This is a genomic window from Mesorhizobium sp. B2-8-9, from assembly GCF_006439475.1.
Taxonomy (GTDB): Bacteria; Pseudomonadota; Alphaproteobacteria; order Rhizobiales; family Rhizobiaceae; genus Mesorhizobium.
In genome coordinates, this window is sequence record NZ_VFTQ01000010.1 from 55,682 (window position 1) to 110,762 (window position 55,081).

Here is a 55,081-nt window from a genome sequence, read left to right on the forward strand (position 1 = left end):
TCAGGAAGAAACCAAGCCGAATGCTGATCTGCCCGCCACCAGCACTTTCGGCCGGTGGACCACCATCATCGATACGCTCGATACCGGCCAGGACGTGCACAAGACCTGCGCCGCCTCGACGGCCTTCCTCGACGGCGCCGGTAACGCAGGCTCCCTGACGCTGTCGATCTCGACCGGCGACGCGCTGCCGCCGGATGCCTATCCGGCCATCATGTTCATCATCGACAACAAGACCTTGCCGACCGGCGACAAGATCGCCGCGACCTTCGGCGACCCCGGCGTGAAGGTCGCCGCGACGGTCACCTCCAACGCCGCCGCCGGCGGCCGCCCGAGCTGGTTGGTCGACAACCAGGCCAAGACCAGCCTGGCCTTGCTGCGCGCCATGCGCAAGGTCACCTCGCTCGATGTGACTTTCGGCAAACAGGCCGTCGCCAGCATTCCGATGGATGGCTTCACCAAGGCTTATCGCAATCTCGGCACGTCCTGCGGGTTTTCGACCAAGGACGTCGCGCCCTGACGTTGCCGGCCTTGGCAGGGCGCTGGCAATTGTGCTTGCGCCTCGCTATCTCTGATAGGAAGGCTCCGCGCTTTGCCATAGCGGCAAAACAAACTAAGCCTTCCGGCATCCTACCGAATCGCCAAACCGAAAGCTTCCCATGCGCTGTCCCTATTGCCAGTCCGAAGATACGCAGGTGAAGGATTCGCGTCCGGCCGAGGATGGCGCCGCCATCCGCAGACGCCGCGTCTGCCCTGATTGCGGTGGTCGTTTTACCACCTTCGAGCGCGTGCAATTGCGTGACCTCGTGGTTATCAAGAAGTCCGGGCGCAAGGTGCCGTTCGACCGCGACAAGCTGCTGCGCTCGGTCGAGATCGCGGTGCGTAAGCGCAATGTCGATCCCGAGCGCATCGACCGCGCCGTCACCGGCATCGTGCGCCAGCTCGAAAGCTCCGGCGAAACCGAGGTTGCCTCGGGCGAGGTCGGCCGGCTGGTCATGGAGGCGCTGAAATCGCTCGATGACGTTGCCTATGTCCGCTTCGCCTCGGTCTACCGGAACTTCCGCGAGGCCAAGGATTTTCACGAGCTGTTGGGCGAATTGAAGGGCGACGAGGAGAAGACCGAAGAGGACGCCGGCTGATCATGGCGGGACCGCGACTGGACGAGGCCGCGCAGGCGGCCCTTGATCGCCGGTTCATGGCCGCGGCCATCAGGCTGTCGCGCCGCAATGCCGGCCGCACCTCAACCAACCCTTCCGTCGGCACCATTATCGTGCGCGACGACGGCGCCGGCCCGATGATCGTCGGCACCGGCGTGACGGCCGTGGGCGGCCGCCCCCATGCCGAAACCGAAGCGCTTGCCGAGGCCGGCGAGCTTGCACGCGGTGCTACGGCTTACGTCACTCTGGAGCCCTGCGCCCATCACGGCCGCACGCCGCCTTGCGCCAATGCGTTGGTCAATGCCGGCATAGCGCGCGTCGTCGGTGCGGCCAGCGATCCCGATCCGCGCGTCTCCGGCAAGGGCTACGCCATCCTGCGCACCGCCGGCGTCGAGGTGGCGGAGAGGGTGCTAGCCACCGAGGCCGCCGAGCAGATGGCTGGCTATCTGACTCGTTCTCTGAAAAAACGCCCGGAAGTGACTCTGAAGCTTGCGCTTTCGAGCGATGGCAAGATCGGCCGCAAAGGCGCCGGACAGGTCGCCATCACCGGCGAGATCGCCCGGCGCGACGTCTATCTGATGCGCGCCGAGGCCGACGCCATCCTGATCGGCATCGGCACCGCGCTGGAGGACGATCCGGCGCTGACCGTGCGCCTGCCCGGACTGGAGAACCGTTCGCCGGCGCGCATCGTCCTCGATCGCCAGATTCGGTTGCCGGAGACGTCGAGGCTGGTCTCGGGCGTCGACCGCGTGCCGCTCTATGTTGCTGCTTGCCCAGAGGCCGATGCGCACCGGCGGGCGTCGCTCGAACGCGCAGGCGTGCACTTCATCGGCACGGAAACCTATGAAAGCGAGATAGCCTTGCCGGAGTTGCTGGAGGATCTGGCGGCACTCGGCATGGCGAGCGTTTTGGTCGAAGGCGGCGCCAGGGTGGCCAAGGCCTTCCTGGAGGAAGACCTGGTCGACCGCATTGTTCTGTTCCAGGGGCGGGAGGCGATCGGCGAGGACGGTATTGCATCGCCCATCGACGCCGACCACATCCCGGCTGGATTTCGCAAGCTGCGTGACATGCGCTTCGGCGAGGACAGTTACGCCGAGTGGGTAAGACCATGAGCCCAAAAAGTGGGAACCGGTTTTTGGATCAGATCACGGTCAATACGAAAGACGCTTTCTGATGTTTACGGGAATTGTGACTGATGTTGGTACGGTTGCGAGCGTGAAGCCGCTCGCCGAAGGCATCGGCCTGCGCATCGACACCGCCTATGATCCAGAAACGATCGCGATCGGCGCTTCGATTTCCTGCGGCGGCGTCTGCCTCACCGTCACGGCGCTGCCCGAGCATGGCTCCAACGCGCGCTGGTTCGAGGTCGAGGCCTGGGAGGAAGCGCTCAGGCTGACCACCGCGTCGAGCTGGAAATCCGGCACCCGGATCAATCTGGAACGGGCACTGAAGATCGGCGATGAGCTCGGCGGCCATATCGTTTCCGGCCATGTCGACGGCACCGCCGAGATCGTCGAGCGCAAGGAAGAGGGCGATGCCGTGCGCTTCACGCTGGAAGCGCCGCGCAATCTGGCGAAGTTCATCGCGCCCAAAGGGTCGGTCGCGCTCGACGGCACCTCGCTTACCGTCAACAAGGTCGAAGCGACCCGCTTCGACGTGCTCCTCATCGATCATTCGCTGAGCGTCACCACCTGGGGCGAGCGCCAGGCCGGCGACCGCGTCAACATCGAGATCGACACCATGGCGCGTTACGCGGCGCGCCTGGCGGAGGCCGCGAAAGAAGGGCTTTGATGGATCCCAAAGGAGCTGAAGAGACCGTCGAGCGCTGGCAGATGACTCTCGACGCGTTGGCGGATGTCGTTGCCGGCAGAGTGATAAAACACCAGGAAGTCGAGGCTTGGGTCAAAAGCCTGGTGGATCGCGCGGATCTCGCAACGCGTCAGCCTGAATAGGTCACAGAACGTCGCGCCGCAGCATCTTCCGCTTGCGGTCAACACGGCTTCGGCCTAAGTCACCGGCAACCCCCCGGAGACTTTTATGGCTGGCACATCCCAACACGGCAAAGCGTTCATTCGCCCGAAGGCGAAGGCGCATCTGCTCATTGTCGAAGCGCGCTTTCACGACGATCTCGCCGACGCCCTGCTCGAAGGCGCGACCGGCGCGCTCGATGAGGCCGGCGCCACCTATGACGTGGTGACGGTTCCCGGCTCGCTCGAAATACCGGCCGTTATAACCTTCGCGCTCGATGGAGCGGCCGAAGGTGGCACGCATTACGACGGTTTTGTTGCGCTCGGCACCGTCGTCCGTGGCGACACCTATCATTTCGATATCGTCGCTAATGAATCGAGCCGCGCGCTGATGGACCTTTCGGTGCAGGAGGCGATCGCGATCGGCAACGGCATCCTGACGACCGAGAACGATGCGCAGGCATGGGCGCGCGCGCGGAAGACGGAAGGCGACAAGGGCGGCTTCGCGGCGCGCGCGGCGCTGACCATGATCGCGCTCAAAGAGAAATTCGGAGCCCAATCGTGACCGATCCCGCCTCGACCGGTGCGGTGCGCCACGCCAACAAGCGCGGCGCCGCCCGTCTTGCCGCCGTCCAGGCGCTCTATCAGATGGATGTGGCCGGCAGCGGCGTCTTCGAGATCACGGCCGAATACGAAGCCTTCCGCCTCGGCAAGGAAGTCGACGGCGCGCTCTATCGCGAGGCCGACGCGCAATGGTTCCGCGCCATCCTGACCGGCGTCGTCGAGAACCAGAAGACCATCGATCCCGTCATCCGCCAGGCGCTGACCGAGGACTGGCCGCTGTCGCGGCTGGATTCGACGCTACGCGCCATCCTTCGCGCCGGCGTCTACGAATTGATGAAGCGCGAGGACGTGCCGGTGGCCGTGATCGTCTCCGAATATGTCGACATCGCCAAGGCATTTTACGAGGAAGACGAGCCGAAGCTGGTGAACGCCGTACTGGATCGCGTTTCGCGCCGGGTTCGCGGCGAGGGACGCGGCAAGGACGCTTCGTGACAACCGCAACGGCCGCGGTCGCCGAGACCGGCAGGGAAGGGCGTCGCACGGCGGTGCTGCTTGCCGCAGCGCAGGCGATCGTCGGTTCGGCCGCGCCGATCGCCATTTCGCTGGGCGCGCTCGCCGGGCAATATCTGCTCGGTCCAGACAAGTCGCTCGCGACGGCGCCGGTCACCGGTTTCAATATTGGCGTGGCGCTGGGAGCCTTGCCGGCCGCCGCCATCATCCGCCGGCTCGGCCATCGCGGCGGCTTCATGACAGGCACTATCGTCACCGCGCTCGGTGGCCTGGTCGCGACGCTCGCGCTCTTCCAGGCAAGTTTCTGGCTGTTCGCCTTCGGCCTCTGCGTCATTGGCGTCGGCGGCGCTTTCGTCCAGCAATTCCGCTTCGCGGCCGCCGACAATGCGCCGCCGGAATTCAAGGCGCGCGCCATCTCCTTCGTGCTGGCGGGCGGCATCATCACCGCCGTCCTCGGGCCGCAGATCGTCATCTACACGCGCGAATTGCTGGCTCCGGTAATGTTTGCCGGGTCCTTCGCCTCGATCCTGCCCCTGGCGGCGGTTGGCGCGCTCATCCTGTCGTTCCTGCGGGTTTCCTCCCGGACCGGCGCCGTCACTGAAACCGCTGCAAGCGATGCCCGCCCGTTGATTGAAATTGTCGCCCAGCCGCGTTTCGTCGCCGCGTTGTTCTGCACCGTCGGCAGCTACGCGCTGATGAGCTTCGTCATGACCGGCGCGCCGCTCGCCATGGTCGGCTGCGGCCTGTCGGAAGACAATGCCACGCTTGGCATTTCGTGGCACGTCATGGCCATGTTCGGGCCAAGCTTCTTCACCGGTACGCTGATCCATCGCTTCGGCGCCGAGCGCATCGTCGCCACTGGCCTTGTCCTGCTGATCGGCTGTGCTGCCGTGGCGCTTTCCGGCCTGGCGCTCTGGCAGTTTTGGACGGCGCTGATCCTGCTCGGGCTCGGCTGGAATTTCGGTTTCATCGGTGCCACCGCAATGGTCGCGGCCAGCTACCGGCCCTCCGAGAAGAGCAAGGTCCAGGGTTTCCACGACTTTGCCCTGTTCGGCTCCGTCGCATTCGCTTCGCTGATGTCGGGCGCGATTTACAACGCCTGGGGTTGGACCATGTTGAACTGGATCGTCTTCCCTGTCGTCGCGCTCTGCTTCCTGGCGCTCGGCACGTTGAAGTTGGTGGGTGCTCCCAAATCTTGAAGAAGGCGCCCGACCAGCTCTTCCGGCCTCTCGAACAACCGGCCTGAACGACCGGCGTCAGGCATCCGGGGGGAGCACCTGCAGGACCCGCGCGATGAACATGTGGAACTCCTGCATATAGTTGCGCAGGAATGTCTCTGTTGACGCCACCGTCACCTCGCCATCGTCGGTGATCAGCCCCGGGGTGAACTGAATGTAGGCTTCGGGCGAGTTCATCTGGGGCGCGTTGCAGAAGCTGAGCACGCTGCGCAGGCTCTGTTGGGCGACCGCGGTTGCGATCGCGCCCGGCGATGTTCCGATGACGGCAGTCGGTTTGCGGGCAAAGGAGTTCTTGCCGTAGGGCCGGCTGGCCCAGTCGATTGCATTCTTCAGGCCGCCGGGGATCGATCGGTTGTACTCCGGCGTGACGAAAAGCACCGCCTGGACGGATGCGATGGCTTTCTTGAACTCCAGGGCGACAGGCGGGAAGGCGGCGTCATAGTCGTAGCTGTAGAGCGGCAGGTCCTTGAAGGGGATTTCCGTCATCTCAAGTTCCGGCGGCGCCAGTTTGACGAGAGCCTTCGCAAGCTTGCGGTTGATGGAGCCCTTGGCGAGGCTGCCGATGAGGTAGCCGACTTTGTGCTTGGCCATGACACACTCCTTTTTGGCCGCCGACCCGCCTTTCCCAATATTTCGCAAAACGGGGTAAGCCGCCAGCCGGCCTTAGGTCGGCATCGCGCTATGTCGGGTGGAACCGCGCTTTTGTGGGATCGAACAAAATTATTGCGCCTGTCCCCCAAGTTATGAAACCGTGTACCCCGACTGCCTGTTATAGCCGTGCTCATATGCAGCCACCGATCAATCGGTTCACAGCAAGGGATTCCACAATGTTTTCAATCGGAAAGCTCGCCGTAGCAGCCATTGCGCTCGGCCTTGCCACTGCCTCGGCCAGCGCTCAGGTGGTCGTCTCCTCGAAGATTGATACCGAAGGCGGGGTGCTGGGCAATATCATCCAGCTCGTGCTCAACGCCAACAACATCAAGACGACCGACCGGATCCAGCTCGGCGCGACGCCCGTGGTGCGCAAGGCGATCGCCGCTGGCGAGATCGACATCTATCCCGAATATACCGGCAATGCCGCCTTCTTCTTCCAGAAGGCAGACGATCCGGTCTGGAAGGACGCCGCCAAGGGCTACGAAACCGCCAAGAAGCTCGACTATGATGCCAACAAGATCGTCTGGCTATCGCCGTCGCCGGCCAACAACACTTGGGCGATCGCGCTGCGCAAGGAAGTGGCCGACGAGAACAAGCTCGTCACCTTGACCGACTTCGGCAAATACGTCGCGGGCGGCGGCAAGGTTGTGCTGGCGGCCTCCGCCGAGTTCGTCAATTCGGCGGCGGCGCTCCCGGCCTTCCAGACGACATACGGCTTCACGCTGAAGCCGGACCAGCTGATCACGCTCTCCGGTGGCGATACCGCGGCGACCATCGCAGCCGCCGCCAACCAGACCAACGGCGCCAACGCCGCCATGGTCTATGGTACCGATGGCGGCATCCAGCCTTCCGGCCTCGTCGTGCTCGAGGACGACAAGGCTGTGCAGCCCGTCTATCAGCCCGCACCGATCATCCGGGAAGAGGTCCTGAAGCAGCATCCCGAGATCGAGACGCTGCTGAAGCCGGTCTTCGCCAAGCTCGATCTCGTCACGTTGCAGGGGCTCAACGGCCGCGTTCAGCTGGGCGGCGAGCCGGCGAAGGGGGTCGCGGAGGATTTTTTGAAGAAGAACGGGTTTTTGAAGTAAGATAAGCCCGCCTTGAAAAGCGAGAAGTCGTTGCGAGGCGCCCCCCTCTGTCCTGCCGGACATCTCCCCCTCAAGGGGGGAGATTGGCTGTTGCTGCGCCTCGCTCCCTTCTCCGGCCTTGGTGATTGGCGAAGGCCCTCGCGACATCTGATCTCCCCCCTAGAGAGGGAGATGGCCGGTAGGCCAGAGGGGGGCGCCTCGCGCAAACGCGCGTCATGACCCTGCGCCTCGACAAGCTCGGCGTCGTCATTGCCGCGATCGTGGCCTACGCCGCGTTCCTCGCCCCGTTCGCCACGTTCCGCGCCAACCGTATCGTGCCGGGGCAGGCGCGCTCGATCCTGGAAGCGCTGCCGTCCATGCTTGGCATGCTATTGCTGGCGATAGTGACAGGGGCCGCGATCGTCGCCCTGCTCAGGACGCCGCTTTTGCTCAGGCTGATCGCCGGCGTCGTGGCGCTGGTCGCGCTATCGGTCCTGATCGGTGTTGCCGGCGGTTTTCTGACGCCCACCGGCAACACCTTCGCTCGCGTCTCGCCGGCTTCGGGTTTCTGGCTGCTGATCTTTGCCTTCACCTTGCTCCTCGCCGATGTGCTGACCAGGCTGAACCTGTCGCCCAGGGCGCGCGTCGGCGTGCTGGTGCTGGCCGCTTTAGCCATTGCCGCACTGCTCGTTTCGGGACGTTGGGACAGTCTTTCCATCCTCAAGGAATATGCAGGCCGCGCCGACAGTTTCTGGGCCGAAGCTTCCAAGCACGTCACGCTGGCGCTTGGTTCGCTGGCCGGCGCGGTCGTGGTCGGGATACCGCTCGGCATCTTGTGCCATCGCGTCGAGAAGCTGCGGGCAGGGGTGCTCAACGTGCTCAACATCATCCAGACCATTCCGTCGATCGCGCTCTTTGGCCTGCTGATCGCGCCGCTCGGCTGGGTCGCCCTGCACGTGCCGGGTGCCGCCGCGGTCGGCATCAGGGGCATCGGCACCGCGCCGGCCTTTGTCGCGCTGTTCCTCTATTCGCTGCTGCCGGTGGTGGCCAACACCGTGGTGGGACTCGCCGGCGTGCCACGCGCCGCCAACGACGCCGCGCGCGGCATGGGCATGACCGATCGCCAGCGCCTCTTCGATGTCGAGTTCCCGCTCGCCTTTCCGGTGATCCTGACCGGCATCCGCATCGTGCTTGTTCAGAACATCGGGCTTGCCACTATCGCCGCGCTGATCGGCGGCGGCGGCTTCGGCGTGTTCGTTTTCCAGGGTGTCGGCCAGACGGCCATGGATCTGGTGCTGCTCGGCGCGCTGCCGACCGTGGCGCTGGCCTTTGCTGCGGCGATCATCCTCGACGCGGTCATCGAGATGACCGCCACCAAGCGCAGGGTTGAAACGGCATGATCGAAATCGAAGGCATCACCAAGCGCTATGACGAGACGACGGTGGTCGACAATGTTTCGATGGTCATCGAGCCTCGAACCGTCGCCACCATCGTCGGCACGTCGGGGTCCGGCAAGACGACGCTGCTCAGGATGATCAACCGGCTGGTCGAGCCGACCGCGGGCGTGATCAAGCTCGACGGCGCCGACAACCGCTCGCTGCCCGGCTATCAGCTGCGCCGCAGCATCGGCTACGCCATCCAGGGGCATGGCCTGTTTCCACACCGCACGGTAGCGCAGAACATCGCCACCGTGCCGTTGCTGCTCGGTTGGGACCGAGACCGCATCAAGGCGCGCGTCGACGAGTTGATGACGCTCTACCAGCTCGACCCGGAGGCTTACGGGCCGCGTTACCCGCACGAGCTTTCCGGCGGCCAGCAGCAGCGCGTCGGCGTTGCCCGCGCTTTAGCCGCCGAGCCCAACGTGCTTTTGATGGATGAACCCTTCGGCGCGCTCGACCCGATCATTCGCACCAAGGCGCAGGAGGATCTGCTGACGATCCAGAAGCGCTTCGGCACCACCATCATCCTCGTCACCCACGACATGGAAGAAGCGGTGCATCTGGGCGACAAAATAGCCGTCATGGATGCGGGCAAGCTGGTGCAATACGCAAAGCCGGCGGAGATTCTGGCCAGGCCTGCGAACGGCTTCGTCGAGACACTGGTCGGCGCCAGCGAAAGGCCGTTCCGGCTGCTGTCGCTGGGGCCAGTGCGCGACGCCGTGGAGCCCGGCAGTGCCGAAGGCGAGGCGATCCGCGGCGAAGCCACGCAGCGCGACGCCCTGGCCGAGCTGTTGTGGTCAGGACGCCCGGCGCTGCCGGTGAAAGGCGCCGACGGCAAGCTGCTCGGTCGGGTCACCATCGAAGGCCTGGTGAAACGCGCGGCGAGGCCGCAATGAAAGCCTGGCTGCCCGCGCTGTTGAGGCTGGCTGTCCTGGTGCTGCTGGTGGTCTTCATCACCGCCCCCGGCTGGTTTGAACCGCTGTTGAAACCCCTGACCGAGAATGGCGCGCCGGCGATCTACAACCAGGGCAGCCTGCTGACGCTGACATTGCAGCATCTTAGGATCGTGCTGATCGCGACGGTGGCGGCGACGACCATCGCGATGGGTTTAGCCATCCTGGTCACCAGGCCGGCGGGCGCCGAGTTCCTGCCCTTGTCGCGCAGCCTGGTCAATATCGGCCAGACCTTCCCGCCCGTTGCCGTGCTGGCGCTTGCCGTGCCGGCCGTCGGCTTCGGCGAAAAGCCGACGCTGATCGCGCTCTTCCTCTACGGCCTGCTGCCGATCTTCGAGAATGCGCTGACGGCGCTCACCACGCTGCCCGGCAACGTGATGGAAGCGGCGCGCGGCGCAGGCATGACCGGCTGGCAAAGGCTGATGAAGGTCGAGCTGCCGCTGAGCGCCCCGGTGATCCTCGGCGGCATCCGGCTCTCGGTGGTCATCAGCCTCGCCACCGCGACCATCGGCTCAACGGTTGCCGCCAAGACGCTCGGCGAGGTGATAATCGCCGGCCTGATCTCGAACAACCTTGCCTTCGTGCTGCAGGGCGGCCTGATCGTCGCGGCGCTTGCCGTGCTGATCTATGACGGCCTGTCGGCGATCGAACGCTACGCCGCGCGGCGTATGGGGCAGGGGGCGGAGTAGCTGGTTGGCCGGCAGTACCCGGCGTCATTTCAATCGATCTAATTCGAAGCCTGCGCCGACACAGCTATTGGCACCATCGTCTTTTGGGCGAAAGCCGGGCAAAAACCGAACAATATCTTGACGTTCCAAGCCCTGTTTCGCATACACCCCAGCCAAGGGGTGGATTCCGCATGCGGCATCCATCTCCGTTCCAACGGCCCAGGGAGGGGTTCTTTTGGGCCATCAATCGAGGAAAATCCGGCAATGACCATCATTACCGCCGTCATCGCCTGCGGCCTGCTGTCAGTTCTGTACGCCATCTGGGCGACACGTTCGGTCCTTGCGTCCGATCAGGGCAATCAGCGCATGCAGGAAATCTCCGCCGCCATCCGCGAAGGCGCCCAGGCTTACCTGGCGCGCCAGTACACGACCATCGCGATCGTCGGCATCGTCGTTCTCCTGCTTGCCTGGTGGCTGCTTTCGATCACCGCCGCCATCGGCTTCCTGATCGGCGCGGTGCTCTCGGGTGCCGCCGGTTTCATCGGCATGCATGTCTCGGTGCGCGCCAATGTGCGAACCGCGCAAGCCGCTTCGAATAGCCTCGCCGCCGGCCTCGACATCGCCTTCAAGTCAGGCGCCATCACCGGCATGCTGGTCGCGGGCCTGGCGCTGCTTGGCGTCTCGATCTACTACTTCATCCTGACCGGCCCGATGGGCCTGCAGCCGAACGACCGCGTCGTCATCGATTCGCTCGTCGCGCTCGGCTTCGGCGCCTCGCTGATCTCGATCTTCGCCCGTCTCGGCGGCGGCATCTTCACCAAGGGTGCGGATGTCGGCGGCGATCTCGTCGGCAAGGTCGAGGCCGGTATCCCCGAAGACGATCCGCGCAACCCGGCCACCATCGCCGACAATGTCGGCGACAATGTCGGCGATTGCGCCGGCATGGCCGCCGATCTGTTCGAGACCTATGCGGTGACCGTCGTCGCCACCATGGTGCTCGCCGCCATCTTCTTCGGCGGTACCGCGATGCTGGGGGCCGCGATGCTCTATCCGCTGGCCATCTGCGGCGCCTGCATCCTGACCTCGATCGTCGGCACCTTCTTCGTCAAGCTGGGTTCCAACGGCTCGATCATGGGCGCGCTCTACAAGGGCCTGATCGTCACCGGCCTGCTGTCGATCGTCGGCCTCGCCGCCGCTACATCGGCCACGCTCGGCTGGGGCGAGGTCGGCACCGTCGCCGGCATCGTCATCACCGGCAAGAACCTGTTCATCTGCGGCCTGATCGGCTTGGCGGTGACCGGCTTGATCGTCGTGATCACGGAATACTACACCGGCACCAACAAGCGTCCGGTGAACTCGATCGCTCAGGCGTCGGTGACCGGCCACGGCACCAACGTCATCCAGGGCCTCGCGGTCTCGCTGGAATCGACGGCGCTGCCGGCCATCGTCATCGTCGGCGGCATCATCGCCACCTATCAGCTCGGCGGCCTTTTCGGCACAGCGATCGCGGTCACCACCATGCTCGGGCTGGCCGGCATGATCGTGGCGCTCGACGCTTTCGGCCCGGTCACCGACAATGCCGGCGGCATCGCCGAAATGGCCGGCCTGCCCAAGGAAGTGCGCCACTCGACCGATGCGCTCGACGCCGTCGGCAACACCACCAAGGCCGTCACCAAGGGCTATGCCATCGGCTCGGCCGGCCTCGGCGCGCTGGTGCTGTTCGCTGCCTACTCGAACGATCTCAGGTTCTTTGCCGCCAATGGCGATAAGTACCCCTACTTCCAGGGCATGGGCGAGATCTCGTTCGATCTCTCCAACCCGTATGTCGTCGCCGGCCTCATCTTCGGCGGTCTGATCCCCTATCTGTTCGGCGGTATCGCGATGACCGCCGTCGGTCGCGCCGCCGGCTCGATCGTCGAGGAAGTGCGCAAGCAGTTCCGCGAGGACAAGGGCATCATGGCCGGCACCTCGAAGCCGAACTACGCACGCGCCGTCGACATCCTGACCAGGGCGGCGATCCGGGAAATGATCGTCCCGTCGCTGCTCCCGGTGCTTGCGCCGCTCGTCGTCTATTTCGGCGTGCTGCTGATCTCCGGCTCCAAGGCCTCGGCCTTCGCGGCGCTCGGCGCCTCCCTGCTCGGCGTCATCGTCAACGGCCTCTTCGTTGCCATCTCGATGACGTCCGGCGGCGGCGCCTGGGACAACGCCAAGAAGTCGTTCGAGGACGGCTTTACCGACAAGGACGGCGTCAAGCACCTGAAGGGTTCGGAAGCACACAAGGCCTCGGTCACCGGCGACACCGTCGGCGATCCCTACAAGGACACCGCCGGCCCGGCCGTCAACCCGGCGATCAAGATCACCAACATCGTCGCGCTGCTTCTGCTCGCCGTGCTCGCGCACGGCTGATTGCGGCTATTCCACGACAAAGCCCGCGGGAGCGATCCCGCGGGCTTTGTGTTTCGGCATGAAATCACGCATTCCGGGGCACTCAACCGGCTTCCGGCCTTTCGCCGCCACGGCGATAGCGGGCCAGCAACGCGTTGGCGTCTGGTTCTCGTTCGGGCATCGGCGGCAAGCCGCGTGTCCTGCGCAACATGGCAATGAACGCGCCGCGGCGATATTGGCGACGGAAGGACCGCGCCCGCGGATGTATGCCAAGCATCGCCAGAAGCCTGCGTTTGAGATAGCGGAAGCGCTTGAGGGGGGTGGGTTCCTCGGCGTTGCCGAGAATCCTGACCCGCAACGCGTCTGGAGCATCCATCGCGTCCATCAGTTCTTCCTGTTCCCGCGCCGTATCTCGCGCGTAGCTGCCTTCGCGCTTGCCCGAATGCAGCATGAGCACGGTCAGATGGGGCATTGTCGCAATCACCGCACCCTTGCGCCAGGCACGGAACAGCCAGTCCTGGGAACTCTCGCAAACGCACTGGCTGGCTGGGCGCCATGGCCCAAGCCCTGGCAGCGATGCGCGCCGGATCATTTGCGCGGAGCCGAATCCGACAGTGGTAACTGGGTCATAGAAGCCGTCCCGGCCCATTCCGAGGATCATATGCCTGGAGCCTTTGCTCGCGGACGACTCGATGACTGCACCTCGGGCGATCACCACATCGGCACCGGTGGCGTCGATCCAGCCGCACATGGACGCCAGATGGTCGGGAAACCACAGGTCGTCATGGTTCAAGATGGCGACGAAGCGGCCGCGGGCCCGGGCAAAGCCGATATTGTTCGGACCCGACTGCTCGCCGAAGTTCACGGGAAGGTCGATATAGCAGATGCGGGCGTCTTCGAATGCAGCGACCATGGCCGCGGTGTCAGGGCGGCACGCATCGCCGATGACTATGGCCTCCCAGTCCTGCAGGGTCTGACCAATGAGGCTCTTCAGGGCTTGATGCAGCACCGCCGGACGATTGTGCGTCGCCATCACGATCGAGACCAGCGGTTCGATCGGTCCGATTGGCGCGCCTTGACCGCCCTTTTCCACACTACACCAGCTTGTAGGGGATTTGTTCCGTATCGGGCGGCAGGCGCCAATGGTCGGGCGCGTCATAGGCGTAAGCCTTGTCGACAAGGTTGAGCAGCAACGCTGTCTCCGGTCCGAGGGCGACGACACCGTGCCAGACGCCGGGCGGAATGGTGACGATTGCCGGTCGCGAGGCGCCGACGATCTTGTGCCAGACCGTGCCGAAACTGGGCGAAGCCTTGCGCCCGTCGAAAAGCGATATCCGCACGCTGCCGGCGCAGCAGAACAGGCGGTCGAGAGTCGCCGCATGTGCGTGCCAGCCCGTCACTGCGCCCGGATACATGGTGCGCTGAAACACTTGCCCGACCGGCGATTGATCGAGAGCCCATTCTTCGCGAAAGATCTCGGTCAGGTAGCCGTTGGAAGTCGCGACGGGTCTGATTTCCTTGAATGTGACGCCCTCGATCGGCGGCGCATCGACGGCAAGCCAGTCCGGCGTCACCGTCTGTTGGTCAGGCGTGCCGGTGGCCATCCAGCCCTGCGGTACGGTACGATCGTTGTTGCTCATATCCAGCCCCCCGGAAATCGCCAAAGCGTCATACGTGGCTATGCGGGCATAGGCAAGCGCAGTCGGACGGTCGCCGGCAGGCGACGAAAGACCGTCAATCGAAGTCTTTCGTTCAATCAGGTTGCCGGGCGAGCGAACTCAGGGCGTACCGCCGCTACCGCCGCCGGGAATGCCGGGCGCCAGCTTGCTGGCGCCGCTGATGACCTGGCTCAGGAAGTTCTGGTCCTTGCCGCCGGTCGGCGTCGTCCGCGAGATGAAGTCGAAGACCTTGCCGTCCTTGAGACCGTAATTGGCGATCTGGGTGACGCGGCCGTCAGCGCCGAAATAGACCGCCAGTACGTGCTGGTCGATGATGCGCGGGTTGTCGAAGGCGACATAGCGCTTGCGCGTTTGCGAGATGTAGTAGAAGGCCTCGTTGTCGAAGGTCGCCGTCGTCGACGGCGTGCCCAGCGCCAGAAGCACCTGCTCGCGGCTCGATCCGACCGGCACCGAATCGATCGCCTGCTGGTCGATGACGTAGCCTTTCGTCAGCGTCTCGCTCGGATGGAGATCTCCGAACATCTTGGACGAATTGCAGGCGGAAAGCGCTGACACCATTACCAGCAGCGAAGCCGCGCCCACTGGGGCGGGCGCAAAGAACGACTTGAATTTCAGCGCACCCAACAACAAATCTCCATCACATCCCCGCAACTTGCGCTGGGCCGCAAAACCGGTAAACCAGCTTGCATGCCGATGCAACAAGGCCAAATCAAACAACAGGTCCCCGGGAGACCGCCCTCAATGTTCCAGCGCCTTTTTGGCCGCGAACGCAATGCCAACCGCGCTATCACCGACGCGCTCTACGCACAAATCGTGGCGGCGGCGCGGCAAACGGTGTTTTATTCCGACTGGAATGTGCCGGATACGCCGCTCGGCCGCTTCGAGATGCTGTCGCTGCACATGTATCTCGTCCAGCACCGGCTGCATGGCGAACAAGGCGTTGCCGCCGAGGTCGCGCAAGTGCTGATCGACGAGTTCTTCCTCGATGTCGAGCATTCGCTGCGCGAACTTGGCATTGGCGATGTCGGCGTGCCCAAACGCATGAAGAAGCTGGCAAAGATGTTTTACGGCCGTACGGCTGCCTATGACGAGGCGCTCAAGGAAGACGATCGGGTGGCGCTTGCGGCGGCGCTCGCCCGCAACGTCAGGCCGGACTCCGGCCCCTGGCCGCAGGCGCCGCTGCTGGCGGACTATGTCTGCGAGGCCTCGCACAAGCTTGCCGCCCAGCCGACCGAATCGATCGCTGCCGGCACCGCCGCGTTCCCGGCGGCGGGGGCAGCGTGAAGGAGGCCGACATGAAAGACGCCGAACTGCGCAGCCCGGTATCCTTCGTCGCCAATGTCGCGCGCCTGCCGCAAAAGGGCTTGCCTGTCCTTGTCGAGGCCGATGAGCGCCAGCGCGAGGCGCTTGCCGCCGACTATGATTTGCTTTCGGTCGAGAGCTATCGCGCCGAACTGCTTGTGGTTCCCTGGAAGCGCAATGGCGTCAAGGTCACCGGTCGCGTCGCGGCCGACATCACGCAAGCCTGCATCGTCACCCTGGATCCGGTCGCCGCGCATATCGACGAGCTCGTCGAGGCGCTGTTTCTGCCCGAGCAGTCGAAGCTTGGGCGCGAAGGTTTCGAAGGCGGCGGCGAGATCGTCCTCGACGCCGACGGGCCGGACAGTCCGGAGACATTTTCCGGCGACACCATCGATGTCGGCGGGCTGGCCGAACAGTTTTTCGGTCTGGCTATCGACCCTTATCCGCGCAAGTTGGGAGCCTCGCTCGACGTTGCCGGCGACGATCAGACCGAGGAAAGCGAATTCCAAAAAAAGCTGCGTTCGCTGCTTGGGAAATCCTGAGGGTGGTCCGGATTTTGGAAAAGTTGGTTGTGCGCAGGCACAAAACCGTTATTTTCGCCGAACCTTCGCGAGGCCCCTTACCTCGGCAGGCGTCCGCCGCAAGCCAGGCAAACCGTGAGAAAAGCACTACGTGATCAGGATTTCCATCGATGCCATGGGCGGCGATCACGGACCAAGCGTGGTCATCCCGGCGCTGATGACCGTCGCCATCCGCCGCCCTGACATCCGCTTCGTCGTCTATGGCCGCGAGGACGTGGTGCGCCCAGAGCTCGCCAAGTTCCCGAAACTCGCCGAGATATGCGAGTTCGTCCATTGCGAGATCGCCGTGCGCATGGATGACAAGCCGAGCCAGGCGCTTCGCCACGGCCGCTGGAAGTCGTCGATGTGGAAGGCCGTCGAAGCGGTCAAGAACGGCGGCGCGCAGGCCTGCGTCTCGGCCGGCAACACCGGCGCGCTGATGGCGATGTCGAAATTCTGCCTGCGCACGATGGCCACCATCGACCGCCCGGCGATCGCGGCGCTCTGGCCGACGACGCGCGGCGAAAGCGTGGTGCTCGACGTCGGCGCCACCATCGGCGCGGATGCGCACCAGCTTATCGATTTCGCCATTCTGGGTACCGGCATGGCGCGCTCGGTGTTTGGCGTCGAGCGGCCGAGCGTCGGTCTGCTCAATGTCGGCGTCGAGGAGATCAAGGGCCAGGAAGAGGTCAAGGAAGCCGGCCGCATGTTGCGCGAGGCCAACATGGCCTCGATGAATTATCGCGGCTTCGTCGAGGGCGACGATATCGGCAAGGGCACGGTCGACGTGGTGGTCACCGAGGGCTTCGCCGGCAACATCGCGCTCAAGACCGCCGAGGGCACTGCAAGGCAGATCGCCGGCTATCTGCGTGCCGCCATGAGCCGCACGCTCATGGCCAAGATCGGCTACGTCTTCGCCAAGGGCGCCTTCGACAGGCTGCGCGAGAAAATGGATGTCGGTCGCTCCAATGGTGGCGTCTTCCTGGGGTTGAACGGCATCGTCGTGAAGAGCCATGGCGGCGCCGATTCGGACGGATTCGCGGCCGCCATCGAGCTCGGCTACGATATGGTACGCAACAATCTGCTTGACCGGATCGAGGCCGACCTCGATCTGTTCCATGCGCGCAACCCGACCGCGCAGGCAAACAGGAAGTCCGGCGTCGCCGACGCCGAGGAATAGGAAAGAGCCTTGATCAGATCAGTCGTGCGCGGCAACGGTGCCGCGCTGCCCCGCCGCATCATGAAGAATGCCGACTTCGAAGGCATGGTCGAGACCTCCGACGAGTGGATCGTCCAGCGCACCGGCATTCGCCAGCGCCACGTCGCCGCCGACGACGAGACGACTGCCTCGCTTGGAGAGGATGCGGCGCGGGCCGCGCTCGACAGCGCCGGCATGACGCCGGCCGATATCGATCTCATCATCCTGGCGACCTCGACGCCCAACAACACGTTTCCGGCGACGGCTGTCGAAATCCAGAACCGGCTCGGCATGCATCACGGCTTTGCCTTCGACATGCAAGCCGTGTGCTCTGGCTTCGTTTACGCCGTTGCCACTGCCGATCTCTATATCCGCGGCGGCCTGGCCAAACGCGTCCTGGTGATCGGCTCGGAGACATTCTCGCGCATCCTCGACTGGAGCGACCGCTCGACCTGTGTGCTGTTCGGCGACGGCGCCGGCGCGCTGGTTCTCGAAGCGGAAGACGGAGCCGGCGCCATCACCGATCGCGGCGTGCTGGCCGCGAGCCTGCGCTCCGACGGCGTGCACAAGGACAAGCTCTTCGTCGACGGAGGTCCTTCGACCACGGGAACCGTCGGCCATCTGAGGATGGAAGGCCGTGAAGTGTTCAAGCATGCCGTCGGCATGATCACCGACGTCATCGAAGCGACCTTCAGCGAGGCCGGCATAACGGCCGAGGACCTCGACTGGTTCGTGCCGCATCAGGCCAATAAACGGATTATTGACGCTTCCGCCAAGAAGCTCGGGATTGCCGAGCAGAAAGTGGTGGTCACTGTCGATTTACACGGTAACACCTCGGCTGCTTCGGTGCCGCTCGCTTTGTCGGTGGCCGTCGCCGACGGTCGCATCAAGAAGGGCGACCTGGTTCTTCTCGAGGCGATGGGTGGAGGCTTCACCTGGGGCGCGGTGTTGCTCCGCTGGTAAGTGCCGAACTCGCCGGTTCGGTCCTTGACCTTGCCGGATCAATTACTTAGGCTCAGCCTTTGCCTGTATCGATTTACGTTTTTGCGAGCAGATGGGACGGTCGCATGGGGGGAAAGACACTTACGCGTGCCGACCTTGCTGAAGCCGTTTACCGGAAGGTTGGTTTGTCGCGAACGGAATCGGCGGAACTCGTCGAGGCTGTGCTGGACGAAATCTGCGAAGCCATCGTTCGCGGTGAGACGGTCAAGCTGTCATCCTTCGCCACCTTCCATGTCCGCTCCAAGAACGAGCGCATCGGCCGCAATCCCAAGACGGGCGAGGAAGTGCCGATCTTGCCGCGCCGGGTGATGACGTTCAAGTCCTCGAACGTGCTCAAGAACCGGATCCTGCGTTCGCATCAGAACAGCAAGGGCAAGGGCGGCAAGTAGTTTGCTGGCGAATGCGGTTGAAAACCGCCGGTGGTTTTCAAGCTGGGCTTGAATATCGTTTCATAAATCGCTGAAATAAGGCGCGATTCGGCACCATGCCAGGATCGTGGTCCAGTGTGGAGGATTGGCCCATGGACAAGAGCCCCGATGCTTTCCGCACCATCAGCGAAGTCGCGGAAGATCTTGACCTGCCGCAGCACGTGCTGCGTTTCTGGGAGACCCGCTTCACCCAGATCAAGCCGATGAAGCGTGGCGGCGGCCGGCGCTACTACCGGCCGCAAGACGTCGAGCTCATCAAGGGCATCCGGCATATGCTCTACGATCAGGGCTATACGATCAAAGGCGTGCAGAAGCTGTTGCGCGAGAACGGCAACCATTTCCTGGTCGCCATCGGCAATGGCGACATGGCCGCGGTGGAGGCCATCGCCCAGCGCCGCCAGGCCGAGCAGGTGCCGCTGACGGCGGCCGCGCAGCCGCGCGGCGACGAGGACGCGCTGGTCGGCCAGCCGAAAGTGAAGCCCAGCCGCCGTTTCTTCGGCCTCGGCAAGAGCGACGACGAAGGTCCGGTTCAACCCGACTCGTCGAGATTGTCGCGTGACAATCGCGCCTTGCTGCAGGAGGCGCTGTTCGACTTGCTGGAATGCAAGCGCCTGCTCGACCAGGTTCGTTGAACGGTCATCTCCGACTTGACGGTGCTCGGTCGGTCGGTCGGCCGGAACGGGCTCTTCGCCCGTGCGTTAGGCCTTCTCGAAGAGAAGGACAACAAGCATGGCATCGTTTTCGACCCTCTCCGACGTTGATATCGACAAGCAGGTCGCGGCACTTTCGCGACAACTGCACGACCTAAAGAAGGTTCTGGCCAGGCGCGGTGACGCCTATTACGAGGATGGCCGCGAGGCGGCGTCCGACTATTATTCGCAACTTGCCGATCGCCTCCACGAGGCGCTTCCGGCAATAAGGCGCAGGGGCAGGGCGATCGAGCGCACGGCGCGCGATCATCCGGCGACGGCCGCCGCCGTCGGGCTGGTTGTGGTCGGACTGCTTGCCGGCCTTTTGATCGGCCGGCGCTGATCGATCGACGGGATATAAACAGAAATGGCGGCCGTCCTCGACGGCCGCCATTTCCATGCCGCTACAGGTGATCAGTTCGCAAGCTTGAGCCGCGTCTTCGGGTCGACCTTCATGACCTGGCTGCACTTGCCGTAGACGGTGCCGTTCTTGTCGGTGGCATCGGTATAGGTGCCTTTGCAATCCAGCTGCAGCACCAGGCAAGAACCATGGCCCTTACAGACCGCGCCGCCGTCGCCGGTCGGATGCGTGCCAGCAAAAGCCGGAGCCGAGACCGAGCCGAAAGCCGAGACGACAAGAGCCGCGGCCAGGGTGATACGCTTGAAGTTGGTCATTTGAGCATTTCCTTCCATTGGTTTTGGGGTCGCCGTCCTGGCGTCCCGTTGGGGTGAGGAGCACCTCGCGGCGCCCACGACCGCTTGGTGCTGCGGCCAACGGAAAGGTTCATATGATGCGCGATTTTTTTCATTTGACCGGCGATATCGGCGGATTGGGAAGGCCCGGCGCGGCTCCCCTCGGTGCGCGCCACGCATCCGGCGCACGGCACCCGACATGGAGGCGGCTCACTCCGCGATGCCGCCGCCTCAGATAGGCCGAGTGTTCAAGCGGCCAAAGCTGTTCGAGCCGCTCGCTGCCTCCTCACATCGGCGGCGCGATGCCGTGATTCCCGACAACGACCCGGTTCGCGACCAGCTTGCCGTCGCCGCCACGCTCGGCATTGACGAACACTGCGATGCCCGGCGTGAGATCTGCCGGCGTGGCGGTGGCGAATGTCACGATCGGCGTCGTCTGGGGGATAGCGATCTGCTTCTTCTGGCCGTTATCATAGGTGAGCGTGACGGTGCGGCCTTCGATCTCGGTGACATCGGCGACGGTGCCGTTGGTCATGCGGCTGTTGGGCTGCAGATCCCAGTCGCGATCGCCTTCTCCGGTACCCTTCAGAGCAGCCGGAAAGATCACGACTTCCAGCGCGCCGCTGCCGCCGTCGGCCTTGGATATCGAGGCGATGCCGAGAAAATCGCCCTGTTTGATATCGGCTGTCGAGGCCGTGGCTACGCCTGAAATCTTCCATCCGTTGGAGAGCGTGATCACATTGGTTCTACCGTCGCGATCCTTGACCGTCAGCGTCGATCCGGCAACGCTGACAACAGTGCCTCGAACACGTATGGCATCCGCGGCCAACGCTTGTGTCGCGCCGACGACGCTTGAGACAGCGCCAAGCACAATTGCGAACGATTTCAAAGTCATGGCATCCGATCCTTCCGAGAAACGTCCGGCGCCGTCTGTCGGCCACCGGTGACGGCAAGCTAACGAATCGAGACGTCGAAAATGCCGGCGGATCCGGCCGCGGACCTTCAAAAGAACTTGATTGAGCGCTGCGCGACCTTACATGTACGCAGCCCGAGGCATCAGCCGAAACGCAGCTTCACGAACGCGTGACGCCGCATGGGTGCTCTTGGCAAATCATTTGTTAACGAGCATTCTCCCGCCCGTCTCAGGCAACACCACATTTCATCCGACCCTGTTTCATCTCAAGGAGTTGCCATGCCCAACACCGTACGAAACGCTGTTTCCAACGACATTATTGCCGCGTCCGGCCTCAACCCGTTCAAAGCCGCGCGCGAAACCAGGGGATACACGATCGAGGAACTCTCTTTGACCTGCGGCCTCGCCGTGGGCGAGATCGTCGACATCGAGGACGGCAAGGATGCCGACCCCGCCAAGCTTCGGCGCATCGCTTCCGCCCTGCAGGTGCCGGAAGAGGAATTGATCAGAGTGCCGGCCGCCGAGAACCGGCCCACGCAGCAATAGGACGCAAGCAAGCGTCCATGTGAAAGCCCGCCAAGGCATGCCTGGCGGGCTTTTTGATGCATGTCGCCCAACTATGCGCTGCGGTTTTGGGGAAACGGCATGCGTCAAGACAAGGATGCGCAACGCACGGCCGTGGCTCTTGTCAATGACCGCGCCGCCATGCGATTCGCCAGCCGGTGTTCGACAGGTCTGACGAGGGGTCGCCATGAGTTTGGAATCGGTTCGCGCCTTTTTTGCCGAGCATGCGCCCGATATCGAAGTCATCGTCACCGAGGCAAGTTCGGCCACGGTCGCGCTTGCCGCCGAAGCCCATGGCGTCATGCCGGCGCAGATCGCCAAGACGATCTGCCTGCGCGTGGGCGACGAGGCCATGCTGGTCGTGACCAGCGGCATCGCCAGGCTCGACAACCGCAAATTCAAGGACAGCATGGGCGGCAAGCCGCGCATGCTGGGCGGCGAGGAGGTGCTGGCAATCACCAGCCATCCGCCTGGCGGCGTCTGCCCGTTCGGCCTGCCGTCGCCGCTACCCGTCTATTGCGATCTGTCGCTCAAGGCCTTCGACGAAGTCGTTCCCGCAGCCGGCGCGACCAATGCCGCGGTGCGCATCACACCGCAGCGCATGGCCGATCTGGTCGGCGCCGTATGGGTCGACGTTTGCCAGTAGCAATTGCCGCCTAGATATCCCGTCATGGTTCGTCGCGGGCGTAGCGCGGCTTTGACCGACATTCGGCGCGGCCCGCTCGCTTCCATTTGGTTTGGTATAGGCATCCGCGCCTTTCGCCGTCGCGCGTCAACCGACTCGAAAAGCGTCGAGGGTGGTCAAAGATTTGGACATTAGTCTTGACAGAAATACAGATGTTCAATACCCGTCAAGCGGTCAAACAGCATGCGATGTGGGAGGAATAAGCGGCATGGCTTCCAATATTTCGTTGACGGGCCTTGCCCGTGACCTCGAGGAGCGCGCCAAGTCCGGCAAGCCCATTCGCATCGGCCTGATCGGCTCGGGCGAAATGGGCACCGACATCGTCACCCGCGTCGCCCACATGTCCGGCATCGAGATCGGCGCCATTTCCGAACTCAACTTGCCGGCCGCCGGCAAGGCCGTCGATATCGCCTTCCAGGAAACCGGACACGCGCGCGAGGTTTCAAGCGCCTCGGCGATGACGTCGGCCATGGAGGCCGGCAAGATCGCCGTCACCAACGATTCCAGCCTCGTCATCGGCAACGACCTGATCGACGTCGTCATCGATGCGACCGGCGTTCCGGCCGTCGGCGCCGAGATCGGCCTGCGCGCCATGCAGCATGGCAAGCATCTGGTGATGATGAATGTCGAGGCCGACGTCACCATAGGCGCCTATCTCAAGAGCGAAGCCGACCGCCTCGGCGTAACCTACTCGCTGGGCGCCGGCGACGAGCCGTCTTCCTGTATGGAACTGATCGAGTTCGTCTCCGCCATGGGCCACCCGATCGTTGCCGCCGGCAAGGGCAAGAACAATCCGCTCAACATCGACGCCACGCCCCCGGACTATGAGGAGGAGGCCAAGCGCCGGCACATGAACGTGCGCATGCTGGTCGAATTCGTCGACGGTTCGAAGACCATGGTCGAGATGGCGGCGATCGCCAATGCGACCGGGCTGGTGCCCGACAAGCCCGGCATGCACGGTCCGGCGGCGACGCTCGGCGAATTATCGAAAGTGCTGGTGCCCGAGAAGGACGGCGGTGTGCTGTCGAAGGTTGGCGTCGTCGACTATTCGATCGGCAAGGGTGTAGCGCCCGGCGTCTTCGTCGTCGCCGACATGTCGCATCCGCGCATCTCGGAGCGCATGGAAGACCTGAAGATGGGCAAGGGTCCGTATTTCACCTTCCATCGTCCCTATCACCTCACCTCGCTGGAAGTGCCGCTTACCTGCGCCCGTGTCGTGCTTTATGGCAAGGCCGACATGGTTCCGCTGGCCAAGCCCGTGGCCGAAGTCTGCGCCGTTGCCAAGAAGGATCTGAAGCCCGGCGACAAGCTCGATGCCATCGGCGAATATTGCTACCGCGCCTGGATCATGACGGCTCCGGAAGCCCATGCGGCGGGCGCCGTTCCCTGCGGCCTGCTGCAGGGCGGCTCCGTGACTGCACCCATCAAGAAGGGCGAGCTCATCACCTATGCCAACGCGGCGCCCGCGCCGGGCTCGAAGATCGCCGAGCTGCGTGCCCGCCAGGACAAGCTCGTTTACGGCGCCGTGGAGGCGTGATCATGGCTGGAGCCAGCAAAGCCGCCGTCGTGGATAGCCGGGCCAACCTGCCTTTCGCCTATCGCCAGTACAGTCCGGAGCAGCTGAGGGAGGTGCTTCACAAGATGTACCTCATCCGCCGCTTCGAAGAGGGCGCGGAAGAGTGCTACACGCGCGGCCTCATCCACGGCACCATGCACCTGTCGATCGGCCAGGAAGCCAGCGCCATGGGCATCTGCATGCCGCTCGCTGCGGATGATCAGATCACCTCGACGCATCGCGGCCATGGCCATTGCATCGCCAAGGGCGCCGAAGTCAGCCGCATGTTCGCGGAGTTCTTCGGCAAGACCACCGGCTACTGCAAGGGCCGCGGCGGCTCCATGCATATCGCCGATGTCGCCAAGGGCAATCTCGGTGCCAACGGCATCGTTGCCGGCGGCATCCCGATCGCGGTGGGCGCCGCGCTCTCGTCCAAGATGATGAAGACCGGCAAGGTCGTGGTTTCCTTCTTCGGCGACGGCGCCAACAATGAGGGCGCCTTCCACGAGGCGCTGAACATGGCGGCGGTCTGGAAGCTGCCGGTGATCTTCGTATGCGAGAACAACGGTTACGGCATGTCGACCTCGACGGCGCGCTCGACCGCGGTCAAGAACATCGCCGAGCGCGCGGCCGCCTATTCGATGCCGGGCGTCATCGTCAACGGCAATATCTTCTCCGAGGTCGCCGAGGCGTCCTTCAAGGCCGTGGAGCGGGCGCGGGCCGGCGAGGGGCCGACGCTGATCGAATCCAAGACCTACCGCCATCGCGGCCATTCCAAGAGCGACCGCAACCGTTACCGCACCAAGGAAGAGATCGAGGATTGGATGGCGAACCGCGATCCGATCACGCTCTTCGAGACGGAACTCCGCGATTTCGGCTTCATCGACGACCAGGGTATCCAGGCGATCCGCGACGCGGTCGCCAACGAGATCGCCGACGGCATCGAGTTCGCCAAGGCGAGCCCGGCGCCCGAGATCGCCACCCTTCAGAACTACGTTTACACGGAGCCTGCGTGATGGACGCCACGCTGCGTGAACTGAGCTACGCCCAGGCGATCCAGGAAGCCATGGCGATCGCCATGGACATGGACGAACGTGTCTTCCTGATGGGCGAGGATATCGGCGTCTATGGCGGCGCCTTCCAGGTGACCGGCGACCTCGTCGAGCGCTACGGCACCGAGCGGGTTATAGACACGCCGATCTCCGAACTGGGCGGCGCCGGCGTCGCGGTGGGCGCGGCCGTCACCGGCATGCGGCCGATCTTCGAATTCCAGTTCTCGGATTTCGCCACGCTTGGCATGGAGCAGATCGTCAACCAGGCGGCTAAGATGCGCTTCATGCTTGGCGGCGAGGTCTCGGTGCCGGTGGTGATGCGTTTCCCGGCGGGCTCGGGTACGGGCGCCGCCGCGCAGCACAGCCAGAGCTTAGAGGCCTGGCTCGGCCATGTGCCCGGCCTCAAGGTCATTCAGCCGGCGACACCGCACGACGCCAAGGGCATGCTGTTGGCCGCGGTCGCCGATCCGGACCCGGTCATGATCTTCGAGCACAAGCTGCTCTACAAGATGAAAGGCCATGTGCCGGAGGGCCATTACACCGTTCCGATCGGCAAGGCCGAGATCCGCCGCGAAGGCCGCGACCTCACCATCGTCGCTACATCGATCATGGTGCAGAAGGCGCTCGACGCCGCGGCTGTGCTTGAAGGCGAGGGCATCGACATCGAAGTGGTCGATCTGCGCACGATCCGCCCAATCGACAGGCAGACCGTCATCGACAGCGTGAAGAAGACATCGAGATTGCTCTGCGTCTACGAAGCGGTGAAGACGCTCGGCATCGGCGCGGAGGTGAGCGCGCTGGTCGCCGAGAGCGAGGCGTTCGACTATCTCGATGCGCCGATCGTGCGCCTTGGCGGCGCCGAGACGCCGATCCCCTACAATCCGGATCTGGAAAAGGCCACGGTGCCGCAGGTTCCCGACATCATCGCCGCCGCGCGCGACCTGGTGAAAGGGGTCCGCTGAGCGATGCCGACCGAAGTCATTCTTCCCAAGGTCGACATGGATATGGCGACCGGACAGATCTCGCGTTGGTTCGCCGAGGAGGGCGCCAAGGTTAAGAAGGGCGACGTGCTCTTCGAGATCGAGACCGATAAGGCGGCGATGGAGATCGACGCGCCGGCCAGCGGCACGCTGCGCAACGTCACCGGCAAGGAGCGCGTCGACATTCCGGTCGGTGAACCGGTGGCATGGATCTATGCAGACGACGAAGTCTATGAATCAGGAACGACGCCGCAGAACAAGGCGCCAATCTCCCCGCCTGCGGGGGAGATGTCGGCGAAGCCGGCAGAGGGGGGCGCTGTCCCGCCAAAGTCTCGTTCCTTCGCGCCCCCCTCTGCCCTGCCGGGCATCTCCCCCACGAGGGGGGAGATCGGCCAATCGCAGGGCGAGCGCGCAACGCCGCTGGCGCGCCGCTTGGCTCGCGAAGCCGGTCTTAAGATAGCCGAAATACAAGGCAGCGGCCCGCGCGGCCGCGTCGTGCGCGCCGACGTCGAAGCCGCAGTCGCCGCGAAAGGCGCGGCCACCCCTGGTCAGCCAGCCGCCGAGATTCCGGTCGAAATCCCGTCCGCTCCGGCCGCAGCCAAGCCGATCTCGGACGACCAGGTGCTGAAGCTGTTCGCCGAAGGCTCCTACGAGCTCGTGCCGCATGACAACATGCGCAAGACCATCGCGCGTCGCCTGGTCGAAGCGAAGTCCACCATCCCGCATTTCTATTTGACGCTCGATTGCGAGCTCGATGCGCTGCTTGCGCTGCGCACGCAGCTCAATGCCGCAGCCCCGATGCGGAAGACCGAGAAGGGCGAGGTTCCGGCCTACAAGCTCTCGGTCAACGACATGGTCATCAAGGCCATGGCGATGGCGCTGATGGCGGTGCCGGATGCCAACGCCTCCTGGACGGAGAACGCCATGGTCAAGCACAAGCACGCCGATGTCGGCGTCGCCGTGTCGATCCCCGGCGGCCTGATCACGCCGATCATCCGGCATGCAGACGAAAAGACGCTGTCGGTCATCTCCAACGAGATGAAGGACCTGGCCAGCCGCGCCAGGAGCCGCAAGCTGAAGCCGGAAGAATATCAGGGCGGCACGACGGCGGTATCCAATCTCGGCATGTTCGGCGTCAAGGACTTTGCCGCCGTCATCAACCCGCCGCATGCGACGATTCTGGCGGTCGGCGCCGGCGAGGAACGGGCGGTGGTGAAGGAGGGCGAGATCAGAATAGCCACGGTGATGTCGGTGACCTTGTCGACCGACCATCGCGCCGTCGACGGCGCGCTTGGCGCGGAACTGCTTGGCGCCTTCAAGCGCTTGATCGAAAACCCGATGGGCATGCTGGTGTAAGCCAATCCCCGCAAGGCCTTGATCCGGCTTGCTCTTACGCCGCGTGGCCCTACGATCACCGACTTGTCAGGCCGGCAGCTCGCGCAAATCCCGGCCCGGTGCTTGAAGCCGCCGTCATTTCGTTCCACATCGGGCGCAATGAACGGCAAGATGCGGGAATGGTTTCGGAATTGGCGATGGGCCTTGGCCGCATCGCTGTTCCTGCATGCCCTGATCGCGGCGTTCCTGTTCTTCGGCTTGCCGAGGCCCGACCAACTGCCGGACCAGCAGGAACAGCCGGTCAACGTCGCGATCGTGCCGCCGCCCGAGCAGCCCAAGCCGAAGCCCGCTCCAAGGCCACCGGAGCCGAAGCCTGAAAAGAAGGCTGAAAAGCCGCCCGAGCAGGCCGTGCAAAAGCCACCGCCTCCGCAGCCGGCGAAACCCCAGGACGTCCCAGTTCTGAAGCGCGTTTTCCAGTACGGCGAGAAGGATACCGGCCCGGAGAAATCTCCCGACGGCGGCAGCGCGCCGGCCAACGCCCCGTCGCCGCCCAAGGATGAACCCGCGAAGCCGCCCGTCTCATCGCAACCCGCGCCCAACCAGCCGGCTCCGCCTGCAACGCCCGAGCAGCAGGCGGACACCAACGAGGCTCAAGAGAAGCCGGTAACCACCGCGCCGGACGAAAAACCCGCGCGAAGCGAGGAGAAGCAGGCAACCGAGGACACTGACAAACAGCAGCCGCAAACCGCCGAAAAGCAAGCTGCCGAAACGCCAAAGCCGTTGACGGCCGAGGCCGGCGACAAGCCTGCGCCGGCCGAAAAAGTAAAGCCCAAGCCTTCCAAGGCGATGAAGTTCAAATCCGCAAGAGCTCTGAGAGCGCCAAGCGGGAACCCGGGAAGGTCAAGCCCCACCGACAGCGAGGTTGCGGGATCGCCGATCTATTCCGGCCTTCCGGGCGTCAGAAAGCTTTACTCGCCAGGTGCGACCGGCAACGCGTTTGCCACAAGCTCGATGGAGAACGTGCCGCGCGATCAGCGCGTTGCCAATCTTTGCGCCAATGTTCTGAACCAGGAATTGCAGAGTGCCGATTACTCGCCCAAATGGCTGCCGACCATTCCCCTGAAGCAGGGCAATGTTCTTAACCCTCCGCAGGCTGCCTTCAGCACGACAACCCAGTGGTATGATCTGAGCTTCCGCTGCGAGGTCGACGCCGATGCAACGAGGGTCCTGTCCTTCAACTTCCGCGTGGGGGGATTGGTCCCGCCTGGGGAGTGGACGCGGCGTCGCTTCCCAAGTCTCCGCTAGTTCAGGCCGGGACACCAAGCCCGGCCAACTGCCGGCTGACGTCGTGCCAGTCGGCGCAGACGAAATCCGCGCCTGCGGCCTTCAGCCGGGCGCCGTGCTCGGGATAGGTATGCCCGCCGCCGGTATAGCCGATCGCGATCATGCCGGCCGCAACCGCGCCCTGGACGCCAAAAGGCGAATCTTCGACCACGATGCAGTCGGCGGGTTTCGCGCCCATTTTCTCGGCGGCGTAGAGGAAGATGTCGGGCGCCGGCTTGCCGTTCTTGACCATCGAGGAGGAAAAGATCGCCTCGCCAAAGAAGCGCGACAGTCCGGTCACCGACAGGCTGTGGTTGATGCGTTCGACCGAAGATGACGAGGCGACGCAGCGGTCGCCGGCAAGAGCGCTCAGGAACGGCAGGATCCCCGGTGTCGGCTTCAGCTCCTCCGAAAAGAGCAGCTTGGTCTCGGCCCAGATGTCGCCGTCGGCGGTGGGCGGGAACTGATGGCCGGTCAGTTCCTTGATTTTGACGATGATGTCGGCCTGCTTCATGCCGATGCATTGCGCGATGATGCCGCCATGGACGCCGGGCATGCCATGCTTCTCATAGACGCGCTCATAGGCCTTGGCGGCCAGCGGTTCGCTGTCGACGAGAACGCCGTCGCAATCGAAAATCAGTCTAGGTTGCGCCACGCGCTTCTCCCGGCCTCTGTGCCAATAAGCACATCGCTATCGATAAAAAGTCAGATGTTCAATAGTGAGGCGGATGCATCTCCTGCGCATCAAAGCTGACGCAGCGCCTCGCTGGCCGGCGTGGATCCAAGCGCGCGCTGCATAGCCTGGCGCGACTGCGCACGATCGGGTGTGATCCAGTTGGGCTCGGCGCCGAGGAAGCGGTCGAGGAAGGCCACGGCATAGGCGGGCATTTCCGTCGCGTTCTCGCGGTAGGACCACCAGGTGCGCAGGTCGTCGGCGCATTTATCGATGCTGGGCGCTGTGCCGAACTCCTGCTCGTGCACGGCCAGGATCGCCGACACGCAATAGTTGGTGTAGAGGAATCCCTCCGGCCAGAAGCGCACGATTTCCGCCGTGCCGGCATTGGCTTCCGTCTCGATCATTTCGGTAAGACCGGAGACCTCTCGTGCCGGCGCCTGGCGGATCAGCTCGCGCAGCACCAGCCCGGCGGCGAAGACGATGAAGTCCGCGCGGTCGACAGCTGCGAATCGCTTCTGCGCTTCCATGACGTCGATCCAGTCGAGAAAGGCGCGTGTCAGCTTGGCCTCGTCGATCTCGAAACGAACGCCGAAGGTTTCCGACACCACCTTCGCGCTGCTGCGGAAGGTGGCGCGAAACCAGCGCAGCTGCCGCAGCCGGTGACGAAGGTCCGGCATAAGCGCCAGTTCGTGCCTGAAAGGCAGATCCATGTCTCATATCCCGTTTGGCGACAGGCTAGCACAGGCGCTGCCGTTGCCGAAATCGGTCAGCCGCCTGTGGAGCGTTACGGCGGCTAATATAATACATGTTGACATTCTAGGAAACAAATGTTCTCACTTTCGGGTCATCTCACCTCCGTCCAATATGTGCCGGAGGAAGAGAATCGGGAGGAAACCGAAATGGCGATCTGGCAGTGGGCGCTGCTTCTGCTGTTTGTCGTCTGGGCGCTGCAATCGCTCGGCGTCTGGCTGCAGATGCGGCATTATGCGGACGTCTTCAAAGGCGTCACCGGAGAGTTCAAGGACGGCTTTGTCGGAGCCGGCAATTTCCGCGGCCGGCTCGCCAAGGGCACCATCGCGCTCGTCGTCGTGACGCCCGATCTCATCGTGCGCCGTATGATGGTCATGAGCGGCCGTTCGGTGCTCACCAAGTTCAAGCGACATGAAGAATTCGAGGGTATCCCCCTCGATCGACTCCGGTCCAACCCTGCGATCATGGGGGAGGGGGAACCCGGTGTGGCCGAGGCCGTGAAACGGGCGATCGAGCAGATCGACCGCGCGCGGTCGGAGCCGGGGAAGAAGCCGGGCCTGTCCGGTTTGAACGTAGCAAGGGCTTAAGCGACGCCGGCAGCCGGCTGGGAATGACCGGCGGGGGTCATAAGGAGGAGAAATGTCTGTAATTTCGTTATTGGCGCAGCATGCCGACCTGGCGGTGCACAACCTGCATGTCGCAGGCACCATGGTCTCGGATGCTGCCTGGCACGGCAAGCTCGGCGTCGAGCATGCCACCGACCATCTCGTGGTCCTGGCGCAGGCGACGACCGACAATGCGCCCGTCACCGCCGATCAGCTCAAGGAACAGCTGAAGAATGTGCAGCAGGAAGAGCAGCTCGGCTGGCTGACCGCCATCGGCAAATATTTCATCGGCATCTTCCAGAAGGGCGGCGAAGTGTTCGCCGGCTTCGTCACCGGCATCATCCCGACGCTGGTCGTGCTGATGACCGCCTTCTACGCCGTCACCGAATTGGTCGGCGAGGAGCGCGTCCACGGCCTGGCGCGCGGCGCCGGCCGTATCGCGCTGACCCGCTACACCGTGCTGCCGGTCCTGTCGGTGTTCTTCCTCACCAACCCGATGGCCTACACTTTCGGCTCCTTCCTAGAAGAAAAGCACAAGCCTGCCTTCTACGACGCGGCGGTGTCCTACGTGCATCCGCCGCTCGGCCTGTTCCCGCATATCAACCCCGGCGAATATTTCGTCTGGGGCGGCATGCTGGTCGCGCTGCTCGATCTCGAGAAGCGGGGCGTCATCGCCAACGGCTATCACGTCAAGGTGGCCATCTGGTACGCCATCGTCGGCCTCGTCGTCATCCTGCTGAAGGGCATCCTGACCGAACGCATCACGGCCATCATGGCACGCCGCCAGGGCGTCGAGCTCTAAGGGCGGGAGGACACCATGGCCAAGACATACAAGGCAGTAAAGATCTCGAGGGGCTCCACCGGGTGGGGCGGGCCTCTGGTGATCGAGCCGACCGAACAGCGCAACAAGGTCGTGTCGGTAACCGGTGGCGGCATTCATCCGGTGGCGCAGCTGATCGCCGACATGACCGGCGCCGAGGCGGTCGACGGCTTCAAGGCGCCGCCGATCGAAAGCGAGATGGCGGTCGTCGTCGTCGACTGCGGCGGCACGGCCCGCTGCGGCGTCTATCCGCGCAAGCGTATCCCGACCGTCAACCTGACGCCGGTCGGCCAGGCGGGTCCGCTCGCCCAGTTCATCACGGAAGACATCTACGTTTCGGGCGTGAAGCCGGCCAACGTTACAATGGCGGACGGATCCGAGGCGGTCACCACTGCGGGGGGAGCAGCATCGATGAGTTCAAGCAACAACACCACTGCCAGGGCGGCCGAGCCGCTGCCGAGCGAAGGCGGGCTTATCGGCCTGATCAGCTCGATCGGCCGCGTCATGGGCCGTGTCGTCGGCATCTTCTTCAACTCCGGCCGCCGCACCATCGATCAGGTTATCCGCAACGTGCTGCCCTTCATGGCCTTCGTGACCATGCTGATCGGCCTGATCCTCTACACCGGCATCGGCGACGTGCTGGCACAGCCGATGGGACCCTTGGCCAACAACATCGTCGGCCTGCTGGTCATCTCGGCCATCTGCGGCCTGCCGTTCCTGTCGCCCATCCTTGGCCCAGGCGCGGTCATCGCCCAGGTCATCGGCGTCGCCATCATCGGCCCGCAGATCGCCAACGGCACCATCTCGCCAGCAATGGCTCTGCCGGCGTTGTTTGCCTACAACACACAGGTGGGCTGCGACTTCGTTCCCGTCGGTCTGGCGCTCGGTGAGGCCAAGCCGAAGACGATCGAAATCGGCGTGCCGGCGGTGCTCATCAGCCGCCAGATCATGGGCCCGGTCTCCGTGCTGATCGCATGGATCGTCTCCCTGATCGTGTTCTAAGTTAGCAACAATATCGAGGTTCGCCATATGTCGGTTCTTCTCAAGACACGGGTCACAGCAATAGGACCCGAAGTGGCGGACCTCGCCGAGGGCGGCGTGGTCATCCTTTTCGCGGATGGCTCGCCTCCCGAACTGGCCGAAGTTTCCGTACTGCATAGGACGGAAGAAGGCCCGAGCGACGATGCGCCGGCGACAGGCGCCTCGATCACGCTCGGACCGGTTTCGGCGACGATAACGGCGGTCGGCTCCACGGCCTGGAGCAAGGTCCGCGAAATGGGTCATGTCGTGATCTCCTTCAACGGAGCGTCCGAGGCCGAAAGGCCGGGCGAGGTTTGCGCATCCGCGGTCGATACCGGGGCGCTCGTGGCGGCGCTGACGCCAGGCGCTGTCATCACCATCGCCGCCTGATAATATCCGCGCTGTCTGTCGAAGGCGCCCAAACCTAGAGTATTGCCATGGAACGCTCGACCATCGTCAGAGTGCACGAAGGTTTGCACGCCCGTCCGGCCACGCGGTTCGTGAAACTCGCGAAGGGTTTCGAATCCGAGGTCGAGCTGGTCAAGGACGGCAAGGCGGTCAGCGCCAAGAGCTCGGTCAAGCTGATGCTCCTGGCTGTCAAGGAAAACCAGGAAGTCACCGTGCGCGCCAACGGCGCCGACGCGATCGAGGCGATTGAGGCGCTGATCGGCTATCTGGAGAACCCGCGCGCCGGCCTTGACGACGAGGGCGAGGCAGGTGATGAGGGCTCGCAAGCCGCAGCCCCGGCGCCCGCTCGTGAGGCCGCGCAGCCTGCCGCCGCAGCGGTGGATGGAACCCCGAAACTTCAAGGCGTCGCCGCAAGCGAGGGCGTGGCGATCGGGCCGGCCTTTGCCCATTTCCCGCCGGAGATCGAGGGACCGGGCAGACGCCTGCCGGCCGATGAGATCGAGGGCGAGCTCGAGCGTTTCCGCGGCGCCGTCGCCAGCGTCCAGGCGCGCATGGACCGCACGCTTGCCGAGAGTAATCTCTCCGCCGGCGACCGTGGCATCGTCGCCGCCCTGCGCGACATCGCCGCCGACGACAGCCTGACGGGCGAGGTTGAAAGGCTGATCAAAGGCGGTGACGATGCGGTCTCGGCGGTCATCGCGGCCGCGGCCACCATCGCCGCCGATTTCAGCGCGGTCGACGACCACTATCTCAACGCCCGGGCCGACGACGTCCATGCCGTCGGCAGGCAGATCTGCCTGGCGCTGCTCGGCCAGGACGAAGTCAGCCTGGAAACCATCCCGCAGGGCGCGATCCTGATTGCCGACGACATCGGCGCCTGGGATCTGGCGCGCGCGCCGCTGAAGCGCATCGGCGGCGTGGTCTGCGGCCATGGCGGCGCCACCTCGCACATTGCCATCATCGCCCGCTCGCACGGCATCCCGGCGGTGCTCGGTCTGGGCGACAAGGTCAACGAGCTGCGAACCGCCAAAGAGGTGGCGATCGATGGCAGTGCCGGGCATGTGATCGTCGACCCTGACGAGACCGCGCGGGCTGACTTCACCCGGCGCGTCGAGGCTGCCGCGCAGGAGCGCGCCGGGCTGAAAGTGTTCAAAGGCGTGACGCCTACCCGCGCCGACGGCACGGTGATCGAGGTCGCGGCCAATATCGGCTCGCTGGAAGAGATCGAGGCGGCGCAGGAGGCCGGCGCCATGGGCGTCGGCCTATTCCGCACCGAGCTGCTCTTCATGCGCCACATGCATCTGCCGTCGGAAGAGATGCAGGCCGAAACCTACAGCGCGCTGGCCAAGGCCTTCGCGCCGCGTCCGGTCATCGTGCGCACGCTCGACATCGGCGGCGACAAGCCGATCGCCGGCATCGAATTCCCCGACGAGGAAAACCCGTTCCTCGGCTGGCGCGGCATCCGCATGTGCCTGGACCGGCCCGACATCTTCAAGAAGCAGCTGCGGGCGCTGTTGCGCGCCGCCGTCCACGGTAACATCAAGGTGATGCTGCCGATGGTCTCGGAGATCGCGGAGGTCACGCGCACGCGCGCGCTGGTCGACGAATGCGCGGCTGAATTGAAGGCAGAGGACGTGCCGCATGCGAGCTTCGACCTCGGCGTGATGATTGAGACGCCAGCCGCCGTGCTGATCGCGCCCGCGTTGGCGAAAGAGGTGGCGTTCTTTTCGATCGGCACCAACGACCTGACCCAGTACATCATGGCCGCCGACCGACTCAATCCGACGGTCGCCAAGCTCAACGACGTCACCAATCCGGCCGTGATGTCGGCGATCGAGCTGACGGCGAAGGCGGGTGTCGCCGCCGGCATCATGGTGGGCATGTGCGGCGAGGCTGCCGGCCGTCCGGACCTGATCCCCACCTTCATCGGGATGGGCCTGACCGAGCTCAGCATGAGCCCGGCCTCGATCCAGCGCGCCAAGAAGACCATCGCAGCCATGGCGGCCGAACGGTAGCGGATAATTCGCGACGGTTACGCTAGATGCGCGAGCAGGGTGGCGAGAACCGGTGTCAGTTCCTGGACGGCATTGGGCTGGGCACAGGCCTGCCGGATGCGGTCCTCCCGCACTTCGGCAGCCAGCACCGCGATCTCGAGAATGTCGGGCTCGGGCGTTCCGTTCGCCCTGGTCGCCAGTCCGCAGGCAAGCGCCACAGGCGCAAGGCACCTGATGTCGACAGACCGGTCGCCGGCTATCGCCGGGCCTGTGCCGATCTCGCCAGGCTGAACCGGACGGTGGTTGAGGCATTCGACGAGCAGAGCCGCACAGGCCGCCGCGACCTGGTCCGTCGATGCCGCATCCGCCGTCGCGCCAGCCAGGAGATTCGCGTGGCGCTTGCGCATCGCGACATGCACGGCGGAAAAGCTCGCCTCGTGGACGCGCGGATTGTCGATGCCGTAGCCGGCGAGGACCGCGCGGGTCAGATAATACATGTCGCGCCTGAACTGACGCTCGCCGCCGATCTGCCGGTCTTCATCGCCATGCGGGAAATAGATCCGCAGGCTTTTGACGGTCGTGCCGTCGACCTTGAGCGGCCGGGAATGCGGTACGAAGGATTCGGCAATCGTCAGCGCCTCGTCGACGGCGCTCGCGGCGTGGCCGAGCAGGCTGCGGCCCGGGAAGGGAGGCAAATTGCCGGCGATATCTTGCGTGGGGTCGCCGGCGCTGTCGTGGCGGTTCTGGCGGATGGCGTCGCGCAGTTCCCGAAGCCGGTCCTTCAGGTTGGCGCGGACGTCTTCGGAAATTTGTCGCAGCATCGCCAATTGCCTCGAAATGCTGAAGCCTGTCACGGCTTTGGGCGCCAGCCGCCCTCTCTAGATTGTTCGTCTCGATTGGTAGATCAATAGGCGATATTTAACCAGCATGCAGAATCGGCGACGGCAGTGTCACCGCGGGGTTGGAGGGGAAATTGGGCAGGCGACGGCAGGGTGAATCCGAAAACGGCAGAGCGGCGGCCGAGGCATCCGAGCAGGTCGTCAGCGAAAGCCGGACCGACCGCCTCAGGATCCGCGCAGCCTGGATGTATTTCGTCGAGCAGATGACGCAAAACGAGATCGCCGACGTGCTCGGCGTTGGCCGCGTCACCATCGTGCGCATGCTGGCCGAGGCGAGGGCACGCAACGAGGTGAAGATCACCATCGAGAGCGAGCTTTTGGAGATCGTGCGGCTGGAGCGCGCGCTCGAACAGACCTTCGGACTACAGCAGGCGCTGGTGGCGCCGCTCACCGATCCCAATGCCGACCCGATCCCGGCAATCGCCGCCAAGACCGGCATGTTCCTGTCGGATGCGATGAAATCCGGCATGCGGGTCGGCGTCGGCTGGGGAGTCACGCTGTTCAACACCTTGCCCTTCATCAGCGCCAAATCGCTAACCGATTTCAGCGTGATTTCGCTGCTTGGCGGCGTCGGCGTCGCGCGCCGGGTCAACCCGGCCGAGTTCGCCTGGCGCTTCGCCCAGATCTTCCAGGGTGATGGCTATCTGATGCCGACGCCTGCGGTCGTGGACAGCGTCGAGACAAAAATCGCGCTGGTCGAGCGCTGCGGCCTGCAGGAGATTTTCGAGATGGCCGATGCGCTCGACGCCGTGCTGCTCAGCGTCGGCGGCATCGCTTCGGCCACCACCTTCTCGCGCGGCGGCTTCCTGAAGGAAGCGGACCGCGAGGCGCTGCTTGCGCGCGGCGCCGTCGGCGATCTCCTGTTCCATTTCTATGACCGCAATGGCGATCTGGTCGACCATCCCGTCAACAGCCATGTGATGTCGGTGGATGTCGACCGCCTGCGCAAGGCGCCGATCCGCATCCTCACCTCCGGCGGCGCGGAAAAGACCGAGGCGCTGCTCGGCGCCATGAACCTGATTGCGCCGACCATCCTGATCACCGACGAGGAAAGCGCACGCCGCATGCTCGCGGCGCATGGCGCTTGAATCATGCGACGGAAGGGCTCGCTCGCTGCGGAATTGAGGAGCGTAGGTGCTTGCGGGCAGGTTCCTCCACCAGAATGAAGACGACGAGCGAGATAATGACCAGCAAAGGCTGGTACAAAAGACTCCCGACCCAATCCAATTCTCCGGTGAACAGCACCGGAATCCACTTTCGCACCGGGATTTGCAGGATGTAGAGGGCATAGCTCGCATTGCCCAGCAGCACGAGCGGCTTGTACGACAGCACGCGTTGGGTCCTGCCGTCATTCACGGCGCATGTCGCAATCAGCGCGACAAAGCCGATTGCCGCGAAACCTCCCGTCGTCACCATGCGTGTCGCGACAAGCGTGGCTATCGTGAACGCCATGGCCAGAATGGCGGCCAGGTCGCTGCGGAAGCGATCGAACGCGCCGGCCCTAAACAGCAGAGCGCAGGTGATGCCGGTCATAAATTCGGGCAGCCTCAGCAGCGGGAGAGGCACCAACTCCATCCAGCCGAACGCAAGGTAGCCCATCGGCCCGAGACCCGGCAGACACATAACTACGAAAATCAGCACCAAAGCTGCCAGGCTGATCCACAGGACTCCGGTCGTAAGCCTTGAAAGGACGGGAAGCAATAACGGGAACACAAGATAGAAAAAGAACTCGATCGAGAGTGTCCAACTCGGAGGATTCCAGAAGAATCCGAGCATTGTCGTTGGTCCGCCCCATGCCTGAACAAGGCCAAGTGTCGCCAGTGATGCAAGCGGGTGATCCAAGGGCATGCTTGTCAGCGGCAAAGCCACAATAAGGGCAAGGAGATAGATTGGATAAATTCTGGCAAACCTCGCTAAGGCGAACTGTCGGATCTCGTACCAGTCAGACATCTTGTCGAAGTAGGAATGGGTGAGGATGAAGCCGGACAGCAGGAAGAAGAACGAGACGCCCAGATAGCCGTTCTGCACAAAATTGGCGATCGGGGGCGGCGCTCCGTCAATGTCTGCCGAGTGGAAGGCAAGCACATAGAGAGCGGCGAAAAATCGCAAGCTGGTCAGCTGTGTGAGGCTCGATCCCGCTGAAGAGGGCTTCGGTTTCATACAGAGTGCCGTTGCTGTAAGCGCGAAGCGGTGCTCAGAACTGTCGATACTGCTTCGAATCCTATACGCCGAGCCGCATTAACAAATCCGTTAACGCTCCACGCCGGTGTCAGCGCCCGGCGCCATGGGGGAGAACCGAGGCGCTGCTCGGCGCCAGGCACGTGACTGCGTCGACGATTCTGATCGCCGATGAAGAAGCGCACCGCATGCCCCACTGGCGGACGGACAACGATCTTCTTGTTCTTCGGCCTCCTGGCCAGATAGATCTTCCGCTCGCGTGACAGCCCCCAAGCTTCTGCCGACAAGTCGCGGAACTACTCTAAAATCAACGAGAAGCCGTTCTTGGACCAAACGGTTGCCCAAGGAGCGGAAGCCTTCGGCTCAACCTAAAAACTTGGGGGAAGTTCTCTTTCAAATGGTCGGAGTGGCCGGATTCGAACCGACGACCCCTTGACCCCCAGTCAAGTGCGCTACCGGGCTGCGCTACACTCCGGACCGGGTGGCGATGTATCGTGATAAGGCGGTGCGGGTCAACCGAATTCGGTGCCTATCGCAAAGGTGAAATTGCAGGCAAGGGATGCAGACCTCGCCAGCCGCAATTCCCGCTGGTGCCGGTACTCCAGCGCGATCGCGCCCCAGACCAGACCCATCAGCAGGTAGAGATGACGCCAGTGATCGATGTCGATGAAGGTGCCCAGCCCGATATTGCCGAGATAGGCGACATAGGCGCAAAGCAGATAGGGCTGCCACGGCCGGTCGCGCAGAAGGATGCGGAAACCGGCGCCGATCGTCCATAGCGTCAGCGTCAGGAACGAGACGAAGCCGAGCCAGCCATAATCCATCAGCGCCTTCAGCCAGATGTCGTGCGTGTCCTCGCCATAGATCGTGCCGAAGACCAGCGGGCCGATGCCGAACGGGTGCTCCATCGCCAGCTGGAAGCCGATCGAATAGCGGGCGAAGCGGCCAAGCCGGGCCGAGTCGTAGCTCTGCTCAAGCTGCGCGCGCTGTGTGAACATGTCCGACACGCCGGGTAACTGCAGGATGACGATGAGGGCGATGACCAGCAGCGCCGCGGCAGCGATCGTCATCACCACCACGCGCAGCCGGAACTTGCCGCTGGCGCTCTGCAGGAAGAGGCAGGCGGTGAGCAGCACCGCCGACACGGCAAACATGCCCCAGGCGCCGCGCGAGAACGAGAAGAAGATGCCGGCGGTGATGATGAGCAGCGGCACAGCCAGAAGCGGCATCCGCGACACCGGGCCGGTCAAGAGCAGATAGAGCAGGTAGGTGCCGGGCAGCACCAGGAACGGCCCGAACACGTTCGGATCCTGGAAGGCACCGGCGGCGCGGTCGTATTTGGTGAACATTTCCGCGCCCGGAAAGGCATGAAAGTAACCGGCGATGCCGAGCAGCGACGTCGCCACGGCCGACATGACGTAGGCGATGAAGATCAGCCGGTAGAGGCTCGGCTGGACCGAGGTCACCGAAGCGAAGAACACCGCGCTGAAGGCCAAAAACAGCGAAACGGCGAGATAGAGCGGCGTGTTGGCCAGGTCGGCCATCTGCGTCATCGCGATCATGCCGCCGATATTCATCGCCACCAGCAGCACCAGCAGGGGCACGATCGCGTGCGAGATTCGAAGGCCGAACAGCGCCCAGACTGCGATCAGCCCGGCCATGTAGATTTCATAGGGCGCCGGCTCGCTGATGACGAAGCCGGAAAGCAGGATGCCGACGCCGATCGCAGCCGATGCGATCAGCGAAATCAACTTGGCGTTGACCGCCCCAGGCGGCAACCGGTTGACTGCCGATGGCTGCAACTGGTTGACAGCCTGTGGCGGCAATTCACTGGCGATGGCGCTCAATAGGCGTTTTCCGTGTTGAGCAGGCGGATCGGCGTCAGGAACAGGATGCGCAGGTCGAACAGCATCGACCAGTTCTCGATGTAATAGAGGTCGTATTCGGTGCGCATGCGGATCTTTTCGTTGGTGTCCATCTCGCCGCGCCATCCGTTGATCTGCGCCCAGCCGGTGACGCCGGGCTTGACCTTGTGGCGGGCGAAGTAGCCGTCCACCACCTCGTTGTAGAGAAGGTTGTGCGACTGCGCGGCGATGGCATGCGGGCGCGGCCCAACCAGCGACAGCGAGCCGAAAAGTGAGTTGAAGAACTGCGGCAGCTCGTCGATCGAGGTCTTGCGGATGAAGCGGCCGACGCGGGTGACGCGCGGATCGTTCTTGGTCACCGTCTGCTTGGCGGTCGGATCGGAGCGGTCGGTGAACATCGAGCGGAACTTGTAGACTTCGATGATCTCGTTGTTGAAGCCGTGCCGCTTCTGCTTGAACAGCACGGGGCCCTTGCTGTCGAGCTTGATGGCGATCGCGGTGACGAGCATCACCGGCGAGAAGACGATGATCCCGATGAGTGAAAAGACGATGTCGAAGGCGCGCTTGGCGACCGAATCCCAGTCGTTGATCGGCTTGTCGAAGATGTCGAGCATCGGCACCGAGCCGATATAGGAATAGGCGCGCGGCCGGAACTGCAGCGCGTTGGAATGTGCCGAAAGCCGGATATCGACCGGCAGCACCCAGAGTTTCTTCAGAAGCTGCAAGACGCGCGATTCGGCGGTCAGTGGCAACGACACGATCAGCATGTCGATGCGCGCGATGCGGGCGAATTCGATGAGCTCGGAGATGGTGCCGAGCTTCGGGTAGCCGGCGACGATCGGCGGCGAGCGCTTGTCGTTGCGGTCGTCGAAGATGCCGCAGATGCGGATATCGTTGTAGGGCTGCTTCTCGACCGAGCGGATCAGCTGCTCGGCCGCCTTGCCGCCGCCGACGATGAGCGCGCGGCGCTCCATGCGGCCGTCGCGCGCCCAGCGCCGGATGAGGCTGGACATCACGAGTCTCAGGCCGAAGATCAGCGCGAAGCCGGCCACGAACCAGGTGCCGAACAACAGGCGCGAATAGTCTTCCGACGCCTTGATGGCGAAGGCGGTGAGCGCCATCAGCGCGAAGCTGCCTGCCCAGACCAGCAGCACGCGGCCGAAATTCGCGAGGGGGCGCATCAGCGCCGCGATCTGGTAGCAATCGGTCACGTCGAGCAGCACCACGGCCAGGAACGACGTAGCCGCGATCGCCAACGGATACTGCCAGGCCAGATAGCTGAAGAAGCCGACATAGTAGAAATAGACGCCGAGCCCAGACAGGAACAGCATCGCGAACTCGACCATGCGCAGCACGCCGCTGACCATGATCGGCGACATGGTATCACGCCGGTATTGCGAAGCGACCTGGCGCGCCACATCGTTGATGCCGCCAGGCTTTTCGCCATCGGCGGGAGCATCGTAGTTGCGCACCGCATCCATGGAAAAGCGGTGCGCGGGGTCGATCTCATTCATGGGAACTGTCCGCGAGCTTCGCGCAACTGCATAGCAAAAGAGAGCTAAGAAAGCCTTGAAACAACCGGTGGTTTTGGAGTTGTTGCGGCCCGCAGCCTATTTGTTCAGTGCCGCGAAATAGGCCTTCTCGATATCGGCGGCCATGACATCCGCACCGAATCGGGCCTTCAGCTCATCGGCTTGCGGCATCAGTTTTCGATAGCCGTCAAAGTCGCTGAGCGCCGCCCCCATTTTGGCGGCGAGCTGGGATGCGTCGGGGCGGATCAGTGCAGGGGAGTCTTCGCCGAAAATTTCCGGAATGCCTCCGACAGCGGTCGCGATCATCGGCATGCCAGCGGCTAAAGCTTCAAGCACGATATAGGGCATCGCCTCCGCGCGGGATGGCACCACAATCAACTCGGCCAGAGCGAAAGCCTGTCTCGCCGGCATGGGCGGCAGGAATCTGACGTGGCTTTTCAGGCCGAGTCGCTCCACTTGCGCGTGGTAGCGCGGCAGGTCGTCGCCGTCGCCGACCATCACGGCGCTTAAGGGGCGTCCGAGCTCGTCGCCGGCCATAGCCAGCGCATCGATGAAGATATCCGGGCCCTTCAGGTCGCGCATCATGCCGATGTACAGGAAATCGGCGGCATTCGCTGCCGTCGTCACCGGTTCGAATTCGGCGGCGCGCAGGCCGTTATAGACAAGCGCGTTGGGTATGGGCGGCTCGCCGACCTTGCGGCGATAGGTGTTGCGCTCGTAGTCAGAAACGAACAGCAGGCAATCGGTGAAGCGCGCCATGAAGCGCTCCAGGCCGAAGAACAGCTTCCCCATCGCCGTCGTTTCGTCATAGTGGAGGGAGCCGCCATGCGGCGAATAGAGGCGGGCAACGCGAAACCTTGATACCCGCAACAGTGAGCCGAACAGCCGGGCATAGGCGCCACCCTTGGCGCCGTGCCCATGCAGCACGTCCGGCCGCAATTCCTGGATGATTCGATAGGTACGCCAGGCCGAGGCGAGGTCGCCGGGCCCGACATGACGCTGCATCGGCGTGCGATGGATGCCGAGCGCGAGGCTGTCGTTCATCGCCTCGAACAAGCGCTCCTCATAGTCGCCGCCGGTGGTCGAGTCGCAGACGATTCCCACCGCATGGCCGGCGGCGATCTGCGCCTCGGTCAGGTCGCGCACGTGCCGGAAGATTCCTCCGACAGGTGAGCGAAAGCAGTGCACGATCCTGAGGTTCACCGCCACGACGGGTTTTTCAGAACAGCCGTTCGCGGACGTAGACGGTGTCGCCGGGCAGGAGTGGATCGGATGTCAGCACCCGCCCGGTCATCACCTTGCCGTTGATATCGCGGGTGATGTCGACGCTCTCCTGATTGGCGCGCGGCGTGAAGCCGCCGGCAATGGCGACCGCCTTTTGCACGGTGAGTCCCGGCACGTAGGAATACTGCCCGGCAGCGCCCACTTCGCCCATGACGAAGATCGGCCGGTAGCGGTCGATTTCGACCGAAACGTCGGGATCGCGCAGATAGCCTTGGCGCAGCTTGTCGGCGATCGCCTTTTCCAACTGCTGCGCGGTGTGGCCGCGCGCCGGCACCGCGCCGACCAGCGGAAAGGACAGATAGCCGGACTGGTCGACGCTGTAGGTGTTGGTCAACCCGTCCTGCTCGAACACCATGACACGGACGCGGTCGCCGGCGCCGAGTCGGTAGGGCTGATCGAGCACTTCATGAAAGGCGGCGGGTGTCGGGCGGTAGCTCGAGCAGCCGGTGAGCAGCGACAAGGCAAGCAAAGCGCGAAAGAGGGAAGCAGTGCTTTTCATGACCGGCCAGGAACCTTCATCGCTCTTGCCGCAAGCCGCGGCACAACCCCAGGAAAGTGCGACCGTTATCATCCTGTTAGGGTTAATGGGCGGTAAAGGAGCGCGGTCCGGGAGAGCGGAGATCGGTAAAAAGCCCAATTGTTCTATTGCTTTCGAGCAATCTTCTTTGAGCGCTCTCTAATAAGCATTCATTCTGATCTTAACGGGTGAGTTACCATAGTTCTTTACGGTCCAGCTTCGACTCAAAGCTCGGAGCAGGATGCATGTCCGTTCAGTCAGCGGCCGCAGACGTCGATGTCGATCTGAGACAGCTTTTCGCCAGCCTGGCGAGGAACTGGCTGCGCATTGTTTTTGTCACGCTTTTGGTCACCGGGCTGGCCTTCGCCTTCGCCTGGCTCGCGACGCCCTATTATAAAGCGACAGCCAAGCTGGAGATCGGCTCGCGCGAATCGGAATACACCCGGCCTCCGGGCACCAACGACGACGATAAGCCGATTCTCGACGAGCAGGGCGTGGCCACCCAGGTCCAGATCATTTCCTCGCCCGACATCCTCAAGCAGGTGGCGACCAAGCTCAACCTGGACAAGTTGCCGGAGTTCGACGAAACGCTGAAAATGTCGTCGCTCGGGCGTGTGCTTGTGCTCGTCGGCTTGAAAAGCGATCCCTTCGATATCCCGCCGGACGAGCGTGTGCTGAACGCCATGCACGACAAGCTCAATGTTTACGCCGTTGAAAAGACGCGCGCGATCGCGATCGAGTTCGCCTCGAAGGATCCCAAGCTTGCCGCAGCGGTCGCGAATGGCATTGCCGAGGCCTATATCGCCTCGAAGAGTGACGCCAAGCTCGAATCGAACGCCGCCGCGACCAACTTTCTGGCGCCGGAAATCGCCGATCTGCAGAATCGCGTGAGGGATGCCGAGGCCAAGGTCGCCGCGTTCCGCGCCCAGTCCGACCTGCTGATGGGCGGCAACAATTCGGTGCTTCCGACTCAGCAGCTCTCTGAGCTGTCGAGCGAATTGTCGCGTGTGCGCGCCGGCCGCGCCGCCGCCGAGGCGAGTGCCGAGAGCGTGCGCCGGGCGCTGCGGAATGGCGGTTCGCTGGACAGCGTGCCGGAGGTCCTGTCTTCCGAGTTGATCCAGCGCCTGCGCGAGCGCCAGGTGGAGCTGAGGGCCAATATCGCCGATCTTTCCACAACCCTGCTGGACAATCATCCGCGCATCCGGGCGCTGAAGTCGCAGCTTGCCGACCTCGACGGCCAGATTCGCAACGAGGCGCAAAAGATCATCCGGGGGTTGTCGGCTCAGGCTCAGACGGCAAAGGCCCGCGAGGATCAGCTGATCGCGGACGTCAACACCTTGAAGGCCGCGTCAGCGCGCGCCGGCGAGCAGCAGGTGCAGCTGGATGCCTTGCAGCGCGACGCGAACGTTCAGCGCCAACAGCTTGAATCCTATATGGCAAGTTACAATGCGGTAGCCTCACGCAAGGATCGCAGATACTCGCCTGTGGCGGCGAGCCTGATCGCGCAGGCCCAGGTGCCGTCGCAACCTTATTTTCCGAAGATCGGGCCGATCACCGGGGCCGCCGCGGCCGCTTCGCTGCTGCTGATGGCGATCGGCACGCTGCTTGGCGAGCTGTTCTCGGGCCGTGCCATGCGTCCGGCCGCCGGCGCCCGTTTCACCGATATCGAGCAGGTGGCGATGCCCGCTGCGCGCACCGAGCCGGTTGTAGCCGAAATCGAGGACGACCACAGTCCTTTCGCGTCCTATGAGACGTCCATGGCCAGCGAGCGACGTCCGGAGAGACAGCCGCCGATCGCGCAGAATGAGACATTTGAAGCCGACACCGTTGCGGCAGAGCAACCAATGCCCGAGCCGGAACCCATGCCGGGTCCGTCCAGGCTCGGCGAGATAGATGTCGACAGGGCTGCCGAGAAGTTGATCGGTTCCGGCGCCGCGCGCGCGATCTTCGTATCGCCGGAAGGCGACGAGGCGGCCGCCTCCGCCGTGCTCGTGGCGCGTGAAGTAGCTGACGCCGGCCTGCGCGTGCTGCTGCTTGACCTCACGGCATCGGGCGCCGCGTCGCGGCCGATGCTGGACTCGAGCCTGTTCCCGGGCATCACCAATCTGCTCGCTTCCGAAGCGCAGTTCAGTGACGTCATCCATCCCGATCTCTATTCGGATGCGCATGTCATTCCGGTCGGCACCGCCGATCCGGTCCGCGCCATGCGCGCCGCCGATCGGCTGCCGATCATCATGCAGTCGCTGACCACGGCCTACGATCTCGTCGTGGTCGAATGCGGCCCGGCCGACGCGCAAGGCATCGGCCGCCTGGTCGGTGACGGCACCGAAGTCTTCCTGTCCATGCTGGAAGCCGACGACCAGGTGACGCAGGCCGCGGTCAAGCTGATCGAGAACGGCTATCCCAACTTGACGCTGGTCACACCGGTCGGCCATGAACCGGGAGACCCATTGCCCCGACGCCGGTCGGCCGCATAAGACCGGAGGCCGGCACCGCGACGAATGGGACACGGCTCAGCCCCGAGGCAATTCTTAGCTACAAGGGCGAACCGCGGCATTTCTCGGCGACTCCTGCACTTTACATCGGTGGCGAGGCACCTAGTTTTGATGCTTCGCGCTGCGCATTTTCGTGCGTGGATGATCGAGAGCGGGACCGTGAACCCTAGGCCGGCCCCCGCCGCAGCCTTCCGGCTGGAATTGCGTCAAAGACAAAGAGACAGCGCGGTTCGCCGTTTCCGTGAAACGGTGCAACCGCTCCAGAACTGAACGACTGCCGCAGGGTCGCGGTCAAGGGCGCGTTCGGAAAGGCATTCCCGCGTGGCCTGAAGGGGCAGCGGAATCGCGATTGTCACGGCGCGCGATCGGTCAGAGCGTTGGCCCCTTCCTGCCCGGCGCAGTGCGCGCAGCAATAGATGACATCGCCCTGCTCGACGCCATGTCCCATGATCCGCACCCTGCAGTGAGGGCAGGTCGGCGCAAGCTTCTGGACCGCGCACTCGAAGCTGTCGAACGTGTAGGTTTGCCCGCCCAGGCTCACAAGAAATGCCTTGTCATAGTCGTTGCCGCACTGGTCGCACTTAGCCATGGCCATTCTCCTTCTGGGTGCGAAAACCTCCCGGCGCTCGATAGGTTCCGTTGAGTCACTCAGGGTCCCGCTTGCGCGCATCGCGCCGGGAACACGACGGCGATTATGCGACTCTGACCAGGCCTAGCTGTCGTCTTCGGCCGCGACAGGCGCCGCCTGTCCGGCAGCCTTGCGGCGCAGCACCTTGGTCAGCTTCCAGACCGTCGGGTTGTTCTTGATGAAGGCCTTGGCGCGCGCGCCTTGCCGCAGCCCTGCCGCCAGCACCCGGCCCTTCAGCGTCAGCGGCGCAAGCACCTCGAAATGCTGGACCTCGATGTCGCACCAGAGCCGCTTGTAAGGCTCGTCGCCGACCGAGAAATCATACAAATCGAAGCCAAGCTCGCAGGCTTCCTGGATGTTGTCGAAGAACAGGAAGTCGCCCGGGCTGGCGAACGAGAGATCGTCCTCGGCGATGGCGCCGAACTCGCAGATCAGCCGCTTGCCGGACCGGCTGGAGCCGGTCACCGCGCGCAGCTTGCCCGCCACATCCAGGCCGTGCAGCAGGAATGGCGGCTTTTCCTCGGCCAGCGCATCGGCGAACAGCGCCCGGAAGAAGTCGCGTATTTGTCTGTCGCCGAAGACATTGGCGATGCCCATCTTGGCGAAACGCACCTCCTTCATCTCGAGGAAGGCATCGAGCAGCCTGTCGACCTCCTCGGGTGTGCGTGCCTCGATGCGGCGGAAGGCGCCGACCGCCTCGAACTTGCGCGTCTGCGAGCGGTGCTTCTTGCGCTTGCGCTTGCCGCTCGCGCGCGACAGCAGCGCGTCGAACCCGCCGCCGAGATCGACCGCAAGCGCAAGGTTCGGACTTGGAAAGCCGGGCAGCGCGGCCAGCGGGTTGGCGACGCCGTCGAGGTCTGGCAGCAGCCTTTCAAGCGAGATCAGGTCGATGTCCGGCCGCGCTCGCGCGATTGCCTTGAACATCGAGCGGATCGCCTGGCCGTCGATAGCAGGCAGGAAACGCGGGTCGGCGGCGGCGAAATTACCGTTGGCGTGGCGCCCGCCGGCGAAACGGGCAACCTTGAACGGGCCGCGCCCCACGATCTCCAGGGCCAGCGACAGCGCCGGGCGGCCATCACAGGACAGCGTCGCGACAACCATGTCGGCACCGGTCGCGGCCGCCCAGTTGCTCACCCAAAATGCGCTTTGCGCCGGCGCGAACAGCGCCGAGGCGCAGAATTGAACATAGTCGGCAACACCGGTGCCGCCGCTTGCGGTCGCAATCCACCGGTCCCGGTCGGCTCGCACCGGGCGCGCGGAAGCCTCGTTGGCCGCGACCCGATTGCCATCAAATGACGCGGTGGCGTCAACCATCCCTCAATCCTTAAGACGTATTGGTTGCAACCTGGGGTTCGCATAGGCGAATGTCTTGCTTGAATAAGCCTAGGCGCAAAAGGTGAAGGAATGATCGACGGGGGCGATGCAATCCGGAAGCTGGCGCTGAACCTTGCCCGCTACTCCGGCCTTGCGCCTCTGGCGCGGCCGTTTGTCGGCGGCATCGGCGCTATCCTGATGCTGCACCGCGTCACCGCGACACCGGAGAAGCCGAACAGCGTCAATCGGCATCTGAACATCGCTCCCACTTTCCTCGACAAGCTGATCTCGGACATGAAGGGGCAGGGTTATGCCTTTGTTTCCCTTGATGAAGCGATCGAACGCATCAAGACGGGCGGGAAAGGCGGCCAGTTCGCCACGATCACGGCCGACGACGCCTATCGCGACAACATGACCGAGGCGCTTCCGATCCTGGAAAAACACGGCGCGCCGATCGCCATCTACGTCGCCCCCGGCCTGATCGACGGCGCCGTCGATCTCTGGTGGGACGTGATCGAGGACATCGTCGACACCAGCTCGCGCCTGACGCTGACGATGGGGGGCAAGTCGACGGCGATCGATTGCTCGACACAAGGCCGAAAGATCCAGGCCGTCGCGCGGCTGAACGCCTGGCTGACCTTGGAAGTCCCCGAGGAAGAGCAAGGCGCAGCGCTGCGCGAGCTCGCCCGTTCGACTGGGTTCAAAATCGGCTCGGGCCGCCCATGCACGTTGATGAACTGGGATGAGCTTCGCATCATGGCCGCGCACCCGTTGGTGACCATCGGCGCGCACACCGTCAATCATCGGAACTTGAAGCGGCTGTCCGAGGCCGATGGGCGCCATGAGATCGGCGACGTCCGCCGCGTCCTCGCGGAAAAACTCGGCGAGGAGCCGCGTCATCTGGCTTACCCTTATGGCTATGCCAGCGCGGTCGGCTGCCGCGAGGTGGGCTTTGCCCGCGACGCAGGCTATGCCTCGGCGGTGACCACGCGGCACGGCGTGCTGCGCGCCGAGCACGCCGGCTTCCTGCACGCGCTGCCGCGCATCTCCGTCAACGGCCGCTATCAGAGCCTTGCGCATATTCGCACGATGCTGTCCGGCATCACGACACCGCTGGCTAATGCGGGCAAGATGGTCGTGACGATCTGAAGTCTGCCTCGCTCTGCGCCTTGGTCAGCACTATGGCCTGATGCCTTTGAGGTCAGCCCTTCGGGCGCGGCTCGATAATCAGCCATTTGATGATGGCCATGGCCGGCAGAACCCACAGAAAGCCGCTGAGCAGGAAGAACAGGAGATGCGCCGTGGGCCCGTATTCGGCGAGCCTGGTGACCGCGACGGCGGAGGCGATCAGCGCGTAGATGACGACCAGCGCCACCAGCAATATGGTTCCGATCAGCTTTTTCAGGCGAATGGGCATGTCGCGGTTCCGTTGACCCGCCCCGCTTAGGCCGAATGACAAGAGCGCGCAACCGTCGCGACCCGGCGCGACGGCGTGCCGCGCTGTCCAGTCTTGCCAGTTGAGCGGCCTTGGTCCACCAATCTCGCGTTTCAACCGCCGGGAATGCGAAATGGCTGCCATCACCGCCACAGCCCCCTATGCCACACGCGACCGCGACCTGCACAACCGCGCTTTGATGCGCGGCTGGCTCTACGTCGTGCTGCTCGTGCTGGTCGCGCTGGTGCTGGTCGGCGGTTCCACTCGTCTCACCGGCTCGGGTCTGTCGATCACTGAGTGGCAGCCGATACACGGCGTCATCCCGCCGCTCAACGACGCCGAATGGCAGGAAGAGTTCCAGCGCTACCAGCAGATCCCGCAATATGCCGAGATCAACAAGGGCATGAGCGTCGAGGATTTCAAATCGATCTTCTGGTGGGAGTGGGCGCACCGCATCCTGGCGCGCGGCGTCGGGGTGGTCTTTGCCTTGCCGCTGCTGTTCTTCTGGGCGACGCGCCGCATCGAGCGCGGCCTCGGGCTGAAGCTCCTCGGCATCCTTCTGCTCGGCGGACTCCAAGGTGCCATCGGCTGGTGGATGGTGGCTTCGGGCCTGGTCGATCGCGTCTCGGTCAGCCAGTACCGGCTGGCGACGCATCTGACGCTTGCCGCGCTGATCTTCACCGCGACAATGGTGGTGGCGCGAGGCTTGGCGCCGCATTCCGAGCCCGCCGCCGACCGGTCGACGCAGCGGCTCGCCGGCGTCATCGTGCTTTTGGCGCTGATCCAGATCTATCTCGGCGGGTTGGTCGCCGGGCTGCACGCGGGCCTTTCCTACAACACATGGCCGCTGATGGATGGAAAGGTGATCCCCTCCGATCTGCTTCTGCTGAAGCCCGCCTGGCTGAACTTCTTTGAAAACCCGAAGACGGTGCAGTTCGTCCACCGACTGGGCGCCTATGTGATCTTTGTCGTGGCACTCTGGCATATGGTCGCGACGTGGCGGCGCCAGCCTGGCACCACCCATGCCCGCCGGGCCACGCTTCTGTTCGCGCTAGTGGTCGTCCAGGCCTCGATCGGCATCGGCACGCTAGTGATGCAGGTGCCGCTGCACATGGCATTGACGCATCAGACGATCGCGCTTGTGTTGCTTGGCTTCGCTGCCGCGCATTGGCGCGGCACCAAGGGCGCCTATCCGCTGCCGACCGATATACGCGTCAGAGGCTGAGCGAACCTTGCGGATCGCCTCGGCGGCAGCAAGCTCCAGGTTCACGACCGCTCAATGCTTGATGCCGAGCATCAGGTCGAGGTTCTGCACCGCGGCGCCCGACGCGCCCTTGCCGAGATTGTCGTAGACGGCCATCAGCAGTGCTTGCGCCCTCTCATCATTGGCGAAGACGTAGACCTTCATCCGGTTGGTGCCGTTATAGATCTCCGGATCGATCTCCGGCATGCGCTCCATATGGGTGTAGGGCGCGACCTCGACCACGCCGCCATCGATCGACGCATAATGGTCGGCAATCGCCGCGTGAAGCTCGGCGCCAGTCGGCACGCGGTCGAGACCGCCGAGTTGCAGCGGCACCACGGTGATCATGCCTTGCGCGAAATTGCCCACCGCCGGCTGCATGATCGGGTCGTGCGACAGCTTTGCATAGGTGCGGAGCTCCGGCACATGCTTGTGCTGCAGCGTCAGCCCGTAGGGTAGGAACTCGGGCGCGTCCTCGCCCTTGCCGACATAGTCCTCGATCATCGGGCGGCCGCCGCCGGAATAGCCGGAAATGCCGTTGACGGTGACCGGGAAGTCGGCAGGCAGCAGGCCCGCCGCAACCAGTGGCCGCAGCGTCGCGATCGGCCCCTGCGGCCAGCAGCCCGGATTGGCTATGCGTTTCGCGCTGCCGATCCTCTTCGCCTGGTCCTTGTCCATTTCGGCGAAGCCATACTCCCACCCCTCGGCCACGCGATGCGCGGTCGAGGCGTCGATCACCTTGGTCGTATCGTTCGTAATCAGCGACACGCTTTCCTTGGCCGCCGCATCCGGCAGGCAAAGGATCGCGACATCCGCCGCGTTGAGCATCTCGGCGCGGGCGGCAGTCTCCTTGCGGCGTTCCGTCGGGATGGAGATGATCTCCAGGTCGTCACGGTCGGCCAGCAGCGCCCTGATCTGCAGGCCTGTCGTGCCGTGCTCGCCGTCAATGAAGATTTTCGGTTTCATCCCTTGCCAAATTCCTCGCGATTCCAATGTCATATGCCGTAGGCGTGATTTGCCGCGGCATGATTGCCGTTGCTCAGTTCGTCGAGCCGCGCCTTTCGCTCTGCCAGCAGACCGAGATAATGCATGGCGATGATCGATCCGGCGATCGCCGTTATATCGGCATGATCGTAGGCCGGCGCAACCTCCACGATGTCGGCGCCGACGATGTCGATCTGGCCGAGTTGGCGCAGTGTCGACAGCATCTTGGCCGAGGAGGGGCCGCCTGCCACCGGCGTGCCGGTGCCCGGCGCGAAGGCCGGGTCGAGACAGTCGATGTCAAAGGTGAGATAGGTCTTCTTGCCACCGGTGCGCTCGACGATCGCATAGGCGATATCGGAGGCGCGCATCTCCTCGACCTCATGGCCGTAGAGGATCTTGATGCCGAACGTGTCGGGCGCATGCGTGCGGATGCCGACCTGGATCGAGCGATCGGGGTCGATGATCCCCTCCTTCACCGCGCGGGCGACGAAGGAGCCGTGATCGATGCGCTTGCCGTCGTCGGGCCAGGTGTCCTGGTGCGCGTCGAACTGCACGAGCGCCAGCGGCCCGTGGACGGCGGCATGCGCCTTTAGCAGCGGCCAAGTGACGAAATGGTCGCCGCCCAGCGTCAAAAGGAACGCGCCTGATTTCAGGATCTTGGCCGCCTCGCGCTCGATCGTGCCGGGAGTTTTCTGGTGATTGCCGCTGTCGAGCAGGCAATCGCCATAGTCCACCACCGAAAGGTGCTCGAAGAGGTCGCGCGAGAATGGATATTGCGGATCGTTGTCGAGGATCGCCGAGGCGCGGCGGATCGCCTGCGGCCCGAAGCGAGCGCCGGGCCGGTTGGTGACGGCGGCGTCGAAGGGAATGCCCCACACGACCGCGTCCGCGCCCTTCACGTCCTTCGTATATTTGCGCCGCATGAACGACAGCGCGCCGGCATAGGTCGGCTCGAACGACGCGCCCGTCTTGGAGCGGGCGGTGAAGGCGTGGTCGATCTCATTGTTCGCCATTAGGAATCCTCGGTTTCGTCGGGGCAGCCACAACTACAGAACCGGCACGCAACATGCCAGTCACAGCTTGCGGAAACGAAGCGGCGCTCGGCGAGTGCCACGGCAACACAGGATCTGTATCATTATGGCTGAGACTGCCTTGCTCAATCTTGCATCCGCGCCCGCCGCGACCCGTGTCGGCACGACGGCCGGAGAGCGTTTCCTGGTGCTGGATTCCTGGCGCGGTATCTGCGCGCTGCTGGTGGCGCTGTTCCATTTCCCGACCACCTCGATAGTGTCGCAGAGCGCCTTTGTCGGCGGCTCCTATCTGTTCGTCGATTTCTTCTTCGTGCTCTCCGGCTTCGTCATTGCCAGCGCCTATGGCGGGCGGCTCGCCGGGCAGGACGACCTTGCACGGTTCGCGCTCGTGCGTTTCGGCCGCATCTATCCGTTGCATTTCCTGATGCTCGCCGCCTTCGCCGGCTTCGAGGCGCTGCGGCTCGTGCTGCCGGCGCTTCACGCAACGGGCCCGGCGCCCTTCACCGCAGGCTTCGACCTGAAGAGCCTGGTCGCCAACCTTTTCCTTCTGCAGGGCATGGGCGTTGAGGATCATCTGAGCTGGAATGCGCCGAGCTGGAGCATTTCGGCCGAGTTCTTCACCTATCTGCTTTTCGCCGCCATCGTCTTCACCGCCGGCCAGCGTGCCTGGATATGGCTCGTTGCTGCAGCCGCGACGGCGCCGCTTTTCCTGCTCGCGGTCTCGACGCGTCATATGGACGTGTCCTTCGATTTCGGCTTCCTCCGCTGTCTATACGGCTTCTCGCTCGGCGCGCTGCTTGCCTGGTTTCAGCACGATTCCATTGCAGAGGCGCGACAGGCGCTGAGTGGCGGGGCAGGGCGCCTCGCCTGGACGCTGGCCGAGCTGGCGATGATCGTCGTGATCGCGCTGTTCGTTTCGGTGGCGGGAACGAATGACGCCGGCATTGCCGCGCCGATCGTCTTCGCGCTGGCACTTTATCTCTTTGCCCATGAGGGCGGGTGGGTCAGCTTGGCCTTGCGCAGCCGCCCGATGCTGCTGCTCGGCTCGCTCTCCTATTCGATCTACATGGTCCACATCTTCGTCCAGGCCCGCATGATCAATGTCGGCGGCCTGATCGAACGCAAGCTCGGGCTCGGCATAGTCGGCGACCTGATGCTGCGCGGCGATCATGCGACCGGCTTCGGCCCTGGCTCGCCCTGGATCGGCTTCGCGGCTTTGGCCGCGATGTTGATTGCCGTCATTGCCGCGTCGTGGTTCACATGGCGCTTCGTCGAAATGCCGGCGCTGGCCTGGTTCCGCCGCATTTCCAAGCGGATTTGATCCAAAAACTAGCCGGCTTCGTTCACCGGCCTGTCATGGGCATCGCCTAACCGGGTCCCGACCAGGAACGGAGCGATTCCCCGATGCGAACACTCTGGCTGAGCCTTGCCTTTTCCGTCGCCCTTGCCACCATTGCTGGACAAAGCTTAGCCGGCGAGACGCGGGCGAGCCAAATCCTCGACCGTTTCGAACATGCCAACCAGTGGCGCGATCATGTGATGATTGCCGCGCATCGCGCCGGCAGCATGCAGGCCGGCAAGACGCTTTACGCCGAGAATTCGCTGGCCGCAGTCGAGGGCTCGATCGCGATCGGCGCCGAGATCGTCGAGGTCGACGTCCGGCGCGCGAAAGACGGCGAATTCGTCATCATGCATGACAGCTGGCTCGACCGCACGACCACGTGCAAGGGCGAGGTGGTGAAATACACGCTGGCCGAGCTTAAGAGATGCCGGCTGGTCGTCGAGGGCACGGGCACCGTCACCAAAGAGACCGTGTCGACACTGCGCGAGATGCTGCTGACGACCAGGGACAGGATCCTGATCAACCTCGACAACAAGCTGGAGGTGACCGACCTGCCTGGTATGGTCGCGGAGACGCGCGATCTCGGCATGGCCGATCAGGTGATCGTCAAGGAGAATCTCTGGAACCGGCAGCGCATCGATGCCGCGAGCGCGGCACTTACCCAGGCCGGCGGCGGCTTCCAGTTCATGCCGATCCTTGCCGACGACGCCGTGCATGATGCAGTTTTCGCCAGCGAGGTCGACAAGGCCTTCGCGCCGCGCGCCATCGAATTGATCACTTGGCGCAACGGCGCCGAGACGCTGACATCGACCGGCGGGCCGCTGTTCAGCACCCGCATGCGGGCGGAAGCGGCGCGGGGCGACTGGCACCTCTGGGCCGACACCTACGCCGTCGTCAACAAGCCCGGCGGCTTCCTCGCCGGCGGCCGTGGCGACGAGCTTGCCGTCGCCGCCAGCCTGCCGCGCGAAGCCTGGGGTTTCTGGGTCGACCGCGGCGCCACCATCATCCAGACCGACGAGCCGAAGGCGGCAATCGCGTGGCTGACGGCCAATGGTTATCGAGTGCCTTACACGACGGACATCAAGCAAGCCGAGCCGGCGCACACGGCGAGCATTAATTAGAGGCGGCGCGGATACAGCCAATCTCCCCCCTTGTGGGGGAGATGCCCGGCAGGGCAGAGGGGGGCGCTGTCCCGCCGGCGTAACGGTGCTTGGGTTCCTCGCCCCCGCCAAAGGTGGGGGAGAGGTGTCCGCGAAGCGGACGGAGAGGGGGCCTTCGTAGGGCGCTCCCCTCTCCGTCTCGGCTTCGCCGAGCCACCTCTCCCACATTCGTGGGGCGAGGAACCTTGATCCTGCAGCGCCGCGTTCCTTCACGCCCCCCTCTGGCCTGCCGGCCATCTCTCCACAAGCGGGGAGATCAGCTAATCGTCCATCACGCCGCTTTCCCCACGCCCTCCAGCTCCCGCAGCACATCCCCCGACAGCTCGAGCTCCGCCGCCACCAGATTC

General features: G+C 64.0%; 58 protein-coding genes and 1 tRNA gene (2 of these 59 cut by a window edge). 38 read left to right on the forward strand and 21 right to left on the reverse strand.

Features of this window, described 5'->3' with window-relative positions; all coding sequences use genetic code 11:
• From FJ423_RS14440 to FJ423_RS14475, 8 genes are all read left to right on the forward strand, one after another.
• On the forward strand, positions 1-517 hold the 3' portion of the coding sequence (locus FJ423_RS14440; RefSeq protein ID WP_246680167.1) for a hypothetical protein. 74 nt of this gene lie to the left of the window's left edge; only the last 517 of its 591 coding nucleotides appear in the window; its start codon lies off the left edge, out of view; the stop codon is at positions 515-517.
• A 139-nt stretch (positions 518-656) separates the two neighbouring features.
• On the forward strand, positions 657-1,136 hold the full coding sequence (gene nrdR / locus FJ423_RS14445; protein WP_059184872.1) for a transcriptional regulator NrdR: 480 nt from the start codon (positions 657-659) through the stop codon (positions 1,134-1,136).
• 2 nt (positions 1,137-1,138) lie between these two features.
• Positions 1,139-2,266 carry a bifunctional diaminohydroxyphosphoribosylaminopyrimidine deaminase/5-amino-6-(5-phosphoribosylamino)uracil reductase RibD gene (gene ribD / locus FJ423_RS14450; protein ID WP_181174798.1) on the forward strand — a complete coding sequence of 376 codons (1,128 nt, stop codon included), beginning with the start codon at positions 1,139-1,141 and terminating at the stop codon, positions 2,264-2,266.
• A 61-nt stretch (positions 2,267-2,327) separates the two neighbouring features.
• On the forward strand, positions 2,328-2,945 hold the full coding sequence (locus FJ423_RS14455) for a riboflavin synthase (protein WP_140842687.1): 618 nt from the start codon (positions 2,328-2,330) through the stop codon (positions 2,943-2,945).
• Positions 2,945-3,106, forward strand: a complete 162-nt coding sequence (locus tag FJ423_RS14460) for a CopG family transcriptional regulator (protein WP_140842689.1) — start codon at positions 2,945-2,947, stop codon at positions 3,104-3,106. Before FJ423_RS14455 ends, FJ423_RS14460 begins: the two co-directional genes overlap by 1 nt.
• 85 nt (positions 3,107-3,191) lie before the next feature.
• Positions 3,192-3,686, forward strand: coding sequence for a 6,7-dimethyl-8-ribityllumazine synthase (ribH, locus tag FJ423_RS14465; RefSeq protein ID WP_140641425.1), 495 nt, complete (start codon positions 3,192-3,194; stop codon positions 3,684-3,686).
• Positions 3,683-4,177, forward strand: coding sequence for a transcription antitermination factor NusB (gene nusB / locus FJ423_RS14470; protein WP_095767684.1), 495 nt, complete (start codon positions 3,683-3,685; stop codon positions 4,175-4,177). Before ribH ends, nusB begins: the two co-directional genes overlap by 4 nt.
• A complete protein-coding gene (locus tag FJ423_RS14475; protein ID WP_140842691.1) occupies positions 4,174-5,394 on the forward strand; it encodes an MFS transporter in 1,221 nt (406 codons plus the stop codon). Before nusB ends, FJ423_RS14475 begins: the two co-directional genes overlap by 4 nt.
• 57 nt (positions 5,395-5,451) lie before the next feature.
• On the opposite strand, the gene FJ423_RS14480 is transcribed toward FJ423_RS14475, so the two are convergent.
• Entirely contained in the window at positions 5,452-6,024 is a 573-nt protein-coding gene (locus FJ423_RS14480) for an NADPH-dependent FMN reductase (RefSeq protein WP_095767682.1), read from the reverse strand.
• 236 nt (positions 6,025-6,260) lie between these two features.
• Here FJ423_RS14480 and FJ423_RS14485 point away from each other — a divergent pair, with 236 nt between their 5' ends.
• The 5 genes from FJ423_RS14485 (at position 6,261) to FJ423_RS14510 (ending at position 12,617) form a co-directional block, all read left to right on the forward strand.
• Positions 6,261-7,172 (forward strand): ABC transporter substrate-binding protein, encoded by a 912-nt coding sequence (locus FJ423_RS14485; protein ID WP_140842693.1) that lies wholly within the window; start codon positions 6,261-6,263, stop codon positions 7,170-7,172.
• A 215-nt stretch (positions 7,173-7,387) separates the two neighbouring features.
• Positions 7,388-8,551, forward strand: coding sequence for an ABC transporter permease (locus FJ423_RS14495; RefSeq protein ID WP_140842698.1), 1,164 nt, complete (start codon positions 7,388-7,390; stop codon positions 8,549-8,551).
• Positions 8,548-9,486, forward strand: coding sequence for an ABC transporter ATP-binding protein (locus FJ423_RS14500; protein WP_140842700.1), 939 nt, complete (start codon positions 8,548-8,550; stop codon positions 9,484-9,486). The genes FJ423_RS14495 and FJ423_RS14500 overlap by 4 nt, the downstream gene beginning before the upstream one ends.
• A complete protein-coding gene (locus tag FJ423_RS14505) occupies positions 9,483-10,232 on the forward strand; it encodes an ABC transporter permease (RefSeq protein ID WP_140842702.1) in 750 nt (249 codons plus the stop codon). The genes FJ423_RS14500 and FJ423_RS14505 overlap by 4 nt, the downstream gene beginning before the upstream one ends.
• Positions 10,233-10,475: 243 nt before the next feature.
• Complete coding sequence (locus FJ423_RS14510) at positions 10,476-12,617, forward strand: sodium-translocating pyrophosphatase (protein WP_140842705.1); 2,142 nt, start codon at positions 10,476-10,478, stop codon at positions 12,615-12,617.
• 82 nt (positions 12,618-12,699) lie between these two features.
• On the opposite strand, the gene FJ423_RS14515 is transcribed toward FJ423_RS14510, so the two are convergent.
• The 3 genes from FJ423_RS14515 to FJ423_RS14525 form a co-directional block, all read right to left on the reverse strand.
• Positions 12,700-13,689 carry a glycosyltransferase family 2 protein gene (locus FJ423_RS14515; protein ID WP_246680168.1) on the reverse strand — a complete coding sequence of 330 codons (990 nt, stop codon included), beginning with the start codon at positions 13,687-13,689 and terminating at the stop codon, positions 12,700-12,702.
• Between the two features lies 1 nt (position 13,690).
• The gene (locus FJ423_RS14520; RefSeq protein WP_181174799.1) at positions 13,691-14,236 is read right to left on the reverse strand and encodes a dTDP-4-dehydrorhamnose 3,5-epimerase family protein; all 546 of its coding nucleotides are present in this window, start codon (positions 14,234-14,236) and stop codon (positions 13,691-13,693) included.
• Between the two features lie 138 nt (positions 14,237-14,374).
• A complete protein-coding gene (locus tag FJ423_RS14525) occupies positions 14,375-14,899 on the reverse strand; it encodes an outer membrane protein assembly factor BamE (RefSeq protein WP_095767674.1) in 525 nt (174 codons plus the stop codon).
• Positions 14,900-15,016: 117 nt separating this feature from the next.
• Here FJ423_RS14525 and FJ423_RS14530 point away from each other — a divergent pair, with 117 nt between their 5' ends.
• The 7 genes from FJ423_RS14530 to FJ423_RS14560 all read left to right on the forward strand — a co-directional run bounded on the left by FJ423_RS14530 (position 15,017) and on the right by FJ423_RS14560 (position 19,797).
• Complete coding sequence (locus FJ423_RS14530) at positions 15,017-15,559, forward strand: ubiquinol-cytochrome C chaperone family protein (protein ID WP_140842710.1); 543 nt, start codon at positions 15,017-15,019, stop codon at positions 15,557-15,559.
• Positions 15,560-15,570: 11 nt separating this feature from the next.
• Positions 15,571-16,119, forward strand: a complete 549-nt coding sequence (locus FJ423_RS14535; RefSeq protein WP_140842714.1) for a DUF177 domain-containing protein — start codon at positions 15,571-15,573, stop codon at positions 16,117-16,119.
• Positions 16,120-16,249: 130 nt separating this feature from the next.
• On the forward strand, positions 16,250-17,317 hold the full coding sequence (gene plsX, locus FJ423_RS14540) for a phosphate acyltransferase PlsX (RefSeq protein ID WP_095767672.1): 1,068 nt from the start codon (positions 16,250-16,252) through the stop codon (positions 17,315-17,317).
• A gap of 9 nt (positions 17,318-17,326) precedes the next feature.
• Positions 17,327-18,298, forward strand: coding sequence for a beta-ketoacyl-ACP synthase III (locus FJ423_RS14545; RefSeq protein ID WP_095767671.1), 972 nt, complete (start codon positions 17,327-17,329; stop codon positions 18,296-18,298).
• Positions 18,299-18,402: 104 nt separating this feature from the next.
• The gene (locus FJ423_RS14550) at positions 18,403-18,726 is read left to right on the forward strand and encodes an integration host factor subunit alpha (protein WP_040983242.1); all 324 of its coding nucleotides are present in this window, start codon (positions 18,403-18,405) and stop codon (positions 18,724-18,726) included.
• Between the two features lie 131 nt (positions 18,727-18,857).
• Positions 18,858-19,397: a MerR family transcriptional regulator gene (locus FJ423_RS14555; protein WP_140842716.1), complete on the forward strand. Its 540-nt coding sequence runs from the start codon at positions 18,858-18,860 to the stop codon at positions 19,395-19,397.
• 97 nt (positions 19,398-19,494) lie between these two features.
• The gene (locus FJ423_RS14560; protein ID WP_095767669.1) at positions 19,495-19,797 is read left to right on the forward strand and encodes a DUF883 family protein; all 303 of its coding nucleotides are present in this window, start codon (positions 19,495-19,497) and stop codon (positions 19,795-19,797) included.
• A gap of 71 nt (positions 19,798-19,868) precedes the next feature.
• Here FJ423_RS14560 and FJ423_RS14565 read toward each other — a convergent pair whose 3' ends face one another.
• Both FJ423_RS14565 and FJ423_RS14570 read right to left on the reverse strand, forming a co-directional pair.
• Positions 19,869-20,129: a hypothetical protein gene (locus FJ423_RS14565; RefSeq protein WP_095767668.1), complete on the reverse strand. Its 261-nt coding sequence runs from the start codon at positions 20,127-20,129 to the stop codon at positions 19,869-19,871.
• 304 nt (positions 20,130-20,433) lie between these two features.
• A complete protein-coding gene (locus FJ423_RS14570) occupies positions 20,434-21,042 on the reverse strand; it encodes a hypothetical protein (RefSeq protein ID WP_140842718.1) in 609 nt (202 codons plus the stop codon).
• 297 nt (positions 21,043-21,339) lie between these two features.
• On the opposite strand from FJ423_RS14570, the gene FJ423_RS14575 reads away from it, so the two are divergent.
• The 7 genes from FJ423_RS14575 (at position 21,340) to FJ423_RS14605 (ending at position 28,536) form a co-directional block, all read left to right on the forward strand.
• The gene (locus FJ423_RS14575) at positions 21,340-21,606 is read left to right on the forward strand and encodes a helix-turn-helix transcriptional regulator (RefSeq protein WP_095767666.1); all 267 of its coding nucleotides are present in this window, start codon (positions 21,340-21,342) and stop codon (positions 21,604-21,606) included.
• 205 nt (positions 21,607-21,811) lie between these two features.
• Entirely contained in the window at positions 21,812-22,270 is a 459-nt protein-coding gene (locus FJ423_RS14580; RefSeq protein ID WP_140842720.1) for a YbaK/EbsC family protein, read from the forward strand.
• Between the two features lie 247 nt (positions 22,271-22,517).
• Positions 22,518-23,846: an NAD(P)H-dependent oxidoreductase gene (locus FJ423_RS14585; RefSeq protein WP_140842722.1), complete on the forward strand. Its 1,329-nt coding sequence runs from the start codon at positions 22,518-22,520 to the stop codon at positions 23,844-23,846.
• A gap of 2 nt (positions 23,847-23,848) precedes the next feature.
• The gene (locus tag FJ423_RS14590; RefSeq protein ID WP_140842724.1) at positions 23,849-24,880 is read left to right on the forward strand and encodes a thiamine pyrophosphate-dependent dehydrogenase E1 component subunit alpha; all 1,032 of its coding nucleotides are present in this window, start codon (positions 23,849-23,851) and stop codon (positions 24,878-24,880) included.
• Complete coding sequence (locus FJ423_RS14595) at positions 24,880-25,878, forward strand: alpha-ketoacid dehydrogenase subunit beta (protein WP_140842726.1); 999 nt, start codon at positions 24,880-24,882, stop codon at positions 25,876-25,878. Before FJ423_RS14590 ends, FJ423_RS14595 begins: the two co-directional genes overlap by 1 nt.
• A gap of 3 nt (positions 25,879-25,881) precedes the next feature.
• On the forward strand, positions 25,882-27,252 hold the full coding sequence (locus FJ423_RS14600) for a pyruvate dehydrogenase complex dihydrolipoamide acetyltransferase (protein WP_140842728.1): 1,371 nt from the start codon (positions 25,882-25,884) through the stop codon (positions 27,250-27,252).
• A 138-nt stretch (positions 27,253-27,390) separates the two neighbouring features.
• On the forward strand, positions 27,391-28,536 hold the full coding sequence (locus FJ423_RS14605; RefSeq protein ID WP_140842730.1) for a DUF930 domain-containing protein: 1,146 nt from the start codon (positions 27,391-27,393) through the stop codon (positions 28,534-28,536).
• Position 28,537: 1 nt separating this feature from the next.
• Here FJ423_RS14605 and FJ423_RS14610 read toward each other — a convergent pair whose 3' ends face one another.
• Both FJ423_RS14610 and FJ423_RS14615 read right to left on the reverse strand, forming a co-directional pair.
• Positions 28,538-29,209 (reverse strand): HAD family phosphatase, encoded by a 672-nt coding sequence (locus tag FJ423_RS14610; RefSeq protein ID WP_095767659.1) that lies wholly within the window; start codon positions 29,207-29,209, stop codon positions 28,538-28,540.
• Between the two features lie 89 nt (positions 29,210-29,298).
• On the reverse strand, positions 29,299-29,940 hold the full coding sequence (locus FJ423_RS14615; RefSeq protein ID WP_095767658.1) for a hypothetical protein: 642 nt from the start codon (positions 29,938-29,940) through the stop codon (positions 29,299-29,301).
• 189 nt (positions 29,941-30,129) lie between these two features.
• On the opposite strand from FJ423_RS14615, the gene FJ423_RS14620 reads away from it, so the two are divergent.
• Genes FJ423_RS14620 through ptsP form a run of 5 tightly spaced genes read left to right on the forward strand, consistent with a single transcriptional unit; the run spans position 30,130 to position 34,848 of the window.
• On the forward strand, positions 30,130-30,567 hold the full coding sequence (locus FJ423_RS14620) for a transcriptional regulator GutM (protein ID WP_095767894.1): 438 nt from the start codon (positions 30,130-30,132) through the stop codon (positions 30,565-30,567).
• Between the two features lie 52 nt (positions 30,568-30,619).
• Positions 30,620-31,387, forward strand: a complete 768-nt coding sequence (locus tag FJ423_RS14625) for a PTS glucitol/sorbitol transporter subunit IIC (RefSeq protein ID WP_042643976.1) — start codon at positions 30,620-30,622, stop codon at positions 31,385-31,387.
• Between the two features lie 15 nt (positions 31,388-31,402).
• On the forward strand, positions 31,403-32,407 hold the full coding sequence (locus FJ423_RS14630) for a PTS glucitol/sorbitol transporter subunit IIB (RefSeq protein ID WP_140842732.1): 1,005 nt from the start codon (positions 31,403-31,405) through the stop codon (positions 32,405-32,407).
• 27 nt (positions 32,408-32,434) lie between these two features.
• Positions 32,435-32,815: a PTS glucitol/sorbitol transporter subunit IIA gene (locus tag FJ423_RS14635; RefSeq protein ID WP_140842734.1), complete on the forward strand. Its 381-nt coding sequence runs from the start codon at positions 32,435-32,437 to the stop codon at positions 32,813-32,815.
• 47 nt (positions 32,816-32,862) lie between these two features.
• Entirely contained in the window at positions 32,863-34,848 is a 1,986-nt protein-coding gene (gene ptsP, locus FJ423_RS14640) for a phosphoenolpyruvate--protein phosphotransferase (RefSeq protein WP_140842736.1), read from the forward strand.
• Between the two features lie 17 nt (positions 34,849-34,865).
• Here ptsP and FJ423_RS14645 read toward each other — a convergent pair whose 3' ends face one another.
• Positions 34,866-35,648 (reverse strand): hypothetical protein, encoded by a 783-nt coding sequence (locus FJ423_RS14645; RefSeq protein ID WP_140842738.1) that lies wholly within the window; start codon positions 35,646-35,648, stop codon positions 34,866-34,868.
• Between the two features lie 152 nt (positions 35,649-35,800).
• Here FJ423_RS14645 and FJ423_RS14650 point away from each other — a divergent pair, with 152 nt between their 5' ends.
• Complete coding sequence (locus tag FJ423_RS14650; protein WP_095767893.1) at positions 35,801-36,814, forward strand: sugar-binding transcriptional regulator; 1,014 nt, start codon at positions 35,801-35,803, stop codon at positions 36,812-36,814.
• Between the two features lies 1 nt (position 36,815).
• Here the strand turns inward: FJ423_RS14650 and FJ423_RS14655 are convergent, their stop codons facing one another.
• The 6 genes from FJ423_RS14655 to FJ423_RS14680 all read right to left on the reverse strand — a co-directional run bounded on the left by FJ423_RS14655 (position 36,816) and on the right by FJ423_RS14680 (position 43,084).
• Positions 36,816-37,886, reverse strand: coding sequence for an acyltransferase (locus FJ423_RS14655; protein ID WP_140842740.1), 1,071 nt, complete (start codon positions 37,884-37,886; stop codon positions 36,816-36,818).
• 416 nt (positions 37,887-38,302) lie between these two features.
• Positions 38,303-38,379 (reverse strand) — tRNA-Pro (locus FJ423_RS14660).
• 37 nt (positions 38,380-38,416) lie between these two features.
• Positions 38,417-39,682, reverse strand: coding sequence for an O-antigen ligase family protein (locus FJ423_RS14665; protein WP_140842913.1), 1,266 nt, complete (start codon positions 39,680-39,682; stop codon positions 38,417-38,419).
• A 65-nt stretch (positions 39,683-39,747) separates the two neighbouring features.
• Positions 39,748-41,283 carry an undecaprenyl-phosphate glucose phosphotransferase gene (locus tag FJ423_RS14670; RefSeq protein WP_140842742.1) on the reverse strand — a complete coding sequence of 512 codons (1,536 nt, stop codon included), beginning with the start codon at positions 41,281-41,283 and terminating at the stop codon, positions 39,748-39,750.
• A 96-nt stretch (positions 41,284-41,379) separates the two neighbouring features.
• Positions 41,380-42,510, reverse strand: a complete 1,131-nt coding sequence (locus FJ423_RS14675; protein ID WP_140842744.1) for a glycosyltransferase family 4 protein — start codon at positions 42,508-42,510, stop codon at positions 41,380-41,382.
• Positions 42,511-42,520: 10 nt separating this feature from the next.
• A complete protein-coding gene (locus tag FJ423_RS14680) occupies positions 42,521-43,084 on the reverse strand; it encodes a polysaccharide biosynthesis/export family protein (RefSeq protein WP_140842746.1) in 564 nt (187 codons plus the stop codon).
• Between the two features lie 263 nt (positions 43,085-43,347).
• On the opposite strand from FJ423_RS14680, the gene FJ423_RS14685 reads away from it, so the two are divergent.
• Complete coding sequence (locus FJ423_RS14685) at positions 43,348-45,579, forward strand: exopolysaccharide transport family protein (protein WP_140842748.1); 2,232 nt, start codon at positions 43,348-43,350, stop codon at positions 45,577-45,579.
• Between the two features lie 370 nt (positions 45,580-45,949).
• Here the strand turns inward: FJ423_RS14685 and FJ423_RS14690 are convergent, their stop codons facing one another.
• The gene (locus tag FJ423_RS14690) at positions 45,950-46,186 is read right to left on the reverse strand and encodes a hypothetical protein (protein ID WP_073989633.1); all 237 of its coding nucleotides are present in this window, start codon (positions 46,184-46,186) and stop codon (positions 45,950-45,952) included.
• Positions 46,187-46,309: 123 nt separating this feature from the next.
• Positions 46,310-47,539, reverse strand: a complete 1,230-nt coding sequence (locus FJ423_RS14695; protein ID WP_140842750.1) for a GNAT family N-acetyltransferase — start codon at positions 47,537-47,539, stop codon at positions 46,310-46,312.
• A gap of 90 nt (positions 47,540-47,629) precedes the next feature.
• On the opposite strand from FJ423_RS14695, the gene FJ423_RS14700 reads away from it, so the two are divergent.
• The gene (locus FJ423_RS14700; RefSeq protein ID WP_140842752.1) at positions 47,630-48,688 is read left to right on the forward strand and encodes a polysaccharide deacetylase family protein; all 1,059 of its coding nucleotides are present in this window, start codon (positions 47,630-47,632) and stop codon (positions 48,686-48,688) included.
• 52 nt (positions 48,689-48,740) lie between these two features.
• On the opposite strand, the gene FJ423_RS14705 is transcribed toward FJ423_RS14700, so the two are convergent.
• Complete coding sequence (locus FJ423_RS14705; protein ID WP_040999884.1) at positions 48,741-48,956, reverse strand: DUF2842 domain-containing protein; 216 nt, start codon at positions 48,954-48,956, stop codon at positions 48,741-48,743.
• Positions 48,957-49,107: 151 nt separating this feature from the next.
• Here FJ423_RS14705 and FJ423_RS14710 point away from each other — a divergent pair, with 151 nt between their 5' ends.
• On the forward strand, positions 49,108-50,199 hold the full coding sequence (locus FJ423_RS14710) for a COX15/CtaA family protein (RefSeq protein ID WP_140842754.1): 1,092 nt from the start codon (positions 49,108-49,110) through the stop codon (positions 50,197-50,199).
• A 51-nt stretch (positions 50,200-50,250) separates the two neighbouring features.
• Here FJ423_RS14710 and argC read toward each other — a convergent pair whose 3' ends face one another.
• Together argC and speB are read right to left on the reverse strand one after the other, a co-directional pair.
• Positions 50,251-51,183, reverse strand: coding sequence for an N-acetyl-gamma-glutamyl-phosphate reductase (gene argC / locus FJ423_RS14715; protein ID WP_095767641.1), 933 nt, complete (start codon positions 51,181-51,183; stop codon positions 50,251-50,253).
• A gap of 29 nt (positions 51,184-51,212) precedes the next feature.
• Positions 51,213-52,214, reverse strand: coding sequence for an agmatinase (speB, locus tag FJ423_RS14720; protein ID WP_140842756.1), 1,002 nt, complete (start codon positions 52,212-52,214; stop codon positions 51,213-51,215).
• A 124-nt stretch (positions 52,215-52,338) separates the two neighbouring features.
• Here speB and FJ423_RS14725 point away from each other — a divergent pair, with 124 nt between their 5' ends.
• Positions 52,339-53,553, forward strand: coding sequence for an acyltransferase (locus FJ423_RS14725; RefSeq protein ID WP_140842758.1), 1,215 nt, complete (start codon positions 52,339-52,341; stop codon positions 53,551-53,553).
• An 83-nt stretch (positions 53,554-53,636) separates the two neighbouring features.
• Positions 53,637-54,695, forward strand: a complete 1,059-nt coding sequence (locus FJ423_RS14730; RefSeq protein WP_140842760.1) for a glycerophosphodiester phosphodiesterase family protein — start codon at positions 53,637-53,639, stop codon at positions 54,693-54,695.
• A 310-nt stretch (positions 54,696-55,005) separates the two neighbouring features.
• On the opposite strand, the gene FJ423_RS14735 is transcribed toward FJ423_RS14730, so the two are convergent.
• A protein-coding gene (locus tag FJ423_RS14735; RefSeq protein ID WP_140842762.1) for an aldo/keto reductase family oxidoreductase crosses the window boundary here: on the reverse strand, positions 55,006-55,081 show its final stretch. Its footprint extends 797 nt past the window's final position; the window shows 76 of its 873 coding nt (coding positions 798-873); the start codon falls outside the window, past its right edge; the stop codon is at positions 55,006-55,008.

Bases quoted from the DNA above. Each gene is read 5' to 3' on its own strand.
- FJ423_RS14710 (WP_140842754.1), top strand. From the start codon at position 49,108: ATGGCTGCCATCACCGCCACAGCCCCCTATGCCACACGCGACCGCGAC.
- FJ423_RS14630 (WP_140842732.1), top strand. From the start codon at position 31,403: ATGGCCAAGACATACAAGGCAGTAAAGATCTCGAGGGGCTCCACCGGG.
- FJ423_RS14485 (WP_140842693.1), top strand. From the start codon at position 6,261: ATGTTTTCAATCGGAAAGCTCGCCGTAGCAGCCATTGCGCTCGGCCTT.
- argC (WP_095767641.1), bottom strand. From the start codon at position 51,183: ATGAAACCGAAAATCTTCATTGACGGCGAGCACGGCACGACAGGCCTG.
- FJ423_RS14560 (WP_095767669.1), top strand. From the start codon at position 19,495: ATGGCATCGTTTTCGACCCTCTCCGACGTTGATATCGACAAGCAGGTC.
- FJ423_RS14580 (WP_140842720.1), top strand. From the start codon at position 21,812: ATGAGTTTGGAATCGGTTCGCGCCTTTTTTGCCGAGCATGCGCCCGAT.
- FJ423_RS14480 (WP_095767682.1), bottom strand. From the start codon at position 6,024: ATGGCCAAGCACAAAGTCGGCTACCTCATCGGCAGCCTCGCCAAGGGC.
- FJ423_RS14495 (WP_140842698.1), top strand. From the start codon at position 7,388: ATGACCCTGCGCCTCGACAAGCTCGGCGTCGTCATTGCCGCGATCGTG.
- FJ423_RS14685 (WP_140842748.1), top strand. From the start codon at position 43,348: ATGTCCGTTCAGTCAGCGGCCGCAGACGTCGATGTCGATCTGAGACAG.
- FJ423_RS14595 (WP_140842726.1), top strand. From the start codon at position 24,880: ATGGACGCCACGCTGCGTGAACTGAGCTACGCCCAGGCGATCCAGGAA.
- FJ423_RS14615 (WP_095767658.1), bottom strand. From the start codon at position 29,940: ATGGATCTGCCTTTCAGGCACGAACTGGCGCTTATGCCGGACCTTCGT.
- FJ423_RS14530 (WP_140842710.1), top strand. From the start codon at position 15,017: ATGTTCCAGCGCCTTTTTGGCCGCGAACGCAATGCCAACCGCGCTATC.
- FJ423_RS14625 (WP_042643976.1), top strand. From the start codon at position 30,620: ATGTCTGTAATTTCGTTATTGGCGCAGCATGCCGACCTGGCGGTGCAC.
- FJ423_RS14565 (WP_095767668.1), bottom strand. From the start codon at position 20,129: ATGACCAACTTCAAGCGTATCACCCTGGCCGCGGCTCTTGTCGTCTCG.
- FJ423_RS14510 (WP_140842705.1), top strand. From the start codon at position 10,476: ATGACCATCATTACCGCCGTCATCGCCTGCGGCCTGCTGTCAGTTCTG.
- FJ423_RS14520 (WP_181174799.1), bottom strand. From the start codon at position 14,236: ATGAGCAACAACGATCGTACCGTACCGCAGGGCTGGATGGCCACCGGC.
- FJ423_RS14680 (WP_140842746.1), bottom strand. From the start codon at position 43,084: ATGAAAAGCACTGCTTCCCTCTTTCGCGCTTTGCTTGCCTTGTCGCTG.
- FJ423_RS14655 (WP_140842740.1), bottom strand. From the start codon at position 37,886: ATGAAACCGAAGCCCTCTTCAGCGGGATCGAGCCTCACACAGCTGACC.
- FJ423_RS14670 (WP_140842742.1), bottom strand. From the start codon at position 41,283: ATGAATGAGATCGACCCCGCGCACCGCTTTTCCATGGATGCGGTGCGC.
- FJ423_RS14635 (WP_140842734.1), top strand. From the start codon at position 32,435: ATGTCGGTTCTTCTCAAGACACGGGTCACAGCAATAGGACCCGAAGTG.
- FJ423_RS14535 (WP_140842714.1), top strand. From the start codon at position 15,571: ATGAAAGACGCCGAACTGCGCAGCCCGGTATCCTTCGTCGCCAATGTC.
- FJ423_RS14585 (WP_140842722.1), top strand. From the start codon at position 22,518: ATGGCTTCCAATATTTCGTTGACGGGCCTTGCCCGTGACCTCGAGGAG.
- FJ423_RS14570 (WP_140842718.1), bottom strand. From the start codon at position 21,042: ATGACTTTGAAATCGTTCGCAATTGTGCTTGGCGCTGTCTCAAGCGTC.
- FJ423_RS14600 (WP_140842728.1), top strand. From the start codon at position 25,882: ATGCCGACCGAAGTCATTCTTCCCAAGGTCGACATGGATATGGCGACC.
- FJ423_RS14700 (WP_140842752.1), top strand. From the start codon at position 47,630: ATGATCGACGGGGGCGATGCAATCCGGAAGCTGGCGCTGAACCTTGCC.
- FJ423_RS14605 (WP_140842730.1), top strand. From the start codon at position 27,391: ATGAACGGCAAGATGCGGGAATGGTTTCGGAATTGGCGATGGGCCTTG.
- FJ423_RS14555 (WP_140842716.1), top strand. From the start codon at position 18,858: ATGGACAAGAGCCCCGATGCTTTCCGCACCATCAGCGAAGTCGCGGAA.
- FJ423_RS14505 (WP_140842702.1), top strand. From the start codon at position 9,483: ATGAAAGCCTGGCTGCCCGCGCTGTTGAGGCTGGCTGTCCTGGTGCTG.
- FJ423_RS14645 (WP_140842738.1), bottom strand. From the start codon at position 35,648: ATGCTGCGACAAATTTCCGAAGACGTCCGCGCCAACCTGAAGGACCGG.
- speB (WP_140842756.1), bottom strand. From the start codon at position 52,214: ATGGCGAACAATGAGATCGACCACGCCTTCACCGCCCGCTCCAAGACG.
- ptsP (WP_140842736.1), top strand. From the start codon at position 32,863: ATGGAACGCTCGACCATCGTCAGAGTGCACGAAGGTTTGCACGCCCGT.
- FJ423_RS14725 (WP_140842758.1), top strand. From the start codon at position 52,339: ATGGCTGAGACTGCCTTGCTCAATCTTGCATCCGCGCCCGCCGCGACC.
- nrdR (WP_059184872.1), top strand. From the start codon at position 657: ATGCGCTGTCCCTATTGCCAGTCCGAAGATACGCAGGTGAAGGATTCG.
- FJ423_RS14590 (WP_140842724.1), top strand. From the start codon at position 23,849: ATGGCTGGAGCCAGCAAAGCCGCCGTCGTGGATAGCCGGGCCAACCTG.
- FJ423_RS14705 (WP_040999884.1), bottom strand. From the start codon at position 48,956: ATGCCCATTCGCCTGAAAAAGCTGATCGGAACCATATTGCTGGTGGCG.
- FJ423_RS14460 (WP_140842689.1), top strand. From the start codon at position 2,945: ATGGATCCCAAAGGAGCTGAAGAGACCGTCGAGCGCTGGCAGATGACT.
- FJ423_RS14690 (WP_073989633.1), bottom strand. From the start codon at position 46,186: ATGGCTAAGTGCGACCAGTGCGGCAACGACTATGACAAGGCATTTCTT.
- ribD (WP_181174798.1), top strand. From the start codon at position 1,139: ATGGCGGGACCGCGACTGGACGAGGCCGCGCAGGCGGCCCTTGATCGC.
- FJ423_RS14695 (WP_140842750.1), bottom strand. From the start codon at position 47,539: ATGGTTGACGCCACCGCGTCATTTGATGGCAATCGGGTCGCGGCCAAC.
- FJ423_RS14500 (WP_140842700.1), top strand. From the start codon at position 8,548: ATGATCGAAATCGAAGGCATCACCAAGCGCTATGACGAGACGACGGTG.
- ribH (WP_140641425.1), top strand. From the start codon at position 3,192: ATGGCTGGCACATCCCAACACGGCAAAGCGTTCATTCGCCCGAAGGCG.
- FJ423_RS14575 (WP_095767666.1), top strand. From the start codon at position 21,340: ATGCCCAACACCGTACGAAACGCTGTTTCCAACGACATTATTGCCGCG.
- FJ423_RS14455 (WP_140842687.1), top strand. From the start codon at position 2,328: ATGTTTACGGGAATTGTGACTGATGTTGGTACGGTTGCGAGCGTGAAG.
- FJ423_RS14730 (WP_140842760.1), top strand. From the start codon at position 53,637: ATGCGAACACTCTGGCTGAGCCTTGCCTTTTCCGTCGCCCTTGCCACC.
- FJ423_RS14550 (WP_040983242.1), top strand. From the start codon at position 18,403: ATGGGGGGAAAGACACTTACGCGTGCCGACCTTGCTGAAGCCGTTTAC.
- FJ423_RS14620 (WP_095767894.1), top strand. From the start codon at position 30,130: ATGGCGATCTGGCAGTGGGCGCTGCTTCTGCTGTTTGTCGTCTGGGCG.